Source organism: Streptomyces sp. NPDC104581 (assembly GCF_055583685.1).
Window position 1 is genome coordinate 1 of record NZ_JBVJNN010000017.1, and the last position, 56,801, is coordinate 56,801.

Genomic DNA, 56,801 nt, shown 5'->3' on the forward strand with positions numbered 1-56,801 from the left:
GACTCCCTCACCGGGCAGCTCGCCGAGCGGCTTTGGGGGGGGCCGGACGGGGGGGCCCAGCCCCCCCCACCCCCCCCCCCCCCCCACCCCCCCCCACCCCCCCCCCCCCCCCCCCCCCCCCCCTTTCCCCCCCCCCCCCCCGCGGCGTTGTGCGTCGCGCCCGTGACGGCCCTCAGAGCGTCTGGAGCGTCACCAGGGTGATGTCGCCGCTGTTCCCGCCCGCGCGTTCGATACGGACCCGCTGGCCCGGCCGCAGCAGCCGCAGACCGCCCGCGTCGAACGCCGCGGCGCCGAACTCCACCGGAGTCCCGTCGTCGAGCAGCACACTGCCGCTGCGGGTCTCGGACTCGAAGGTGTACGCGGTCGCCTGCATGTCCGTCAGCGTATCGGTCAGCGGCACGGCCGCGCCCCGCAGACCGGGTCGGGGGCCGGAGCGGGTACCGGGCCCCCGCCCGGGCCCGGAACGGAGCCGGTGACGGGGCCCGGAACCGGTACGCCCGGGGCCGGACACGGGCCGGCGTGACGCCGCGCCGTGTACGGGCCGAGCCCCAGGGCCGCGGCGGCCAGCAGATCCTCGCCCGTATCGACGTCCCGCCGTACGGAATCCACCCCGGCCAGGACAATTTCCACCGCTCCCGTGGACAAATGCCGGTGCCGTGAAGCGCCACCGAATGCCGGATTCAATTCCGATCCCGCCCGCGCGGCCAGCAATGTCGTACCGATTTCGGCGGCGTCGGCGAGAAATGCGCGCGGGAAATCCCCGGCGGCCGTGAGAACCCGCTCCAGCTCGGCCGGCCGCAGCGCCGGCAGATCGGCGTTGAGCGCCGCGACAGCGGCCCGCGGCCTGCCCGCCCTGACGGTCCGCGCGCCGTGCGCCAGCGCGGCGTTGAGCCCGGCCGCCGGGGTGTCGGGGACGGTGCGCGCGCCCAGCGCGGTCAGTTCGGCCGAGGCCAGCGGATCGTCCGTGACCACCACCACGTCTCGTACGACGGGGCAGGCCAGCGCGGCGGCGACGGTGTCCTGGGCGAACGCCAGCGCCAGCCGGGGCCGCAGCAGATCGCCCGTCGCACCGGCGAGCCTGCTCTTGGCCACGGCGAGCGGCTTGAGCGGAACGAGCAGGGACCAGGCGGCGATCGGGTCGGTGTTCGTGGCGAGCTCTCCGTCCTTGCGCGTTCGGCCCTCTATTGTGGCCCGATCGCGGTGTGCGGCGCGGTACAGGGCCCGCGACGCCCCGGGAATGGCGAACTGAGCCCGCAGGTCCGGTCCGCGGACCGAGGCGTACGGTGTTCTCGACAGTGCAGAGGCCCGGGGCGACACGTGACCCCCGGCAGCCAGGGCCGGCCCAAGCCAGGCCACGGAGAAAGGTGTCCGAGTGTCCCGCCCCAGAATCGGCTTCTGGTACCGCCTGGCAGCGGTCATCGCGAAACCGCCGTTGATCGTTCTGTTCAAGCGGGAGTGGCGGGGAATGGAGCACATTCCGGCCCAGGGCGGATTCCTCACCGCCGTCAACCACAACTCGGCTCTGGACCCTCTCTCCTACGGACACTTCCAGTACAACAGCGGCCGGGTGCCGCGACTGCTCGCCAAGGCCACCCTCTTCGACCTGCCTTTCGTCGGCATGATGCTCCGCGGCACCGGACAGATTCCCGTCTACCGCGAGAGCACCAACGCCCTGGACGCGTTCCGCGCCGCCGTGAACGCCATCGAGCGCGGGGAATGCGTCGCCTTCTACCCCGAAGGCACCCTCACCCGCGACCCGGACATGTGGCCGATGACCGGCAAGACCGGTGCCGCACGCGTCGCCCTCCTTACGAAGGCGCCCGTCATTCCCGTCGCCCAGTGGGGCGCCAATCTGGTGATACCGCCTTACGCGAAGGCGAACCAGATCAGACTCTTTCCGCGTCGGACCCTTCGGGTACAGGCGGGTCCGGCCGTCGACCTCTCCCGTTTCTACGGACAGGAACCGACGCCCGAACTCCTCCGCGAGGTCACCGAGGTCATCATGGCCGCCATCACCGAATTGCTCGCCGACGTACGCGGCGAACCGGCGCCCGGCGCACCGTACGACCACCGCAAGGTTCTGGAAGAGAAGCGGCGCAAGGCCGCGGAAGAGGGGTTGCAGTGACGCGCGTCGCGGTCTTCGGGACGGGATCGTGGGGAACGGCGTTCGCCGTGATTCTCGCCGACGCGGGATGCGAGGTGACTCTCTGGGCACGCCGCCGCGAGGTCGTCGACGCGGTCAACAACACCCGCACGAATCCGGGCTATCTGCCGGGTGTCGAGCTGCCCTCCTCGGTGCGGGCCACGACCGACCCGGCCGAGGCGGCCGGGGACGCCGAGTTCACCGTTCTCACGGTCCCCTCGCAGACGCTGCGCGCCAATCTCGCGAAGTGGGCCCCGGTGCTGCCTCCGGACACCGTCCTGGTCTCCCTGATGAAGGGCGTCGAACTGGGCACCACCAAGCGCATGAGCGAGGTGATCGGAGAGGTGGCCAAGGCGCCGGCCGACCGGGTCGCCGTCCTCACCGGTCCCAACCTGGCCGGCGAGATCGCCGCCAGGCAGCCCGCCGCCGCCGTCGTGGCGTGCACCGACGAGGCGGTCGCCACACGCCTCCAGGCGGCCTGCCACACGCCGTACTTCCGTCCGTACACGAACACCGACGTGGTCGGCTGCGAACTCGGCGGCGCCGTCAAGAACGTCATCGGGCTCGCCGTCGGCATCGCCGACGGCATGGGCCTCGGCGACAACACCAAGGCGTCGCTGATGACCCGCGGCCTCGCCGAGACCACCCGGCTGGGGCTGGCCATGGGCGCCGACCCGCACACCTTCTCCGGCCTCGCCGGAATGGGCGATCTGATCGCGACCTGTTCCTCGCCCCTCTCGCGCAACCACACCTTCGGTACCAACCTCGGGCGCGGCATGACGCTGGAGCAGACGATCGCGGCGAGCACGCAGACCGCGGAGGGCGTCAAGTCCTGCCAGTCCGTGCTGGATCTGGCCCGGCGCCACGATGTCGACATGCCGATCACCGAAACGGTCGTGAGCATCGTCCACGAGGGGAAGCCCCCGCTCGTGGCGGTGAAGGAGCTGATGGCGCGCAGCGCCAAGCCCGAACGACGCTGACTCCGCGGCGGTCGAGCAGGTAACCTCATCGCGATATGAGCAGCGAGAACCTCCCCCAGAGCCCTGAGCAGCAGCTCCGTAAGCCGCGTGTGGCGGTCGTCTTCGGCGGCCGGAGTTCCGAGCACGCCATCTCGGTGGTCACGGCCGGCGCCGTACTGCGCTCCATCGACCGTACGAAGTACGACGTGCTGCCCATCGGCATCACCACGGACGGCCGCTGGGCGCTGACCGCCGACGAACCCGACCGCATGGGCATCGCCGACCGGAGGCTGCCGAGCGTCGAGGACCTGGCCGAGTCCACGGAGGGCGACGTCGTCCTCTCCGTCGACCCCGGCAACCGCGAGGTCGTCTACAGCGAGCAGGGCTCCGTGCCCAAGGCGCTCGGCGAGGTCGACGTCGTCTTCCCGGTGCTGCACGGGCCGTACGGCGAGGACGGCACCCTCCAGGGCCTGTTGGAGCTCTCCGGGGTCCCGTACGTCGGCGCGGGCGTCCTGGCGTCGGCCGTCGGCCAGGACAAGGAGTACATGAAGCGGGTCTTCCTCTCGTACGGGCTGCCCGTCGGGCCGTACGAGGTGATCCGCCCGCGCGACTGGCAGCGCGACCCGTCCGCCGCCCGCGAGAGGATCGTGTCCTTCGCCGCCGAGCACGGCTGGCCGGTCTTCGTGAAGCCCGCACGCGCCGGTTCCTCCATGGGCATCACCAAGGTCGACTCCCTCGAAGGGCTGGAGGACGCGATCGAGGAGGCGCAGCGCCACGACCCGAAGATCCTGGTCGAGTCCCTGCTGCGCGGCCGGGAGATCGAGTGCGGGGTGCTGGAGTTCGAGGACGGGCCGCGCGCGAGCGTGCCCGCCGAGATCCCGCCCGTCACGTCGCACGAGTTCTACGACTTCGAGGCGAAGTACATCGACGCCGCCACCGGACTGGTGCCCGCGCCTCTTACGGAGGAGCAGACGGCCGAGGTCCAGCGGCTCGCGGTGGAGGCGTTCGACGCCGTGTCCTGCGAGGGACTGGTCCGCGCGGACTTCTTCCTCACGGAGGACGGCGGTTTCGTGATCAACGAGATCAACACCATGCCGGGCTTCACGCCGATCTCGATGTACCCGCGGATGTGGCAGGAGAGCGGCGTCGGCTACCCGGAGCTGATCGACCGGCTGATCCAGGCGGCGCTGCGCCGCCCGACCGGCCTGCGCTGAGGGCGCGGCGCGGGCGGTACGGGGCGGTAACGGAGCCGCGGCCGCCGGGGCTCGCGCTACAGGCTGGGCGGCACCGTGTCGGCGACCGGCGCCGCGAAGGCCGCGAGCGGACCGATGTCGTGCGTGAACCGCTCGTCCAGGGTGACCTCGACATACGTCCTGCGGTACGTCGTGGTGAACCGGGGCCCCGAATCCCGTTCCTCCAGCAGCCAGTTGACGCCGTCCACGTCCACGGCCTCCGCCTGGGGGTCGCTCATCCGCTCGGGGCGGGGGACGCCGCAGCGCAGTACGATCGCGGCGTCCCCCCACCCGGCGGTCAGTTCGGAACCCGGCTCCGGATCACTCCGGTCGTGCCCCGCGACGGTCTTCGGCAACTCCTCGGCCAGTGCGCGGCACAACGCCGCCTCCTCCGCCGGCGGGCTGGGAACCGGGACCTTTGCCGGGGCGTCCGCGGCGGAGCAGCCGACTGCCGCGGCGAGCACGAGGACGGCGGACAGGCGGGCGAGCCGGGGGCCGGATAGCCTGCGCATCGGAAAGGTCACCGGCCAAGCGTAGACGGGGGCTACAGGTGCACGACCGGGCAGGTCAGGGTGCGGGTGATGCCGTCCACTTGCTGGACCTTGGCGACCACCATGCGGCCGAGGTCGTCCACGGTGTCGGACTGGGCGCGCACGATCACGTCATAGGGACCGGTGACGTCCTCGGCCTGTATCACTCCAGGGATCTTCGCGATGGTCTCGGCGACGATCGTCGCCTTGCCCACCTCGGTCTGAATAAGGATGTACGCCTGTACCACGGAACCTCCAGGGCGGCCACGAGGATCTTGTGGGGGGAAGGGACGCCACGTTATCGCGTCACCCAGTGCCGCGGGGAGACCTCCGCGTACCGCGGCACCGGCGGCGTGACGTACCGGGCAGTGAAGTTGACGTACAGCTCGGCCGGCTCAGCCGGCCGCACGACGAGAGGTGGGACTCGGTGAAGGGCACCGTGGGCGAGTTGGGGGAGTTCGGACTCATCAGGGAGCTCACTTCCCGGCTCACCACCACCCCGGCGGTCCGGCTCGGGCCGGGCGACGACGCCGCGGTGGTGGCCGCACCCGACCGCAGGGTCGTGGCGAGTACGGACGTCCTCCTTGAGGGGCGGCACTTCCGCCGCGACTGGTCGACCGCCTACGACGTGGGCAGGAAGGCCGCCGCGCAGAACCTCGCCGACATCGCTGCGATGGGGGCGGTCCCGACCGCGCTGCTGCTCGGCCTGGTCGTCCCGGCCGAACTCCCGGTCACCTGGCCCACCGAGCTGATGGACGGCATCCGCGACGAGTGCCAGGTCGCGGGCGCCGCGGTGGTCGGCGGCGACGTCGTACGGGGCGAGACGATCACCCTCGCGATCACCGCGCTCGGCGATCTGCGCAACCACGAACCGGTGACGAGGTCGGGCGCGCAGCCGGGCGATGTCGTCGCCTACACCGGCTGGTTGGGCTGGTCCGCGGCCGGGCACGCGGTGCTGTCGCGCGGATTCCGGTCACCCCGTGCCTTCGTCGAGGCGCACCGGCGTCCGGAACCGCCGTACCACGCGGGGCCCGCGGCGGCGGGGCTCGGCGCCACGGCGATGACGGACGTGAGCGACGGCCTCGTGGCCGATCTCGGACACATCGCCGACGCGAGCAAGGTCCGTATCGATCTGCGGTCGGGGCTCATCGACATTCCTTCGCAGATGAGCGACATCGGGCAGGCGGTGGGTGTGGACCCGCTCCAGTGGGTCTTGACCGGGGGAGAGGACCACGCGATCGTCGCGGCGTTCCCACCGGACGCCAAGCTGCCCGCGAGGTGGAAGGTGATCGGCGAGGTCCTCAACCCGTCGGCGCTGCCGCAGGTGACGGTCGACGGGGCGCCGTGGACGAGCAAGGGCGGCTGGGACCACTTCGGGGGCACGGCGTGAGGCCGGGGCCGGCGGGCCAGTAGATTCGGGGGCATGGCCATATCCCCCGAGTCCGCCGCGTTCTCCGGGCCCGTCCGCGTACCCGCCCGTGTTCTCACCGTCGCCGGGTCCGACTCCGGTGGCGGTGCGGGAATCCAGGCGGACCTCAAGACCATGCTGGCCTTCGGCGTCCACGGCATGAGCGTGCTCACCGCCGTCACCGCGCAGAACTCCCGCGGCGTGCAGGGCGCTTGGGACCTGCCCGAGGAGGCGGTGAGGGCCCAGTACCACAGCGTCGTGGACGACATCGGCGTCCAGGCGGTGAAGACCGGCATGCTCTCGTCGGTGGCGCTGGTGGAGACCGTCGCGGAGCTCCTCGCCGGGACCGATGTCCCCGTGGTGGTCGATCCGGTCGGGGTCTCCAAGCACGGGGATCCGCTGCTGGCGGCCTCCGCCCTGGACTCCGTACGGAAGCGGCTGCTGCCGACCGCGACCGTCGCCACCCCCAACCTCGACGAGGTCGCGCAGCTGACCGGTGTGGAGGTGCGGGACGAGGCGGGGATGCCGCGCGCCGCCGCCGCCGTACTCGCCTTCGGGCCCCGCTGGGCGCTGATCAAGGGCGGGCATCTGCCGGGGGACGCCGTGGACCTGCTGACGGACGGCAACGAGGAACACTGGCTGCGCGCACCGCGCCACGACAACCGCCACACGCACGGGACCGGCTGCACGCTCGCCTCCGCGATCGCGGCGGGGCTGGCGACGGGGCAGGGGGTCCTGGACTCCGTCGTCGCCGCGAAGCGGTACGTGACGGGGGCGATCGCCGCCGGCTTCCCGCTGGGCGGCGGCATCGGCCCCGTGGACCACGCCTGGCGCTTCCGCTGAGCCTCCCGGCTTGTTGCCGGTCGCCCTGGCCCGGTGCCCAACTCCGCGAACACGGTGCGGCAGTTGGGCACGGAAGGGCGTGCGGTACGGGGCGCGGCACACGCCGTGCCGCGCGAGGCGGGAACGGCAGAGAGCCGGTCCACCGAGGTGGACCGGCTCCCAAGGCAACCGCAGGGGCTGCGCTACGACGAGAACGTCAGCGCGAGACCTTGCCGGCCTTGATGCACGATGTGCAGACGTTGAGCCGCTTCGGCGTCCGACCGACCACGGCACGCACGCGCTGGATGTTCGGGTTCCAGCGACGGGACGTACGGCGGTGCGAGTGCGAAATGTTGTTGCCGAAGCCCGGCCCCTTGCCGCAGACGTCGCAGTTGGCAGCCACGGGTCACTCCAAAGACTTCAGATGCACTTACGGTGAATTCCGGCGCCGCAGAATCATTGACCGATGTCGGCTGCGCCGGGGGAGGAGGCCCGACTCTCGACGGGCAACCGGAGGAGCATACAACGCCCGATCCGGTTGAACGAAACTACCATGTCCGGACCCGTCCCCGTCCCGGCCCCTCTCCCACCTGCCACGACGGCGCGGGCGGACTACCCTGCGGTGCAGTTCGCAGCCCCAGGCAGTCAAGGAGGACCCCCAGGTGCCGCAGACCCTCGACGCCGCAGCGGTACGTACCTGGTGCTCGCTGGCGCTGGACGCCCTGGGCCGGGACCGCGAGGAGATCGACGCGATCAACGTCTATCCGGTCGCCGACGGGGACACCGGAACCAATCTCTATCTGACGGTGGAGTCCGCCGTGCGGGCCGTCGAGGCCGTCTTCGACGCGCACGCCACGGGGTCCTCCGTACCGGATCTGCCCGACGCCGTACGCGCCATGGCGCACGGGGCGCTGATCGGGGCGCGGGGAAACTCGGGCACCATCCTGGCCCAACTGCTGCGGGGCGTGGCCGAGGTGCTGGGCGAGGACGGGAGCAGTGCCGGGGCGGCGACCGGGGCCGGGGCGGAGGACGGCGGCGACCAGCTGGCCAGGGCGCTGCGCAGAGCGGCCCAGCTGGCGCGCGAGGCCGTCGCGCATCCGGTCGACGGGACGATCCTCACAGTGGCCGCCGCGGCGGCCGACGCCGCCGCGCGCACGGCGGGCGACGGGGCGGGCGGCACGGGCGGCGGCGGTGCGGCGTACGGCAGCGGCGCCGTCGCTCACGCCGCATACGCCGGGGCCCGCGTCGCGCTCGACGCGACACCGGGGCAGCTGGCCGTCCTCGGCCGCGCCGGAGTGGTCGACGCCGGCGGACGGGGCCTGCTCGCCGTCCTCGCCGCACTCGTGGAGGCCGTCACGGGCGACGCCCCGGCCCGCGTCGCGCCGGGCGCCCGCCCGCACCACCTGCCCGCCGTCGCGGAGTCCTGCGAGGCCGACGACGGCTCCCCGGGGCCCGCCTTCGAGGTCATCTACCTCCTGGAGACCGACGAGGCGGGCATCGACCGGCTCCGCCGCCGGCTCGACGCCCTGGGCGACTCGCTCGTCGTGGTCGGCGGCGACGGCCTGTGGAACGTCCACGTGCACGTCGACGACGCGGGCGCCGCCGTCGAGGCCGGGGTCGAGGCAGGACGCCCGTACCGCATCCGCATCACGCACTTCGCCGCCGCCGCCGCGCACCACCGGGAGCGCGCGCAGCGCGCCGTGGTCGCCGTGGTACCGGGCGAAGGTCTCGCCGGTCTGTGCGCCGGGGCCGGGGCCACGACGGTGCTCGCGCGCCCCGGGGAGCCGCCGGCCAGCGGCGAGCTGGTCGAGGCCATCCGGCGCGCCCACGCGCACGAGGTGGTGCTCCTGCCGAACGACTCGGAGCTGCGCCACACCGCCGCTGCCGCCGCCGAACAGGCCCGCGCCGAGGGCATCCGGGTCGCCCTCATCCCGACCAGGGCGGCCGTCCAGGGCATCGCCGCCCTCGCGGTGCACGAGCCGGACCGCCGTTTCGACGAGGACGTGGTCGCCATGACCTCGGCCGCCGGGGCCACCCGCTACGCCGAACTGGCCGTCGCGGAGCGGCAGTCCTGGACCATGGCCGGCATCTGCCAGGCCGGGGACCTGCTGGGGCTGATCGACGGCGACGTCGCGGTGATCGGCGCCGAACTCGCGGCCACCGCCGAGAGCGTCCTGGACCGGATGCTGTCGGCGGGCGGCGAACTGGTCACCCTCGTGCTCGGCGAGGACGTGCCCGACACCCTGGCCGAACGGCTGGAGCGATACGTACGGGACGGGCACCTGGCCGTGGACACGGTCGTCTACCGAGGAGGCCGCCAGTCGGTGCCGTTGCTGATCGGCGTCGAGTAGGACGCCCCACGAGGCCCCGGTACGTCCCCCCACCGCGTGGTGGCCACGGCTTGCACGGGGCGCGGTACCTGTGACGATGGTGGGTAGGCGCACCCCGACAGACGCGCGCACCGCCCGAGGTGAGAGGCCCACCGATGGACGACCTGACCGCACTCGCCCGCCATCAGCTCGACGACGCGCGCGCCAGCGCCCACGGCCGGAGCGCGCATCTCTTCCTGCACGACGGTCCACTGCGGCAGACGGTCATCGCGCTGACCTCCGGCTCGTCCCTCGACGAGCACAACGCGCCCCCGGCGGCCAGCCTCCAGGTGCTGCACGGCCGGGTACGGGTCACCAAGAAGTCCGGCGACCAGGACATGATCGCCGGGCAGGTGGGCCCCGTTCCGCACGAACGGCACGGCCTGGAGGCCCTGGAGGACTCCGCCGTCCTGCTCACCGCCGTCACCGAGGTCCGCGCGAAAACCCGCTGACCAGGCACTGCGCCGCCGCCGCGCCGGTCGCCCCCGCACCGCCCCGGTCCTCCGGTGCCCCTGACCCGCCCGCGACCTGGGGTTGTCCACCGGTGCGCGACGGATGTCAGTGATGTGGTGTGCAATGGATCGCGTGTCCGCGCTGGATGAATCCCTCAAGAAGACGCTCGGCCCCGCCACCGCGAAGGTGATGGCCGAGCAGCTCGATCTGCGCACGGTCGGTGACCTGCTGCACCACTACCCGAGGCGGTACGAGGAGCGGGGCCAGCTCACCCGCCTCGCCGACCTCCCGCTGGACGAGGACGTGACGGTCGTCGCCCAGGTCGCCGACTCACGCGTGCTGAAGTTCAACGGCGGCCGGGGCCAGCGGCTGGAGATCACCCTGACCGACGGCAGCGGCCGGCTCCAACTGGTCTTCTTCGGCCGGGGGATCCACAAGCCGCACAAGGAGCTGCTGCCCGGCAGCCGGGGCATGTTCGCGGGCAAGGTCTCCATGTTCAACCGGAAGCTCCAGCTCGCCCATCCCACGTACGTGCCGCTCGGCAGGGACGGCGGCGACGAGGCCGTGGACGCCTTCGCGGGCAAGCTGATCCCGATCTACCCGGCCTGCAAGGGGCTGGAGTCCTGGAAGATCACCAAGGCGGTCGACGCCGTGCTGCCGAGGGCCACCGAGGCCGTCGACCCACTGCCGCCGTCCCTGCGCGAGGGGCGGGGCTTCGTCCCCCTGCCCGAGGCGCTGCTGAAGGTCCACCGGCCCGACACCAAGGCCGATGTCGCGGCGGCCAGGGACCGGCTCAAGTGGGACGAGGCGTTCGTGCTCCAGGTCGCCCTCGCCCGACGGCGGCACGCGGACGCCCAACTCCCCGCGATGGCGCGGCGTCCGGTGGCCGGTGGCCTGCTCGACGCCTTCGACGCCAAGCTGCCCTTCACCCTCACCGAGGGCCAGCTGAACGTCACACGCGAGATCTTCGGCGATCTGGCGACCGAGCATCCGATGCACCGCCTCCTTCAGGGAGAGGTCGGCTCCGGCAAGACGATGGTCGCGCTGCGCGCGATGCTCACGGTGGTGGACGCGGGCGGTCAGGCCGCCATGCTCGCGCCGACCGAGGTGCTCGCCCAGCAGCACCACCGCTCGATCACCGAGATGATGGGGGAGCTGGCCGAGGGAGGCATGCTCGGCGGCGCCGAGGCCGCCACCAAGGTGGTGCTGCTCACCGGCTCCATGGGAGCCGCGGCGCGGCGGCACGCACTGCTCGACCTGGTCACCGGCGAGGCCGGCATCGTGATCGGCACGCACGCGCTGATCGAGGACAAGGTGCGGTTCCACGACCTGGGGCTGGTCGTCGTGGACGAGCAGCACCGCTTCGGTGTGGAGCAGCGCGACGCCCTTCGTTCCAAGGGCAAGCAGCCGCCGCATCTGCTGGTCATGACGGCGACGCCCATTCCCCGCACGGTCGCCATGACCGTCTTCGGTGACCTGGAGACGTCCGTCCTCGACCAGCTCCCCGCCGGGCGCTCCCCGATCGCCACCCATGTCGTACCGGCCCAGGACAAGCCGCACTTCCTGGCGCGCGCCTGGGAACGGGTGCGCGAGGAGGTCGGCAAGGGGCATCAGGCGTACGTCGTCTGCCCCCGTATCGGCGACGGCGAGGACGAGCCCAAGAAGAAGGCCGCGGCGAAGACGGCCGAGGCCGAGGGGGAGAAACGCCCCCCGCTGGCCGTGCTGGAGATCGCCGGGCAGCTCGCCGCCGGACCGCTGTCGGGCCTCCGCGTCGAGGTGCTGCACGGCCGTATGCAGCCCGACGACAAGGACGACGTGATGCGCCGCTTCGCCGCGGGCGACGTGGACGTCCTGGTCGCCACCACCGTCATCGAGGTCGGAGTCAACGTCCCCAACGCCACAGCGATGGTGATCATGGACGCGGACCGGTTCGGCGTCTCGCAGCTCCACCAGCTGCGCGGCCGGGTGGGCCGTGGCTCCGCCCCGGGTCTGTGCCTGCTGGTCTCGGAGATGCCGGAGGCCAGCCCCGCACGGGCCCGGCTCGGCGCGGTCGCCTCGACCCTGGACGGTTTCGAGCTCTCCCGGATCGACCTCGAACAGCGCCGCGAGGGCGACGTCCTCGGCCAGGCCCAGTCCGGGGTCCGCTCCTCGCTGCGGATGCTCGCGGTCATCGAGGACGAGGAGGTCATCGCGGCGGCCAGGGAGGAGGCCGTCGCCGTCGTCGCCGCCGACCCGGAGCTCGACACCCTCCCCGAGCTGCGTACGGCACTGGACGCGCTGCTGGACTCGGAGCGGGAGCGGTACCTGGACAAGGGCTGAACGGCTCCCACAGGCCCGCTCAGCGGCCCTGCGCGGGGCTCCGGGGCCTCCGGGGCTCCCTCCCCGGCGGGCCGTACCGGGAGCGACGCCATATCGTGGGTGACGGCGCGCGTACCGCCCACCGGCGGTCCGCGCGCACCGAGCCGTCCCGCCATCCGCGCACCCCACGAACCGAGGACCCGACACCCATGACCCGCGTGATCGCCGGCGCCGCCGGCGGGCGCCGTCTCGCCGTCCCCCCGGGCAACGGAACCCGCCCCACCTCCGACCGGGCGCGCGAAGGTCTCTTCTCCACCTGGGAGGCGCTGCTCGGGACGCTCGAAGGGCTGCGCGTCGCCGATCTGTACGCCGGCTCCGGCGCCGTCGGCCTGGAAGCCCTCTCGCGGGGCGCCGCGCACACCCTCCTTGTGGAGGCGGACGGCAGGGCGGTCCGTACCGTCCGGGACAACGTCCGCGCCCTCGGGCTGCCGGGTGCCGACGTCCGTACGGGCAAAGCCGAACAGATCGTGACAGGACCGCCCCCCGGAGCCCCGTACGACGTCGTCTTCCTCGACCCGCCGTACGCCGTCACCGACGACGATCTTCGCGAGATCCTGCTCACACTCCGTTCGGGGGGCTGGCTCAACGACGAAGCCGTCGCCACCGTGGAGCGCAGCACCAGAGGTGGGGAGTTCACCTGGCCGAGGGGCTTCGAACCGTTGCGGGCGCGCCGCTACGGCGAGGGAACCCTTTGGTACGGTCGCGCCGCCGCACCCGAAGACGCCCGATGACCGGACCGGAGAGCGAGGGAATTCAGTTGCGCCGCGCCGTCTGTCCGGGGTCCTTCGACCCCATCACCAATGGTCACCTCGACATCATTGGCCGTGCCTCCAAGCTGTACGACGTCGTCCACGTCGCCGTGATGATCAACCAGTCCAAGAAGGGGCTGTTCACGGTCGACGAGCGGATCGATCTGATCCGGCGTGTCACCGCCGAGTTCGGCAACGTCGAGGTGGAGTCCTTCCACGGCCTCCTCGTCGACTTCTGCAAACAGCGCGACATCCCGGCCATCGTCAAGGGCCTGCGGGCGGTCAGCGACTTCGACTACGAGTTGCAGATGGCCCAGATGAACAACGGCCTGTCCGGCGTCGAGACCCTCTTCGTGCCGACCAACCCCATCTACAGCTTCCTCTCATCCTCGCTGGTCAAAGAGGTCGCGACCTGGGGCGGAGACGTCTCCCACCTGCTGCCTCCGCTGGTGCACGAGGCGCTGACCGAGCGCCTCGGGAAGCGCTGACGGACGGGGCGCGGCACGGGGCGGCGGACCGGCCCCGTAACTGACGGTCCGTCACCTGGTGTCGGCGGTGCACCGACTGGCCGTACAGTCGTTGCGTCCGTCTCCAACCCGGCTGTAGAGAGTGGCGAGCACACGGTGGACGTGCAGAAGAAGCTCGACGAGATCGTCGACGCGGTGGGGAACGCCCGTTCCATGCCCATGTCGGCCTCCTGCGTGGTCAACCGCGGCGAACTGCTCTCGCTGCTCGAAGAGGTACGGGAGGCCCTGCCCGGCTCGCTCGCCCAGGCGCAGGAGCTCCTCGGCGGCCACGAGCAGCTCTCCGAGCAGGCCCGCCAGGAGGCGGAGCGCATCGTCGCCGCGGCCCACACGGAGCGGTCCACGCTGATCTCCGAGACGGTGATCGCCCGCACCGCCCAGGAGGAGGCGGACCGCATCCTCGCCGAGGCCCGCAGGGACGCCGACGAGATCCGCGCCGAGGCCGACGACTACGTGGACTCCAAGCTCGCGAACTTCGAGGTCGTGCTCAACAAGACCATCGGCTCCGTCGACCGTGGCCGCGAGAAGCTGCTCGGCCGCGGGCCCGGCCTGGACGAGGAGGGCTACGCCGACGAGGACGCCCCCGAGTACAGCGCCGACCCCGGCACCCTGATCCGTCGCGCGGACGAGTACGTGGACGCCAAGCTCGGCGCCTTCGAGGCCGTCCTCTCCAAGACCCTGGACGCGGTCGGCCGCGGCCGGCAGAAGCTGCACGGCCGGGTCGCCACTGACGACCTGGGCCTGCACATGGCGGAGCAGGACGCGGCGGGGCGGCAGGGGCACATGAGCGACGCGGACTACCTGTCCGGCCTCGCCGGACTGTCGGGGGAGCGGCCGCCCGAGGGAGCCGGGCCGCCCCCGCACCCGCCGATGGAGCCGCAGTCCCCGCCGCGGCCCCCCGAGCAGCCGGTCCAGATCCCGGTCCCGGCGCAGGCGCAGGCCCCGCAGCAGTACGCCGACCCCGCCGCGCAGGGGTACGCGGACGCCTCCTACGGCGGTTACCAGCAGCAGGACGCCTACGCCTACCAGCAGCAGGACCCGTACGCGTACCAGCAGTCCCAGCAGCCGGCCTACGACCCGGCCGGCTACGACCCGAACTACAGCCAGGGCTACGGGCAGAACTACGACCAGGCGGCGCAGGGCTGGCAGCAGCACCCCGACACCCACGGTGGGCAGCAGCCGCACCAGCAGCAGGCGCAGGACCCGCAGGGCGCGCTCGACGAGACCAGCCTGTTCGATACCAGCATGATCGACATCGAACAGCTGCGCCGGTACGAGCAGGGACGCTGAGCCCCGCGATCCACGCCGTGCGGTCCCCGGCCGCCCCGTAAGGGCGGATTGGGCCAACGGCGGCCGGTCAAGTATCCTGGTTCTTCGGTCGCGTGATGTCCGCGATCCGGCCGCCGCCCGCCTCGTACGCGACATGGCGGCCCACTCCACGACTCGAAAGTTGGAACAGCCCTGAACGCCCGCCTCGACCACCGCGACCCCCTCGTGTTCGACACACACGAGCTGGGCCGCCGTCCTGGTGCGCTCAAGCGGCTGACCCGCTCCGCGGCGGCGCCCAAGGACTTCGGCATCGACGGAGTCATCGGAGTGCCGGAGGGCGCACCGGTGGAGCTCGGGATCCGCCTCGAATCGGTCATGGAGGGTGTGCTCGTGACGGGCACCGCCCGTGCGACCGCCGAGGGGGAGTGCGTAAGGTGTCTGGAGCCGGTGCGCCAGGACGTGGCAGCGGACTTCCAGGAGATGTTCTCGTACCCTGACGCCGACGACCGGGGCCGCAGCAAGCAGGCGGAACCGGCCGACGACGCCGAGGACGACGAGGACAGGCTCTACATCGAGGACGGACTGTTCGACCTCGAGCCCGTGCTGCGCGATGCGGTGGTGCTCGCACTGCCGATGCAGCCGGTGTGCCGGGAGAGTTGCGCCGGTCTGTGTTCCGAATGCGGGATCAGGCTGGACGAGAACCCGGACCATCACCACGACGCCGTCGACATCCGGTGGGCGTCACTGCAAGGACTCGCCGAAACCATCAAGGACGGCGAGAAGGACAACATGGGCGGCGCCGACGACGGCGCCGACGAGAAGCAGGAGAAGTAGCCGTGGCTGTTCCGAAGCGGAAGATGTCGCGCAGCAACACGCGCCACCGCCGGTCGCAGTGGAAGGCTGCGGTCCCCACCCTGGTTTCGTGTGAGCGTTGCCAGGAGCCGAAGCTCCAGCACATCGCGTGCCCGAGCTGCGGCACCTACAACAAGCGCCAGGTCCTCGAGGTCTGAGCGGCTGGTGAGAGGCTCGATGTCTGAACTGTCCAGTGCCAAGAAGGCAGACAACGTCAGCACAGCCTCGTCCCACACGCTTCTGGAAGGGCGGCTCGGCTATCAGCTGGAGTCCGCCCTTCTGGTGCGTGCGCTGACCCATCGCTCGTTCGCGTACGAGAACGGCGGTCTGCCCACCAACGAGCGGCTCGAATTCCTCGGGGATTCGGTGCTCGGACTGGTGGTCACCGACACGCTGTACCGCATCCACCCCGACCTGCCCGAGGGCCAACTGGCCAAGCTGCGGGCCGCGGTGGTCAATTCGCGTGCGCTGGCACAAGTGGGGCGCGGCCTCGAACTCGGCTCCTTCATCCGGCTCGGCCGCGGTGAAGAGGGCACGGGAGGCCGGGACAAGGCGTCCATCCTCGCCGACACCCTTGAAGCGGTGATCGGCGCGGTCTATCTCGATCAGGGCCTCGACGCGGCGTCCGAGCTGGTGCACCGGCTCTTCGACCCGCTCATCGAGAAGTCCTCCAACCTCGGTGCCGGTCTGGACTGGAAGACCAGTCTCCAGGAGCTGACCGCGGCGGAGAGCCTCGGCGTACCCGAGTACCTCGTCACGGAGACCGGCCCGGATCACGAGAAGACCTTCACCGCTGCCGCCCGCGTCGGTGGTGTCTCGTACGGCACCGGCACCGGCCGCAGCAAGAAGGAAGCGGAACAGCAGGCGGCCGAGACCGCGTGGCGGTCCATCCGCGCGGACGCGGACGAACGGGCCGCCGCGGCGAAGGCGGCCGTCGAGGCCGAGACCGTGTCAGCGGCCAAACCCGTGGACGAGGCCGGGGCCGACGTTGAAGAGGCCGCCGACACCTCTTCGGTGGCGGTTCCGGAATCCGCCGACGTGGCCAAGTCCTGATCCCTTCCGTTCCGTTCCCTTCCGGTGCGCCCCTTGTGTCGTCACGGCACGAGGGGCGCAGCTCGTGACCGCGCCGCCGGCCGATCCGCTTTGCCCCCCAACTCCCGCCCCGTGTTCGCCCAGTTGACCTCCGAAGCCGCTGAAACCGCCGCCCCCTGAAGGAGCACCGTGCCCGAGCTGCCCGAGGTCGAAGTCGTACGGCGCGGACTCGAACGCTGGGTCGCGGGGCGGACGGTGGCCGAGACACAGGTGCTGCACCCGCGCGCCGTACGGCGCCACCTGGCCGGCGGCGAGGACTTCGCCGCCCGCCTCAAGGGGCACCGGTTCGGCGTCGCCCGGCGCCGCGGCAAGTACCTCTGGCTGCCGCTCGCCGACACCGACGCATCGATCCTCGGGCACCTCGGCATGAGCGGCCAGCTCCTCGTACAGCCGGAAGCCGCGCCGGACGAGAAGCACCTGCGGATCCGGATCCGCTTCGACGACGATCTCGGCACCGAACTCCGCTTCGTCGACCAGCGCACCTTCGGCGGGCTCTCGCTGCACGAGAACACCCCCGACGGGCTGCCCGACGTCATCGCCCACATCGCGCGCGACCCGCTGGACCCGGCATTCGACGACGCCGCCTTCCACACGGCGCTGCGTCTGCGCCGTACGACGGTCAAGCGCGCGCTGCTCGACCAGTCCCTCATCAGCGGCGTCGGCAACATCTACGCGGACGAGGCGCTGTGGCGCTCCAAGCTCCACTACGACCGGCCGACGGACTCACTGCCCCGCACCCGCTCGGTCGAACTGCTCGGCCACGTGCGCGACGTGATGAACGCGGCGCTGGCGGTCGGCGGCACCAGCTTCGACAGCCTCTACGTCAATGTGAACGGCGAGTCCGGCTACTTCGACCGGTCGCTGGACGCGTACGGCCGCGAGGGCGAGCCGTGCCGCCGCTGCGGCACCCCCATCCGGCGGCGCCCCTGGATGAACAGGTCGAGCTACTTCTGCCCCCGCTGCCAACGCCCGCCCCGTCCCGCCCCGTAACGGGGCCCGTGTCCGCCCCGCCCCGCCATGACACGGACGAGGCCCGCGACACGGAACTGTCGCGGGCCTCGTCCGGTGGCACGGGTCGGAGCACGGCGGGTGGGCGGACGTGGACGCCGCGACGGCTCAAAAGCCGAAGTCCTGCGTCCACCACGGGCCGCCCGACGCGAAGTGCGCGCCGATGCCTATGGTCCTGTAGTCGCAGTTCAGGATGTTCTCGCGGTGGCCCTCGCTCGCCATCCAGGACGCCATCACCGCCTGGGCGTCAGCCTGGCCCCGGGCGATGTTCTCACCGCCCAGATTGGTGATTCCCGCCTGGTCGGCGCGGTCCCAGGGGGTGTCGCCGTCCGGGTCGGTGTGGCCGAAGAAGCCGCGGTCCGCCATGTCCTTGCTGAAGGCCTCGGCGAGATCGTCCAGGGCCTTGTCGGCGCGCAGCGGCTGACAGCCGGCCTTCGCCCGCTCCTCGTTGACCAGCGCGAGGACCTCCGCCTCGGCGTTGGCCGGGGCGGATACGGAGGGGCGGGGCGTCTGCGGCGGCGGTGTGGCCCGGTCGGTGGTCTTCGCGGGCGCCGGCGCGCTGCTGGACGGGCTGTCGCCCGTCTCCTGGCCCCGGCTCCGGGTGGGATCGCTCTCCGGCGTCTTCGCGGGCTTCGACGCGCTCGGGGACGCGGACGGCTTCTCCGGCGTCGACCGCTCGGACTTCGGCGGCGTACCCGGCCGGTCGTCGCCACGGCTCGGTGACGCCGCCGCCCCGTCGGTGGGCTCGGCGGTCGAGCCACCCTGCTGCTGGAGCTCGGGCGCGCCCGCGGTGCGCACCTGCTCGCCCGGGAGATTGCCACCGCCGACGGTGTACTGCTCCCCGCCGGGCAGCAGCCCGGATGCCACGGCTACGGCTCCCATGGCCATCGCGGCGGAGGCACCGAGCAGCCCGGTGCGTACGGGGCCGCCGATACCCTTCTTCCGGCCCCGGCCCCGCCCGCGGTGCCGACCCGCCGCACCGGCCGCGTGGTCCTCAGCGGCGGGTGCGCCGGCCGAGCGACTATGGCGTCCCATCTGCTGCGCCTTCCTCGATGTGCCCAGATGCTCGCGCGATTGCTCTCGCGCCGCTCATGACGTCAATGTGCTTCACCCATTCGAGTGAGGCTCATTTCGACGGGACTGTACGCCAAGCGGGGTGGGGGCGATGTGCTCACGCGGGTATTGGCCCATTAGCTTGCACCTATGAACGAAGACGTGCGGATCACCGCATGGGTACGCGGTCGCGTACAGGGAGTCGGCTTCCGCTGGTTCACCAGGGAAAACGCACTGGGGATCGGAGGCCTCACGGGCTTCGCCCTGAATCTGGACGACGGTCGGGTACAGGTCGTCGCGGAGGGATCACGTGAGAATTGCCACCGTTTGCTCGACTGGCTTCGTTCGGACGACACGCCCGGTCGTGTCGACGGAGTCACTGAGATTTGGGGCACACCGCGCCGAGGATACGAGACCTTCGCCATCCGGTGATCGCGACCGGCGCCGCGGTGTTCCGAAGCGGCTCGTACGATCCCGATCATTCCTGTTCGATCTTGAATGGGCCGAGGTGTGCGGGGACGCGCCCGAGCCGGACCGCGTCCGGCCTGCCCGTATGCCGCCGGCAAGCCCTTCCGGCAGGAATTGACCAATGGTTGCCAAGGAGCGCGTTCCCGTGCCAAGCTGCCGCGTTAACGATGATCTCCACGCCCTCCGGGGCCGCAGGAGAGGCGCCGCCGCACCGCACGCGGACGTACGCCCCTGGGCCGCCCGGCGATGACGGGCTGTGATCGTGTTGACCGTCAAACTTTTTGGTGAGACTCTGGAAGCCCCGCGCACCTTGGCTGTTTGGCAGTAAGAATCACAGTGCGGAACCTCTGCCAGGCAGTGCGGGTGCGGAAATCCCTCACGACCCACACCGCTTCGGTCGGTCACTCAGTGTGGAGGCCCATCCATCATGGCAAAGGCGCTTCTCGGTTACGTCGGCGGTTCTGACCCGCGACTCCTCGCCGAGATGCGACGGCTTCAGCAGCGCGTCCAGGACCTCGAATCCGAGCTCGTACGGATCCAGTCCGAGAATGACGCGCTGAGCGCTGCCGCCGCACAGCACCATGGCGATTCGCCGTTCGACGGCATCGACCTCGACGTACCCCAGGCGGAGCCGGCGCTCACCTGACAGCAGCCCCCGTCGGGGTCAGGTGAGAAACACTCTCGCGAGAACATGCAAGGGACGCTTCGGCGTCCCTTCTGTCTTTCCCCCCACCGTCAATCCGGTACTTCTCACGTCTGATGTGCCCTCCTCATTCAGCGGTGAAACCGCCGTCGGGCGAAGTGGGGAAGGTAGAGTCCGGCGGCGTGCACCTCAAGGCCATGACCCTGCGCGGGTTCAAATCCTTCGCCTCCGCCACGACGCTGAGGTTCGAACCCGGCATCACGTGCGTCGTGGGACCCAACGGCTCGGGCAAGTCCAACGTCGTGGACGCCCTTTCCTGGGTCATGGGCGAGCAGGGGGCCAAGTCACTGCGCGGCGGCAAGATGGAGGACGTGATCTTCGCCGGCACGACGGGCCGGCCGCCGCTCGGACGCGCCGAAGTCTCCCTCACCATCGACAATTCCGACGGTGCGCTGCCCATCGACTACGCCGAGGTCACCATTACGCGGATCATGTTCCGCAACGGCGGCAGCGAATACCAACTCAACGGGGACACGTGCCGGCTGCTCGACATCCAGGAACTGCTTTCCGACTCCGGTATCGGCCGCGAGATGCACGTCATCGTCGGTCAAGGACAACTCGATTCCGTCCTGCACGCCGATCCGATGGGGCGCAGGGCGTTCATCGAAGAGGCCGCGGGCGTTCTGAAGCACCGTAAGCGCAAGGAGAAGGCGCTGCGGAAACTCGACGCGATGCAGGCCAACCTCGCGCGAGTCCAGGACCTGACCGACGAACTGCGGCGACAGCTCAAGCCGTTGGGGCGGCAGGCCGCGGTGGCACGCCGCGCCGCCGTCATCCAGGCGGACCTGCGCGACGCGCGGCTGCGGCTGCTCGCCGACGACCTCGTGAAGCTGCGTGACGCCCTCCGTACAGAGGTCGCCGACGAGGCGGCGCTCAAGCAGCGCAAGGAGGAGGCCGAGCTCCGGCTGAGGAACGCGCTGGCGCGCGAGGCCGAGCTGGAGGACGAGGTACGGCGCCTGGCACCCAGACTCCAGCGCGCCCAGCAGACCTGGTACGAACTCTCCCAGCTCGCCGAGCGGGTACGGGGCACCGTCTCGCTGGCCGACGCCCGGGTCAAGAGCGCCACCGCCGCGCCCGAGGACGAACGGCGCGGGCGGGACCCCGAGGACATGGAGCGCGAGGCCGCCCGCGTCCGGGAGCAGGAGGCGGAGCTGGAGGCCGCGCTCGAAGCGGCCGAGCGCGCGCTGGAGGACACCGTGGCGCACCGCTCCGACCTCGAACGCGAGCTCGCGGCGGAGGAACGCCGCCTGAAGGACGTGGCGCGGGCGATCGCCGACCGGCGCGAAGGACTTGCCCGGCTGAACGGGCAGGTGAACGCCGCCCGCGGCCGCGCCGCGTCGGCGCAGGCCGAGATCGGCCGGCTGGCCGAGGCCCGTGACGGGGCGCGGCAGCGCGCCGTCACCGCCCAGGAGGAGTACGAACAGCTCAAGGCCGAGGTCGACGGTCTGGAGGCCGACGACCACGAGCTGGGCGAGCGGCACGACGAGGCCAAACGGGCGCTGCGCGACGCGGAGAGCGCCCTGACGGCGGCGCGCGAGGCCGCCACCGCGGCCGAACGCGATCGCGCGGCGCTCTCCGCCCGGCACGACGCGCTCGCCCTCGGGCTGCGCCGCAAGGACGGCAGCGGCGCGCTCCTGGGCGCGCGGGACCGGCTCTCCGGCCTGCTGGGTCCCGCCGCCGAACTGCTCACCGTCACGCCTGGCTTCGAGGTCCCGGTGGCGGCGGCGCTCGGCGCGGCGGCCGACGCGATCGCGGTGACCGACGCGACGACCGCGGCCGAGGCGATCCGCCTCCTCCGTAAAGAGGACGCGGGTCGGGCCTCCCTGCTGCTCGGCGCCGGAACTCCCGCGCCCGAGCCCGGTGTGCCGGGGCAGGCGACGCCGCCCGGCGGATCGGAGGACGGTGCTCGGTCCCGGGAGGGCGGATCCGGTACGGCGCCCGGCGTGCCCGGTCAGGTTGCCGCCGGCGCGGGGGATGCCGCGGACGCAGCACCGAGCACCACCGGCGCGGCGTACACGGGGCCGGTGCCGCACCGGGACGGCGGCGTCCCGGCCGCCTCCGGCGCCGCGCCCGGCCGGACGGACGGGGCGCGCGCGGTCCCCGCCCTCGCGGACGGCCGTGACGCCCACGGCGCCACCCCCACCCGCCCCGTGCAGGTCACGGCCACCGATCCGGCCGTACCCCGTGTGGTCGACCTCGTACGGGGCCCCGACGCGCTCCTGGGCGCCGTACGGCGCCTCGTCCAGGACATGGTCGTCGTCGGCACCCTGGAGGACGCCGAGGAACTGGTCGCCGCGCGCCCCGGACTGACCGCCGTGACGGCGGAGGGCGACCTCCTCGGCGCGCACTTCGCGCACGGCGGCTCCGCCGGGGCGCCCAGCCTCCTCGAAGTGCAGGCATCCGTCGACGAGGCCGCCGCCGAGCTGGCCGAACTCACCGTACGGTGCGGCGAACTGGCCGAGGAGCAGCGCCGGGCGACCGGTCGGCGTGGCGAATGCGCCGCGCTCGTCGAGGAGTTGGGGGAGCGGCGGCGGGCCGCCGACCGTGAGAAGTCCGCAGTGTCCGGCCGGCTGGGCAGTCTCGCCGGCCAGGCCAGAGGCGCCGCAGGCGAGGCCGAGCGGACCTCGGCGGCCGCCGCCAAGGCCCAGGACGCGCTGGACCGGGCCACGGAGGAGGCCGAGGAACTGGCGGAGCGCCTGCTGGTCGCCGAGGAGGCGCCCGTCGAGGAGGAGCCCGACACCTCCGTACGCGACCGGCTCGCCGCCGACGGGGCCAACGCCCGGCAGACCGAGATGGAAGCGCGGCTCCAGGTCCGTACCCACGAGGAGCGCGTCAAGGGGCTGGCGGGCCGCGCGGACTCTCTCGACCGTGGTGCCCGGGCCGAGCGCGAGGCGCGGGCCCGCGCGGAGCGCCGGCGGGCCAGACTGCGCCACGAGGCCGCCGTCGCCGGGGCCGTCGCCTCCGGCGCCAGACAACTGCTGGCGCACGTGGAGGTGTCGGTCGTACGCGCCGACGAGGAACGCACGGCGGCCGAGGCGGCGAAGGCGGGGCGCGAACAGGAACTGGTCGCGGAGCGGAACCAGGGGCGCGATCTCAAGAACGAACTCGACAAGCTCACCGACTCGGTGCACCGGGGCGAGGTCCTGGGCGCCGAGAAGCGGATGAGGATCGAGCAGCTGGAGGTGAAGGCGCTGGAGGAGCTGGGCGTCGAGCCCGCGGGCCTCATCGCCGAGTACGGCCCGGACCAGCTCGTACCGCCGTCCCTGCCCGCCGAGGGCGAGGAACTGCCGGAGGACCCCGAGGACCCGCGCAACCAGCCCCGGCCCTACGTACGGGGCGAGCAGGAGAAGCGGCTCCGGTCGGCCGAACGGGCGTACCAGCAACTCGGGAAGGTGAATCCGCTCGCCCTGGAGGAGTTCGCGGCGCTGGAGGAGCGGCACAAGTTCCTCTCCGAGCAGCTCGAAGACCTCAAGAAGACGCGCGCCGACCTGCTCCAGGTCGTCAAGGAGGTCGACGAACGGGTCGAGCAGGTCTTCACGGAGGCGTACCGCGACACGGCCCTTCAGTTCGAGGGCGTCTTCTCGCGGCTCTTCCCCGGGGGCGAGGGACGCCTCGTCCTCACGGATCCCGACAACATGCTCACCAGCGGCGTGGACGTCGAGGCCCGCCCGCCGGGCAAGAAGGTCAAGCGCCTGTCCCTGCTGTCCGGTGGCGAGCGGTCGCTGACCGCCGTGGCGCTGCTCGTCTCGATCTTCAAGGCGCGGCCGAGCCCGTTCTACGTGATGGACGAGGTCGAGGCCGCGCTGGACGACACCAATCTCCAGCGGCTGATCCGGATCATGCAGGAACTCCAGGAGAGCTCCCAGCTGATCGTGATCACGCACCAGAAGCGCACGATGGAGGTCGCCGACGCGCTGTACGGCGTGTCCATGCAGGGCGACGGCGTGTCCAAGGTGATCAGCCAGCGCCTCCACTGAAGGCGTGCCCGGACGAGCACCCGCACCTCCGCTGTGCGTCCACCCCCGGGTGGTGGGCCGCGCGGAGCTGTGCCCCACTGGAGGGGCTTTCCCACCACGTCCGGGGCAGCTTCCGGGCGGCCACAGGAGCCCCATGTGACAAGTACAGCCAAGCCGCAGCGGTCCGGCGGCGGACAGTCCCACCCGGAGCACCTCGGCCACGTCGTCTTCATCACCGCGGCAGCCGCCATGGGCGGCTTCCTCTTCGGCTACGACAGCTCCGTCATCAACGGCGCCGTCGAGGCCATCAGGGGCCGTTTCGACATCGGCTCAGGTCCGCTGGCCCAGGTGATCGCCGCCGCGCTCATCGGCTGCGCCATCGGCGCGGCCACGGCGGGCCGGATCGCCGACCGGATCGGCCGTATCCGCTGCATGCGGATCTCCGCCGCGCTGTTCACCGTCAGCGCCGTCGGCTCCGCGCTGCCGTTCGCTCTCTGGGATCTCGCCATGTGGCGGGTCATCGGCGGATTCGCCATCGGTATGGCGTCCGTCATCGGCCCCGCGTACATCGCGGAGGTCTCACCGCCCGCGTACCGCGGCCGGCTCGCCTCGTTCCAGCAGGCGGCGATCGTCCTGGGAATCGCCGTCTCGCAGCTGGTGAACTTCGGCATCCTGCAGATCGCCGACGGCGACCAGCGCGGCGAGATCGGCGGCCTGGAGGCCTGGCAGTGGATGCTCGGCGTCATGGTCGTCCCGGCGGTCCTCTACGGCATGGTCTCCTTCGCCATCCCCGAGTCGCCCCGCTACCTGGTCTCCGTCGGCAGGAACGAGGCGGCCAGGGGCGTGCTCGCCGAGGTCGAGGACAAGGACGCCGATCTCGACGCGCGCGTGCGGGAGATCGAGGCCAACCTTCACCAGGAGCACAAGCCGACGTTCAAGGACCTGCTCGGCAGGGTGGGCTTCCTGCCCGTCGTCTGGATCGGCATCGGCCTCTCCGCGCTCCAGCAGCTCGTCGGCATCAACGTGATCTTCTACTACAGCGCGTCGCTGTGGCAGTCCGTCGGGATCGACCCCACCAGCTCGTTCTTCTACTCGTTCACCACCTCGATCATCAACATCATCGGCACCGTCATTGCGATGGTCTTCGTCGACCGGATCGGCCGACGACCGCTGCTGCTCATCGGCTCCGCCGGAATGACGGTCTCGCTGGCCCTGGCGGCGTGGGCGTTCTCCTACAAGAGCGGCAGCGGCACCGACATCTCCATCCCGAACACCCAGGGCACCGTGGCGCTCCTCGCCGCCCACTCCTTCGTGCTCTTCTTCGCGCTGTCGTGGGGCGTCGTCGTCTGGGTGCTGCTGGGCGAGATGTTCCCCGGCCGGATCCGGGCCGCGGCGCTCGGCGTGGCGGCGTCGGCGCAGTGGATCGCCAACTGGGCCGTCACGGTCACCTTCCCGACCCTCTCGGACTGGGATCTGTCGGGGGCGTACGTGATCTACTCGGGCTTCGCCCTGCTCTCGGTCTTCTTCATCCTGAAGTGGATTCCCGAGACCAAGGGCAAGGCGCTGGAGGAGATGGGCTGAGGTCCCCCGCCGTACGGCCCCGGGGCCGCGAATCCGCCGCCCCGTCGGGGCCCGGAATCTCCCCACCGGCCGAAGCGCGGCATCGCCTGCGAAGATGACGTGGTGGACATCGTCATTCTTGCCGTAGTCATCGCCGTGGTCGCCGTCGCCGCAATCACCGGGCTCCTGGTCAGCAGCCGTAGGAAGAAGCCGCCGACCTCGGGACCGTCGGGTACGCCGACCATCACGGCCCCTCCCACCGAGCCGCACGTCGGCGACGAGGCGCGGGAGGGATCCCGCCGCACCACCGACGAGGCGGGCCGCCCGGACGCGGCCGCGACGCCGCCCGCCGTCGAGGACCCGGTCGTGGCCGCCCCGCCCGTGGCGGTCGAGATCCCGGAACCCTCGGCCGGCCGTCTGGTCAGGCTCCGCGCCCGCCTCGCCCGCTCGCAGAACACCCTTGGCAAGGGGCTGCTCACGCTGCTCTCACGCGAGCACCTGGACGAGGAGACGTGGGAGGAGATCGAGGACACCCTGCTCACCGCCGACGTCGGCGTCGCGCCCACTCAGGAGCTGGTGGAGCGGCTGCGTGAGCGGGTCAGGGTGCTCGGTACGCGCACTCCCGACGAGCTGCGGGCCCTGCTCCGTGAGGAACTGCTCGCGCTGCTGCGCACGGACTTCGACCGCGCCGTGAAGACCGAGAGCGGTCTGGACACCCCGGGCGTCGTGATGGTCGTGGGCGTCAACGGCACCGGCAAGACCACGACGACCGGCAAGCTGGCGCGGGTCCTGGTGGCCGACGGCCGGTCGGTCGTGCTCGGCGCCGCCGACACCTTCCGCGCCGCCGCCGCAGACCAGCTCCAGACGTGGGGCGAGCGGGTGGGCGCGCGTACGGTGCGTGGTCCCGAGGGCGGCGACCCGGCGTCGATCGCGTTCGACGCGGTCAAGGAGGGCATCGCCGAGGGCGCCGACGTCGTCCTCATCGACACAGCGGGGCGTCTGCACACCAAGACCGGGCTGATGGACGAACTCGGCAAGGTCAAGCGCGTGGTGGAGAAGCACGGTCCGCTGGACGAGGTGCTGCTGGTCCTGGACGCGACGACGGGGCAGAACGGCCTCGTGCAGGCGCGTGTGTTCGCCGAGGTGGTGGACATCACCGGCATCGTGCTGACCAAGCTGGACGGCACCGCCAAGGGCGGCATCGTGATCGCGGTCCAGCGGGAGCTGGGTGTTCCGGTCAAGCTGATCGGACTGGGCGAGGGCCCCGACGATCTGGCGCCGTTCGAGCCGGAGGCGTTCGTCGACGCGCTCATCGACGGCTGACCGGTGGAGTACCCAGCGACGGCGGCTGAACGCCGGCGCGGTGCGCACCGTACGAGCCGCCGTAGCCCGGCGCCGTAGGGGGCGGCTCACGAAGCGGCGTACGAAGAAAGGGCCCTTCCGCGGCAGCGCGGTGGGGCCCTTCGTACGGAGGCGCCGCGTGGCCCGGCGCCGGTACCGCCGCCGGGGTCCCGTTCAGTCGCGGCCGGGCGAGCGGTGGCAGACGTACGCCAGGGTGCCGAGCAGCAGTCGCGCCTGCGGCGGATCGCCCGCCGTGTCCAGGGCGGGCGGGCGGAGCCAGCGGACGGGCCCGAGGCCGCCGAGGTCGGACGGCGGGGCGGTGACGTGGTCGCCCGCGCCCAGACAGCGCAGATCGAGACCGGCGTCGTCCCAGCCCATCCGGTAGAGCAGGTGCGGCAGTTCGGCGGCGGCGCCGGGCGCGACGAAGAAGTACGCCCGCCCCGTCGGCGTGACGGCGACGGGGCCGAGCGGCAGCCCCATCCGCTCCAGTCTGACCAGCGCGCGGCAGCCGGCCGGTTCGGCGACGTCGATGATGTCGAAAGCACGCCCCACGGGCAGCAGAACGGCCGCTCCGGGCGTCCGGGACCACGCGTGGGCGGCATCGTCCAGTGTGGCCCCCGCGGGGACCTCCAGACCGGGCTGCAGCGGATGCGCGCCCGGCGCCGGGCACTCGGCCGCGCCACAGGAGCAGCGGCCCGCCACGGCACGCGCGCCGGGGGCGACGTCCCAGCCCCAGAGTCCGGTGTACTCCACCACCGACGTGAATTCGGTGCCGCGCCCCCGGCGGCGTGCGACGGACCGCATCTCCCGGATCCCGCCGATCGTGAAGCCCATGCCCCCTCCAACGGGTCGAACTCTCCGGTGGTTACGATGCGGAGTTCTCTCGCGACCCTCCGTCGGCTTCCTGTCCTGCCCGGGCCCGCCGCACTCGTTCCGATGGCGCGAGGTGACGTCCGGGGTGGTGCGTTCGGGGTCGCGCGCCCCCACGTGCACCGCTCCATCCGTTCCTGATCGTCACCGACAAGTGAATCGCGCCTGGCCGCGGGCGAGTTCATTCGAAGGGGTGGCGAATGGTGGCGTTTATCGAATCCGCCTCACCGGAGGGGTGATCGTAGGATTACTTTGAGTACGCGAACGGTGGGGAGTCGCACGTTCGTGGTTATGCCGCAGGCAAGTCGGTTCTCTGTTCGAAGAAGCGCGATCTCCGGACAGAAGACCGTAAGTGACGGCATTCTGGTAGAAGTTCGCGCGACAGGGCTTCAGCGAATGGGGGCGTTCCAGTGGGCGGCAGTGGCGCAGACGGTACGGCTGCCGGCAAGCGCCCGAACGAGCAGTTGAGCTCGTGGTTCCGGCGCAGCGGCTGGTCCAAGGGCGAACTCGCGCGCCAAGTGAACCGCCGCGCCCGCCAGATGGGCGCCCACCACATCAGCACCGACACCTCGCGCGTACGCCGCTGGCTCGACGGCGAACAGCCGCGGGAGCCCATCCCGCGCATCCTCGCGGAGCTGTTCTCGGAGCGCTTCGGCAGCGTCGTCTCCGTGGAGGAGCTCGGACTGCGCTCCGCGCACCAGTCACCGTCGGTCTCCGGCGTCGACCTGCCCTGGGCCGGGCCTCAAACCGTCTCGCTGATCAGCGAGTTCTCGCGCAGCGACCTGATGCTGGCCCGGCGCGGCTTCCTGGGGACGTCGCTCGCGCTCGCCGCCGGCCCCGCCCTCGTCGAACCGATGCAGCGCTGGCTGGTGCCCACGTCGCCGGCCGACCAGGACGGCGCGGACGTGGCCGCCGTACGCCGCCCCTCGCGGCTCTCCGCGCCGGAACTGGACCTGTTGGAGTCCACCACGGTGATGTTCCGCCAGTGGGACGCCCAGTGCGGCGGCGGGCTGCGCCGCAAGGCGGTCGTGGGCCAGCTCCACGAGGTCACGGATCTGCTCCAGGAGTCGCAGTGCGAGGTCACGACGCGGCGGCTGTTCAGGTGCGCGGCCGAACTCTCCGAACTGGCCGGCTGGATGAGCTACGACGTGGGACTCCAGCCCAACGCCCAGAAGTACTTCGTCCTGGCCCTGCACGCCGCCAAAGAGGCCGGGGACAAGGCCCTCGGGTCGTACATCCTCTCCTCCATGAGCCGCCAGATGATCCATGTCGGCCGCCCCGACGACGCCCTGGAGCTGATCCACCTCGCCCAGTACGGCAGCAGGGACTGCGCCACGGCCCGTACGCAGTCGATGCTGTACGCGATGGAGGCGCGGGCGTACGCCAACATGGGGCAGCCCGGCAAGTGCAAGCGCGCGGTGCGGATGGCGGAGAACACCTTCGCCGACGCCGGGGACGACGGCGAGCCGGAGCCCGACTGGATCCGCTTCTTCTCCGAGGCCGAGCTCAACGGTGAGAACGCGCACTCCTACCGGGACCTCGCCTACGTCGCCGGGCGCAGCCCGACGTACGCCTCGCTCGCCGAGCCCGTCATGGAGCGTGCCGTCCAGCTCTTCGAGAAGGACGACGAGCACCAGCGGTCGTACGCGCTGAACCTCGTGGGGATGGCCACCGTCCACCTCCTTCAGAAGGAGCCCGAGCGGTCCACCCCTCTTCTCAAGGAGGCGCTCGGCATCGCCAGGAAGGTGCGCTCCGAGCGCGTCAACACGCGGCTCCGCAAGACGGTGACCACGGCCACCAGGGACTTCGGGGACGTCTCCGAGATCAACCAGCTGACCGAGCAGCTCAGCGAGGAGCTTCCGGAGGCCGCGGAAGCCGTCTGAACGGCCCGTGGAGCGCCTCGCGGGGCCCGTGGGTGATTCCGGGCCCCGGTTCGGTCCCCGCGCGCCTCTGATCCCCGGCGGCGGCCCTCGCCCGTACAGCCGTCACGGCTTCCCCCGCGCCAGGCCGCCCGGGCGGGGTGCCGCGGCCGGATTCTGCCATCGAGACACCCCGCGACACGGCAGTTCATCCAGGCGTAACACCCCGGACCACTTCGTCACTGGCGTGAAACATCGGGTGGCATCGACCGAAATCACCCCGCGTCAATCTCCTGACCACTAGTCGGCCCACAGAAGTAAGAGCATCCGCACGGGCCGTATTTCCCACCCACGAGGAGACGCCGGCCTTGAATGGCGCAGATACCGCATTCGTATTGATCAGTGCCGCGCTCGTCATGCTGATGACGCCCGGCCTGGCCTTCTTCTACGGCGGCATGGTCCGGGTGAAAAGCGCCCTGAACATGCTCATGATGTCCTTCATCTCGCTCGGCATCGTCAGCGTGCTGTGGGTGCTCTACGGGTACTCGCTCACATTCGGCGACGACATCGGTGGAGGACTGCTCGGCAACTTCGACCACATCGGTCTGAAGGGCATCACCCCCGAGACGCTCACGGGCGGCGACGAGGGAATCCCCGTCTACGCCTTCGCCCTCTTCCAGCTGATGTTCGCCGTACTGACCCCGGCGCTGATGAGCGGCGCACTCGCCGACCGCGTCAAGTTCACCGCCTGGGCCCTGTTCATCGGCCTCTGGGTCACCGTCGTCTACTTCCCGGTCGCGCACTGGGTGTGGCAGGCCGACGGCTGGCTGTTCAAGCTGGAAGTGATCGACTTCGCCGGTGGTACGGCGGTCCACATCAACGCCGGTGTCGGAGCACTCGCCGCGGTCCTTGTCGTCGGCAAGCGCATCGGGTTCAAGAAGGACCCGATGCGGCCGCACAGCCTGCCGCTGGTGGTTCTGGGCGCCGCGCTGCTGTGGTTCGGCTGGTTCGGCTTCAACGCCGGCTCCGCCCTCGCCGCCAACGGCACGTCCGCGATCATGGCCTTCAACACCCAGATCGCCACCGGCGCGGCCATGCTCGGCTGGCTCATCTACGAGCGCGTCCGGCACGGCGCGTTCACCACCCTCGGCGCGGCCTCAGGAGCCGTCGCCGGTCTGGTGGCGATCACCCCGTCCGGCGCGCACGTCAATCCGTTCGGCGCGCTGCTCATCGGCGTCGTCGCCGGAGCCGCCTGCTCGTGGGCCGTCAGCCTGAAGTACAAGCTGGGCTACGACGACTCGCTCGACGTGGTCGGCGTCCACCTCGTCGGCGGCGTCATCGGCACCCTGCTCGTCGGCGTCCTGGCGGTCGACGGCATCGGCGGTGCCTCGCAGCTCGGCAAGCAGGCGATCGGCGCCTTCTCGGTGATGGCGTACTCCTTCGTGGTCTCCTGGATCCTGGCCAAGATCGTCGATGCCACCATCGGCTTCCGGGCCTCCGAGGACGACGAGACCAGCGGTGTGGACATGGCGTTCCACGCCGAATCCGCGTACGACTTCAGCGCGGTGGGAGGCTCGCCCTCGGGCCGAAGCAGTGTGACCGCTACGGACAAGGACCTCGCCGGCGCGGCGCGGAACAAGAAGGTGGACGTATGAAGCTCATCACCGCAGTCGTCAAGCCACACCGACTGGACGAGATCAAGGAGGCCCTCCAGGCCTTCGGAGTCCAGGGCCTGACGGTCACGGAAGCCAGTGGGTACGGCCGGCAGCGCGGCCACACGGAGGTCTACCGGGGCGCGGAGTACACCGTCGACCTGGTGCCGAAGATCCGCATCGAGGTGCTGGTCGAGGACGGCGACGCCGAGCAGCTCATCGAGGTCGTCGTGAAGGCCGCCAGGACGGGCAAGATCGGCGACGGCAAGGTGTGGAGCGTGCCGGTGGACACGGCGGTCCGGGTCCGTACCGGTGAACGCGGTCCCGACGCCCTCTGATCAGACGCCCTCTGACACCGGACCCGGTCCGATGCCGGCGCGTGCTCGGTGAGCGGGCACGCTCCGGCGCCGGGCGCACCCTCCCAAGGGGTGCGCCCGGCGCCGCTCGCGTTCCGGGGACGGAGCGGGAGCCGGCGCCTAACTCGTGACTACGCCGCGCGAGTTGAGACACCGAGCGCGGCCCGAGACCGGACGCGCAGCGAAACCGGGCGACCCGCACGCGGGACGCCCGCCGAAAGACGGGACCTGCCGCGTGACCACCCCTGAACAGACGACCGGAGAACCGGACCCGGGACCCAGCGGCTACGCGGCGGCCCGGCTGGGCCTGCTGCACGAGAAGGCACGGTCCGGCCCGCCACGCAGGGCCGCCCTGGCACGGCTCACGGACGACTGGCTGCACGCGCTGTTCACCGCCGCCGCCCGCGAGACGGGCGTCCAGGGCGCGGCCCTCGTCGCCGTAGGGGGTTACGGGCGCGGCGAACTGTCCCCCCGCAGCGACCTCGATCTCCTCCTCCTGCACGACGGCGGCTCCGACGCCGCGGCGGTCGCCGCGCTCGCGGACCGCGTCTGGTACCCCGTCTGGGACCTCGGGCTCGCCCTCGACCACTCCGTACGGACGACCACCGAGGCCCGCAAGACCGCCGGCGAGGACCTGAAGGTGCAGCTCGGACTCCTCGACGCCCGCCACATCGCGGGTGACCCGGCGCCCGCCGCCGCGCTGCGCACCGCCGTCCTCGCCGACTGGCGCAACCAGGCCCCCAAGCGCCTCCCCGAACTCGACGAGCTCTGCCGCGAACGCGCGGAGCGCACGGGCGAACTGCAGTTCCTCCTCGAACCCGATCTCAAGGAGGCACGGGGCGGGCTCAGGGACGCCACCGCGCTGCGCGCCGTCGCCGCGTCCTGGCTGGCCGACGCCCCCCGCGAGGGACTCGCCGACGCCCGCCGCGCGCTCCTCGACGTACGCGACGCCCTGCACCTGACGACCGGCCGGGCCACCGACCGCCTCGCCCTCCAGGAGCAGGACGGTGTCGCCGCGGAGCTCGGCATCGGCGACGCGGACGAACTCCTGCGGCAGGTCTACGAAGCCGCGCGCACCGTGTCGTACGCCTCCGACGTCACCTGGCGCGAGGTCAACCGCGTCCTGCGCTCCCGCGCCGCCCGCCCGCGCCTGCGCGCCCTGTTCGGCGGGAGCAGGCCCGCCCCGGAGCGGACGCCGCTCGCCGAAGGCGTCGTGGAGCAGGACGGCGAGGCGGTGCTCGCCAGGACGGCCCGTGTCGAACGCGACGCCGTGCTGCCCCTGCGCGCCGCTGCCGCCGCCGCCCAGTCCGGGCTTCCGATCTCGCCCTACGTCGTCAGGCGGCTCGCCGCCGCCGGCCCCCTGCCCGCGCCGTGGCCCGCCGCGGCGCGCGAGGAGTTCGTCACGCTGCTCGGCGCGGGGGAGCCCACCGTCACGGTCTGGGAGGCGTTCGAGGCCGAAGGGCTCATCACCCGCCTCATCCCCGAGTGGGAGCGCGTCCGCTGCCGGCCCCAGCGCAACGCCGTGCACACCTGGACCGTGGACCGCCACCTCGTCGAGACGGCGGTCGAGGCGTCCGCGCTGACCCGCCGGGTGAGCCGCCCCGACCTGCTCCTGGTCGCGGCCCTGCTGCACGACATCGGCAAGGGACTGCCTGGGGACCACTCGGCGGCCGGTGAGCCCGTCGCCCGCTCCGTCGCCCTGCGGATCGGGTTCGACCGGACCGACGCGGAGGTCGTGGCCACCCTCGTACGCCACCATCTGCTGCTCGTCGAAACAGCCACCCGGCGCGACCTGGACGATCCGGCGACCGTCAGCTCCGTCGCCGAGAAGGTCGACTCGCTGTCCACCCTCGAACTGCTCCACGCGCTCACCGAGGCCGACGCGCTCGCCACCGGGCCCGCCGCGTGGTCGGCGTGGCGGGGGTCACTCGTCTCGGACCTCGTCGGCCGCGTGGCCGCCGCCCTCGCGGGCAGGCCACCCGCCGCCCTGCGCCCCGTGGTGACCAGCGCGGAACAGGAGCGCCTCGCGGTCGAGGCGCTGCGTACCGGCGGCCCCGTCCTGTCCCTCCACGCCCAGTCGGAGCCTCCTCAGGAGGACGGTGAACCGGAACCGGTCGGCGTCGAACTCCTCATCGCCCTTCCCGACCGCCCCGGCGTCCTTCCGGCCGCCGCGGGGGTCCTCGCGCTCCACCGGCTCACCGTGCGCGCGGCCGATCTGCGCATCGTCGAACTGCCGACGGCGCTCGGCGAGGTCTCCGACGTCCTGCTGCTGAGCTGGCGGGTCGCCGCGGCGTACGGCTCCCTGCCCCAGGCCGCGCGGCTCCGTGCCGACCTCGTACGGGCCCTGGACGGCTCGCTCGACATCCGGTCCCGGCTCGCGGAGCGCGAGGCCGCCTATCCCCGGCGGCGCGGCACCCAGGCCCCGCCGCCCCGGGTGACGGTGGTGCCGGGCAGCTCGGAACTGGCCACCGTCATCGAAGTACGCGCGCAGGACGCCCCCGGCCTGCTGCACCGGATCGGCCGGGCGCTCGAGGAGGCGACGGTACGGGTCCGCAGCGCGCACGTGTCGACGCTGGGCGCGAACGTGGTGGACACCGTGTACGTCACCCGCCCCGACGGGGCCCCGCTGACGGCGGGGGAGGCGACGACGGTCGCCAAGACCGTGGAGGAGGCGCTGCGCGACTGACACGGGGCGACCTGCACGGGGCGTCGGACGTCGCGGTACGGGGGCGGCACGGGGCCGGTACGCCACGGCGCCGGAAGGCCCCGTGGGGTCAATCCCACCGGGCAGGGCCCCTCGTATTCGCCCGGCCGGATACCCTGGAGAGCAATCCACCCTGACCCCGACCCCCGAGGACCTACGAGCGCCGTGTTCGATACCCTCTCCGATCGCCTCTCAGCGACTTTCAAAACCCTCCGCGGCAAGGGGCGGCTGTCCGAGGCGGACATCGACGCCACCGCACGCGAGATCCGCATCGCGCTCCTCGAGGCGGATGTCGCGCTCCCCGTGGTCCGCGCCTTCACCGCGAAGGTCAAGGAGCGGTCACGCGGTGAAGAGGTTTCGCGGGCGCTCAACCCCAGCCAGCAGATCATCAAGATCGTCAACGAGGAGCTCGTAGGCATCCTCGGCGGCGAGACGCGGCGCCTGCGCTTCGCCAAGCAGCCGCCCACCGTGATCATGCTCGCCGGTCTCCAGGGCGCGGGCAAGACGACCCTCGCGGGCAAGCTGGGCCTCTGGCTCAAGGGCCAGGGGCACTCCCCGCTGCTGGTCGCCTGTGACCTCCAGCGTCCCAACGCCGTCAACCAGCTCTCCGTCGTCGCCGAACGCGCCGGCGTCTCGGTGTACGCGCCGGAGCCGGGCAACGGTGTGGGCGACCCGGTCAAGGTGGCCGAGGACTCGATCAAGTACGCCAGGGACAGGGTCCACGACGTCGTCATCGTCGACACCGCCGGCCGTCTCGGCATCGACGAGAATTTGATGCGGCAGGCCGCGGACATCCGCGACGCCGTCAAGCCCGACGAGGTCCTGTTCGTCGTCGACGCGATGATCGGCCAGGACGCGGTCAACACCGCCGAGGCGTTCCGCGACGGTGTCGGCTTCGACGGCGTGGTGCTGTCCAAGCTCGACGGTGACGCCCGCGGCGGCGCCGCGCTGTCCATCGCGCACGTCACCGGCAAGCAGATCATGTTCGCCTCCAACGGCGAGAAGCTGGACGAGTTCGACGCGTTCCACCCGGACCGCATGGCGTCCCGCATCCTCGACATGGGCGACATGCTCAGCCTCATCGAGAAGGCCGAGCAGACCTTCAGCCAGGCCGAGGCCGAGAAAATGGCCCAGAAGCTGGCGAAGGGGCCCAAGCAGTTCACGCTCGACGACTTCCTGGCACAGATGGAACAGGTCCGGAAGATGGGCTCCATCTCGAAGCTGCTCGGGATGCTGCCCGGCATGGCGCAGATGAAGGACCAGATCAGCAACATCGACGAGCGCGATGTCGACCGCACCGCCGCGATCATCAAGTCCATGACGCCCGGTGAGCGGCAGGAGCCGACCATCATCAACGGTTCACGCCGGGCGCGCATCGCCAAGGGCTCGGGCGTCGAGGTCAGCGCCGTGAAGAGCCTGGTGGAGCGGTTCTTCGAGGCCCGCAAGATGATGTCGAAGATGGCGCAGGGCGGCGGGATGCCCGGAATGCCGGGCGCTCCGGGCTCGGGCGGCGGACCCGGCAGGCAGAAGAAGCAGCAGAAGCAGGCCAAGGGGAAGCGGCGCTCCGGCAACCCGATGAAGCGCAAGGCCGAGGAGCAGGCCGCGGCGGTACGGCGCGAGGAAGCGGCGCAGGCGGGCGGCGCGTTCGGCCTGCCGGCGGCCGACGCGGACAAGAACTTCGAACTGCCCGACGAATTCAAGAAGTTCATGGGCTGAGGCGGTCGGCCCGCGGGTACGGGGCGCGAGTCGGCGCCTCGTACCCGCGCGTACGTCGCGGCCTCAGCGCGCTCGGTCGAGCAGCGTCGTGCCCGTCATGAGGGTGCGCGCGTCCAGGCCCAGGGCGGCCGCGGCCGTCGCCCCCACGTCCGCCAGGGTGGCGGCGTCCGGGAGGAGTTCGATCCCCGCGGCGTCCGGGCGGTGGATCAGGACGGGGACGTACTCGCGTGTGTGGTACGCGTGCCCGATCGTCGGATCGTTGCCGTGGTCGGCCGTGACGATCAGGCGGTCGCCCGGTGCGGTGAGCAGCCCCGTCAGCTCGGCGAGCCCGAGGTCGACCTGCTCCAGGACGCTCCCGTAGCGCCCGGTGTCCTGCTGATGGCCCGCGAGATCGGTCTCCTGCACGTTCGCCACGACGAGGCCGCCCCGCCCGCCCCGTACCGCGGTCAGTGTGTGCTCCATGACCTCGCCCGTCGCGACGGCGGGGCGCCGTACGGCGGCCTCGCACGCCAGGATGTCCGCCGCCTTGCCGACCAGGGTGACGGGGACACCTGCGCGCGCCGCGAGGTCGGGCAGTTGCCGGGTGTGGTCCAGTCGCACCCCCAGATGACGCACCTGGAGGCCGCCGTTGCGGTAGAAGCCGGTGGCCGGGGTGTCCAGGCCCACGGTGCCGCCGTCGCCGTCCCGTACGTAGGTGCTGAGAGCCCCGTCCGCGCGGCCACCGACGGCGATCACCCGGGCGACCGGCGCGACGGCCCGCACCTTACGGGCGATGGCGAGGATGCCGTCGAAGGACAGGTCCTCCAGACGTCCGGAGGCGTTCCAGTTGATGCCGGGGTCGGCCTCCAGGTTGTCGTGGACCAGGACGGCGCCGTCGACGAGCAGGAGGGGCCGGCCCGCCAGGGGCTCGACACGGTGGCCCGCCGACTTGAGCGCGCCGCTCACCTCCTCCAGATGCCCGGCGAGCGGGGCCACCGTGACCCGGCTGAAGTCCGCGCCCATCATGGTCTGATGCCCGGCGAAGGTGTCGGCCCCGGGGTAGCCGAGGGCGGCCCGGCCCGCGGCGACGGGGCGGCCGGTCCGCCGGGCGAGGTCCGGGTGCGGGTGGACGAGACCGAGGCCCAGCGCCCCGAGTGCGGGCAGCCGGAGAGGCCGGCCCAGCGAGGCGCGGCAGCGGTCGAGTACATGCCCGCAGGTGTCGGCGGTGAGATCACCGGGCCTCAGCGAACCCGCGTCCGGCATCGCTCCTACTCCGAATCCGTCGATCACGACGATCACGGTCGTGCTCATGGCTCTGGCTCCTTACCGGGCCCGGCCCTGGGCGTCGTACAGGCCGGTCAGCCGGGGCTCTCCGGTGGAGAGCCCGGAGACCACCGCGACGCTCGAGCGGGTGACGAAGATCTGGGTACGGAAGGCGAGTACGGCGGTGTCCCCGACCCGAACGTCCGCGGCGTGGGTAGGGAGTTGGAGCAGCCGGTAGTAGTCGATGTTCTCCGGGGGTGTGTCCTGCACCGGCAGCCGCAGCCCCGTGCGCGGCAGCAGCGCGTCCCGGATGCGCGCGCGGGGGTAGAAGCCGCCGCCGTGGATCGCGGGCCGTCCGTCGGCGAGGGTGTGGGCGACCTCGCTGACGTACACGTAGGCGGGACGTTCGGGCTGCTGGAGGTCGACCGCGTGGAGCGGGGTCGTCCCGGTGAGGGCATGGCCCGGCTCGCCGTGCGTGGCGCCAAGCTCGGCGAGGAGGGGGAGGGACGCCATGGAGGTGGCACTGGGAGCGCTGAGCTTCAGCCCATCATGCCCACGCGCCGCCAGCAACTCGCGCGCCTTGATCGCGAGTTGGAAATTCTTAGTGGGGGCCGGCGCGCCGGTCGACGGATCGCACAGGACACAGGGGAACGCGGTCACGCCCGCGATCCTGATACCCGGCAACGTCTCCGCCACCGCCGCGAAGTCGTCGAGGCCGGCGACCGGCACGCCGCCCTCCTGCCCCGGATAGACCTTGTCGGTGCCCTCGATGCGTACGAGTACGTCCTGGACGGTGCCGAGTCTCCGGGCCGCGTCCGAGACGGCGCGGGCGTTGGCGAGGTCGAAAACGGTCACCGTCTCCGGCCGCCAGCCGAGCATCTCCGGAAGCTGACGGGGCGGGATCTGCACGAGGTGGCCGAGGTTGCCGGCCCGGGCCCCCGCCTCGTGCATCAGCCGCGCCTCGTACGGGTCGATCGCCGCGAACCGGGGGATGTGCCGGGCGATCGCCCGGATCAGCGCCGGGTTGCGGCCGATCTGCTTGACCACGAACCAGAGCGAGAGCCCGAACCGTTCGGCCTCACCGGCCAGCAGCGCGGCATTGGCCTCCACGGTGTCGGCGTCGATCACGTACGTGTCGGGCGGAACGGCGCCGGAGCGGTGCAGGGAGACCGCCACGTCGACGAGCGCGGGGTTGCGGGCGAGGACGGCGTCCAGGAACACGTTCAGTCCTTCAGGTCGTGCAGCGAACGGCGGAGGATCTCGATCACCAGATCGGCGCCGGCCCGCATGGGGTTGATCCGCACGGTCCGGTCGGCGAGGTCCGGGGCGTCGTCGAGGGCCGAGCTGGACATCCGGTAGAAGAGCGGGGTGATCTCGTAGCGGGAGTTGGAGCCTACGGGGTACGGCGCGGCGCCGTACCGTGCCGCCGCGGAAGGCAGTGCACGTGCGACGGGGCGGTCGAGAAGTACGAGCAGACAGCGGTCCTGCGCGTTGGCGATCCGTACCTCTGCCACGCCGGGCACCTCACCGGCCTCCAGCCGGTCGGCGATCTCCGCGCCGACCCGGGACTGGACGGCCCACATGACAGGGACGTGCGTGAGGGCGCGCAGCGCGTCGAGAGCCTGGTGGCCCTGCACCTGTCCGCCGCCCGAGTAATTGTCGGCGCGTACGCGCTCCACGACATCGGCCGCCCCGACGACGGCGCCCACCCCCTCCGGCCCGTGCAGCTTGAAGAGCGAGAAGCACGAGGCGTCGGCGCCGAGCTCAACTCCCGACAACGGTGCGCGCATTACCGTGTAGTTGTCGTCCACGATCGTCCGCACGCCGGCGGTGCGGCAGGCGGCGAGAACGTCTCCCATGTCGTACGAGTCGGCGAGCCGCTGCCGGCTGTGCTGGACATACGCCCACCCGAACCCGCCCGAGTCCAGGGCCCGGTGAAGCGCGGCCTCCTCGTTGAAGTCCGCCTCGACGGTGCGCACCCCCAACCCGCGCAGTGTCACGGCGGTCGTCCGGTACACCGGCGCCCGGTGGATCAGCAGAGGGTCACCGGGCCCGACGGAGCCCTGGAGCGCCGCGCGAATGGCGCCCGTGCCCGCGCCCTGTACGAGCGCGGCGTCCTGCGCGCCGAAGAAGTCGGCCAGCACCGATTCGACCCGCGCCGTCGTACGGGGCCGGCCGAGGTCCGGCACCACCCCCGCGTCCGGCTCGAAGAGCTGGCGACCCTCGAAACGGGCGGCGGTGCACTCCAGCAGCCTGAACTGCATCCGGACCGCGTCGTCCAGCGGGACCGTCGCCAGCGGGAAGGTCCGCGGCAGGTGGACGGACATCTCAGCTCTCCTTCGTGTCCGCGCCGGTCAGGAACCGGAGCGGATTGCGTCGTGTCATCAGGTCGATCAGGTCCTCGTCCACGCCTGCCGCGCGCACCCGCGGCAGGAAGGAGCGGAAGAGATGCCCGTACCCCTGACCTCCCTCCGACCGCAGGTAGGCGTGCCGCGAGATGTCGCAGCTGAGCAGGACCCGGTCGGCGTGACCGGCCTCGACCAGCGCGAGCAGGAGACGCAGCCGCGTCGTGTCGCTCTGGTAGCCCTCCTTGCCGACGGTGTCGAAGGCGACGTAGGCGCCGCTCGCCGCCAGCTCACGGTGCACCGTCGGGGCGTCGAGGAGGTCCTGGTGGCCCAGCGAGATCCGGTGCGGCGGGAGTCCGGCTCCGGTGAGCAGGTCGAGCTGGGCGCGACCGCCGCGGCCGAGCTGGGCATGCGTGGCGACCGACAGTCCGGTGGCGGTGGCGGCGTGCGCCGAGGCCAGCAGCACGCGCGTCTCGGCCTTGCTCGGTACGTCACCGTGACTGCCGATCTCGCCGATCACGCCGGGCCGTATGCCGGTGTCGCCGAATCCGTCATGGATCTCCCGTACGAGAGTCGCGGTCAACTCCTCGACGCCTGCCCCGTCCAGCTCCGCGGGGTGGAACGGCTCGTAGTACCAGCCCGTGGCGGCCACCACCGGCACCCCGGACTCCTCCGAGATCCGGGCCATGGTGTGTGGAGCGCGGCCCATGCCGCGGCAGGTCAGCTCCACGACCAGCCCGAGGCCGTACTCCTCGCGCAACTGCGCCAGTTCCCCGGTGACGGCGCGCCCGTGCTCGTCCGGGCGGAGAACCGCCCCACCGTCCCCGGCACGGTCGAGGTCGAGGGCCAGGTGCTCATGGGCGAGCGCCGGACCGCGTACGGCGGAGACGGGCAGTGTGCCGGTGACGGTGCGCAACTCGGTTGGCCGGTGGGCATCGTCGGAGTGCTGGTGCATGGCGCGGGGCCTTCCTGGGTCGTGCGTGCTCGCCGCGGTGGTCCTCGACGCCACCTATCCCTTGATCGGCGTGAACAGGTCCAGCCAGTAGAGGATGTTCAGCAGTACGCCGCCGACGATCACCGCGGCGGGCGCGGCCGCCATCCGTACCACGGGGCGGCCCATCGACTCGTTGAGCAGATAGAGCCCGCCGACTATGAGGATGCCCAGGCCCCCTCCCATGACGTTGGCGGCCATCAGCGAACCGAAGAGGATCGCGAGCCCCAGCGCGTCGCCGATCGCGCTCCGCAGGTGCTCGGACGAGTCACGCACGCTGGGCAGTTTCCCGAGGACCCTGCCGATCGCCGAGAGCGCCAGCACCTCCACCGCGAAGACCGCCGCGCCGACGACGGCGGCGATGAAGGGGTTCGGCATCAGATAGCCGAGCGGGTAGACGAAGGTGAAGCCGGCGATGCCGTACGCGCCGGAGGCGAGCGCGGTCGTCGCGATCAGCGGTACGAAGCCGAACGCCCGGTAGAAGTCCACCTGGGCGGCCTCCGCGTAGTCGCCCTTGGCGATCAGGAAGCTCGTCGCCTCGCCGCCGCCGAACACGTGCGACTGGGCCAGTACGCAGACGCCCGCCCCGAGCAGCATGAAGAGCGGCAGGTGGCGCCGCAGCCGGAGCGCGCTCGCGCTGAACAGCGAGGCCATCGGATCTTCCGCGTCGTCCCCCGCCCCGTTCCTCGGTTCCGGTGACCGGCCATCCGCGGCCGCCGCCTTCGCCGCCTCGGCCCGGTCCGACTTCCGCTGCGCCAGGTCCTTGTTGACGGCGAAGCCGATGAGCGTGAGGACCCCTACGGCCATGGCGATGGAGCCGGGGAAGATGTCGGGCCAGAGCTTCATCGTCATTACGACGAGCGCCAGTTCGACGATCGCCGCGATGCCGCCCCGCAGCCGCCCGAACTGCTTGGTGATGGCCAGCACCGGGAAGAGCGTGAACAGGAACAGGATCGGCGTCGACATCTGCTGGAGCGCGGTCAGGAAGTCGACGGGCAGGTCGTGCGCGATGCTGTTGGCCCCGTTGAGGCCGAACACGACCACGGCGCCCCACGCCCCGCCGAGCAGCGGCGCGATCCACTTCTTGGGCGACAGGATGCCCAGGATGTCGGTGGGCAGGAAGACGAGCCAGGGGTTGAGCACGCCGGTGGACAGCGCCATCGGTGCGCCGAGTCCGAAGATGAAGCCGGCCGACAGCCCGAAGGACACCGCGGTGGTGGCGCTGCGCGTGGACCGCCCCTGGATGAAGTCCAGCATGAAGGGGCGCACGCCGTCGTTGAAGACGGCCAGTGCCATATGGGAGATGAACGCGGTCAGCGCACACAGCGCTATCACGGTCAGTTGCTGTGCCAGCGAGAGTTCGAGATCGGTCGAACTCGCTGCGAGGACGCTGTTCACGGGATTCACTCCTCAGTGCCCGGCGGGGCGTGGCCCGGCGCGGGGTCTTACGAGGTCTGTCGAGCCCTTCCGGCTCGTACGGGGCCGTCAGCCACGCGCGGCGATAGCGCGGGCCATGAGCGGGGCGATCACGTCGATCTGGTCGATGGCGAAGCCGAAGACCTTCTTGCCTTCGGCGAGCAGGGCGTTCACCTCGTCCTCCGTGGGGACGGAGCGTCCGAAGGTGTGGCAGGCGGGCTTGCCGAGCAGCCCGACGAGCACGCCGAGGGAGGCACCGGCGCCGGTGTGGCAGGTGCCGAGGAAGTAGTCGGCCTGGCCGCCGCGCAGCTTCATCGCGGCTTCCATGTCATTGGAGGCGGTGATCTCGATGCCGTCGAGACCGAGCCTCTTCACGGTCTCCGTGACCTCGGCCTTGCCGACGCCGCCGGTGAGGATCTTCGTCATGGCTGGTTCCTTCTCATGTCTCATGTCTCGTGCCGTGGGGGCGAGTTCTGGTCGAGCAGGGCGAGGTGCAGTCCGAGGAAGTTGATCTCGGAGTCGGGAAGGGGCGCGCCGAGTTCCGAGGCCGCGCGTGCGGAGACGGCGCGGGCCCGCGCCACCGCGTCGGGGTGCCCGGCGAGCTCGGCGGTGATCTCGGCGTCGGTGGGGAATGCAGCGATCGGATCGCCGTTGAGCAACCTGGTGAGAGCCATCATGAGGTGGCTGGTGAGCGTGCCCGCCGTCGCCTCGGTGACGGTGCGGCCCTCGGCGCCCAGGGCGTCCAGCTCGGCGGTCACGAAGGCGGCGACCTCGGGCCGGACCTGACCGCTCTCGCGGAACAGTTCGATGCGGAGGGCGAGCTGATCGTCCATGGTCTTCCCTTCATCCCTCGAATGCGACAGTAACCAGGATTTTGGATTTTGAGCAGAGGCTCGGTGTCCTCTTTTCCCCGCGGGGGAGCGGGCCGGACCTCGCCGCACCGCCGGGGGGCGAGACGGTCAGTAGGAGGGCGCGCGCTCACCCCGCAGTACCTCGGCCTGACAGGTGGTGACGACCGACAGGTCGAGGGAGTCGCGTACGGCGCCGAGCGCCTTCGCCCCCTCGGTCCTGCCGATGATCGCGGCGCTGGAGTTGCGCAGCGACAGGTCCCGGGTGACCTCGTCGCCAAGCGGCAGTACGTCCACGCCGGCGCCGAGCCGGTCCTGCACCTCGTCGAGGTTCCAGAGGGTCGCGTCGACCCGGTCGTGCGCGAAGAGGTCGCGCAGCTGCATGTACGACGCCTCGACCCACTCGATGTCGGTGCGTCCCGCGAAGACGCGTTCCGCGAGTATGCGCTGGTCCTCTGAGGCGTGGTCGACGGCGACGCGCAGCCCCTTCGCCTCCAGGGCCGCGCCGTGCCGCAACAGCAGCCCGTGCGCCCCCACGTACGTCGCGGGTCCGAGGTCCGCGACGAGTTCCACGGGGCGCTCCTCGACCAGCCGGTCGGCGGCGAAGCGCGAGAGGACCACGAGGTCCACCTTGCCCTCGATCAGCGCGGTGGTACGTGCCCCGGCGCCGCGCATGAACGTGATCGCGAAAGGCGCCCCGGCCTGTTCGAACGCGGCGCGCAGCCCGGTGGCCAGCCCCTCGTACCGGTGCGAGTAGGGCAGCGGCATCGCCGCCAGCAACGTGCCCAGTCCGGAGAGCCGCCAGAGGACCGAGCGGTCGGAGTGGACGAGGAACGTGCCGAGGTGGCCGCGCGCGGTCGTGCGGATCGCGCCCGCCGACTCCAGGAGTCGCAGCGCCGCCTGCACCGTGCCGTTGCCGACGCCCAGCTCCTCGGCGAAGTCCCGGACGCGGGGCAGGCGGGTGTCCGGCTCGCGGTTGAGCAGCAGGACGGCGAGCTGCCGGGCGGCGAGGCCGTTGCGGGTCAGGAAGCGTTCGTCGAAGCCGGTCACAGCTGGGACAGTAACCAGGATTCTGGATACTGACAAGAGTCGCGCGAAGTGTTCTTCACCGGAAGCTGCACGCGTTGAGCCGCTCTCCCACTGAGGACGTCACGGCTGTCCGTGACGTCCTCAGCAGTACGAAGGTTGGCCCGCGGCGCACCGCACGGACTGCCCGCGCCTTACCTCGTCAGGGCGTGCGTGCGATCAGGTAGCGGAAGACGTTGGGCATCCACACGGTCCCGTCGCGCCGGACATGCGGGTACAGCGCCTCCGTTATCTCCTTCTCCACCTGGGACTGGTCCGTCGCCCGCACCGCCGCGTCGAACACTCCCGTCGACAGCAGCCCGCGCAGAGCGCTCTCCATCCCCGCGTATCCGAATGGGCAGGACACGCGCCCGGACCCGTCGGGCTTCAGCCCGGCCCGCGCGGCCACGTCCTCCAGGTCGTCCCTGCGCGGCGGCCGGTAACCGCCGCCCTTCCGCAGCCGTTCGGTCAGCCGCCCCGCGACCCTCAGGACGGCGGACGTCGCGCACCGCTCCGGCGGCCCCCAGCCGGCGAGGACCACGGGTGTCCCGTGGTCCGCCATCGGTACCGCCTCCGCCAGCGCGGGTCCGAGCCCGTCCGAGTCGTCGTCGGCGACACCGATGGGCTGGAACGCCGTGATCACGTCATAGACGGGGCGCTCCGCCTCCATGACGGCCGTGGCGCCCCCCGTCAGCACGCGCGCGCCCGCCCCACCGCCGAACGCCCCCGCCCCGCCGTTCGCGGCCCCCACCGGCACCGCTGACGGTGCCGAGCGCGTCATCGGGCGCGAGTCGTGGACGAGCCGCTCGCGGGCCAGCGCCACCCGCTCCCGGTCGGCGTCCACGCCGGTCACATGGGCGCCCCTGGCGGTCGCGATCAGCAGCGCGAGCCCCGAGCCGCAGCCGAGGCCGAGCAGCCGCGTGCCGGGGCCGACCTCCAGCCGCTCGTACACAGCCTCGTAGAGCGGCACCAGCATCCGTTCCTGGATCTCGGCCCAGTCGCGGGCACGCTCACCCGCCTCTGTAGAGGCGTCCGCCGAGACCGCGTTCACCTGCTGCTGGTGGTGCTGGACGAGCGTACGAGTCATTGATAGCGCCCCAATCCGGCCGAGAGTTTTGTGCCCCGATTGACAGCCCCCGTGTACATGCGCGCCTTCGTCCCCCGTATGCCAGGGAACTCCGCATCCGTGCCCGCGTCCAGTGGTACGCGGGCAATCCTTGTGTGCTCCGGTCGTGCGCCCCGGCGCACCGCGAATCGCTCTCACCGGACCTTGTCCGCCTCACGGTGCGAGCCTCCGTCGAATCGCCCCTGGCCGCGCCCCGAGCGCCGTCGCGGCGAGGCTTCCGCGAATCGCCGCGGGCAAGGCGGAGCGGTGCGCGAGGCGTGTGGGCGCGCTTCGGTGAGGGTTGGGCCGAAAGGGTGAGGTCGCAGCGAGGGAATCCCCCGACTCCCGAGGGTCCAACCGGTATCGGGCGATTGCGCGCCGCCCGCCCCGACCGGGGGGCGATGCCGGGGATCGGCGCCGCGCCCGATAATGTCGTTCTTGTGGTCCCGCCCTCCTGAAGAGGTCCGAGCGGCGAGGGCATCGACGCGGTCGGCGAACGGTGCACGGCATGCGTGACCCCGTTCCGGTGTACGTATTTCTCGTACGCGTCCAGGCGTAGCCGACGCTACGTACCGGCTTGTGGTGAGAAGCGAGGCTTCTCACCAGATCTACGCACCCGCCCTCGTCGGGACGCATCAACGGCAACTGACGGGTACGTGCAAAATATTTGGGATGCCCCGGAATGGAACCCGGGAGGGCCCAGGCTCGTTGTTCACGACGTGAGCACGACACCACCTGTCCTCGCCGCAGAGCTGGCGCAGGCGTGGGCCGAGATTCAGCGGTACCACGCCGAGCTGCCCGATCTTGCCGCGCCAGAGTCCCTGATCGGAGAATCGTCGTCCGCCTGCGGCGCCGAGCTCTCCTTCGAGCGACTGCTTCACGAGGCAGTCCACGGCATCGCCGCTGCCCGGGGTGTCCGAGACACCTCGCGGGCGGGCCGCTACCACAACCGCCGATTCCTCGCGATCGCCGAGGAGTTGGGCCTGGATCATTCCGAGGAACCGCATCCCAGCAGTGGTTTCTCCCTGGTCTCACTCAATCCGGAGGCGAGACGGCGCTACCGCCCCACCATCGAGCGGCTTCAGCGCGCCCTCGCGGCGCACACGGTCGCGACGACGTCCGACACGGAGCGCAGTTTCCGCGGCCCCGCCGCGCGGCACGGCTCCTCGGGCGGCGGCGTACGTGTGAAGGCGGTCTGTGACTGCGGCCGTAACGTACGCGTCGTTCCGTCCGTCCTCGCGCAGGCCCCGATCGTCTGTGGAGGCTGCGGCAAGCCGTTCCGCATTCCGGAAGTGGTCGCCGCTGCGAGCTGAGCGCCACCGACGCACGCCCGGCCCGGAGTCGCCCCGGCCGGGCGGGGCGCGGCGTACTCCGGGCGTGTGGCACAATGACCAGCTGTACTCGACAGTCGCACAGGACCCCTCTCTCCTCCGGCTGACGCGTCCATCGGGCACACGAGTACCGCAACCCCACGCGGCATGTCGATGTGCCCAACCACGTCAAGATCCAGGAGAGACCACTCCCGTGGCAGTCAAGATCAAGCTGAAGCGTCTGGGCAAGATCCGTTCGCCTCACTACCGCATCATCGTCGCCGACTCCCGCACCCGCCGTGACGGCCGTGCGATCGAGGAGATCGGCCTGTACCACCCGGTCCAGAACCCCTCGCGTATCGAGGTCGACTCGGACCGTGCGCGTTACTGGCTGTCCGTCGGCGCCCAGCCGACCGAGCCGGTTCTCGCGATCCTCAAGCTCACGGGCGACTGGCAGGCGCACAAGGGCCTGCCCGCGCCGGCGCCGCTGCTCCAGCCGGAGCCGAAGGCCGACAAGCGTGCCCTCTTCGAGTCGCTCTCCAAGGACGGCGACGAGCCGAAGGGTGATGCCATCACCCCCAAGGCGAAGAAGGCGGACAAGAAGGCGGACGACGCCGACGCTTCGGCGCCCGCCGCTGAGCCGACCGAGGCCTGAGCATGCTCGAGGAGGCTCTCGAGCACCTCGTGAAGGGCATCGTCGACAACCCGGACGATGTGCAGGTCGCCTCGCGCACCCTGCGCCGCGGCCGTGTGCTGGAGGTACGGGTGCACCCCGACGACCTCGGCAAGGTGATCGGCCGCAACGGCCGGACCGCACGCGCCCTGCGCACCGTCGTGGGCGCGATCGGCGGCCGTGGCATCCGTGTCGACCTCGTCGACGTGGATCAGGTCCGCTGACACAGTTGTGAACCGGCACGGGCCGGGGAGGGCCATCGCCCTCCCCGGTCTTTGTCGTCTTCGCGGCGGCGCGGAAGCGGCACGCCGCGGCGACTCCCCGCGCCGCGCCCATGCTGAAGTAGCCACAGATGTCGCAGAAGTTGGAGATGCAGGGACGTGTACAAGTGCAGTTGGTAGTCGCGCGGATCGGACGTGCCCACGGCATCAAGGGCGAGGTCACCGTCGAGGTGCGAACGGACGAGCCGGAACTGCGGCTCGGCCCCGGAGCCGTACTGGCCACCGAACCGGCCTCCACGGGGCCCCTGACGATCGAGAACGGCCGGGTGCACAGCGGCAGGCTGCTGCTGCGCTTCGCCGGGGTGAGCGACCGTACGGCCGCCGAGGCCCTGCGCAACACGCTGCTCATCGCCGAGGTCGACCCGCAGGACATGCCGGAGGACCCGGACGAGTACTACGACCACCAGCTCATGGACCTGGACGTCGTCCTGGGCGATGGCACCGAGGTCGGCCGGATCACCGAGATCACCCATCTCCCCTCGCAGGACCTGTTCATCGTGGAGCGCCCCGACGGCACCGAGGTCATGATCCCTTTCGTGGAGGAGATCGTGACCGAGATCGACCTCGTGGAACAGAAGGCCGTGATCGACCCGCCACCCGGTCTCATCGACGACGACGCGGTGGTCACCGCCCCCTCGGACGGCGCCTCCGGCTCCGACGACGACAGCTCCGATGACGAAGGACCCGACAGCGACGGTCCCGACAGCGACAGCCCCGACGGTGCGGCCAGGGGCGAGTCGCCATGACATACGCCAGCACCCTGCGGGCCGACGTCATCACGATCTTCCCGGAGTACCTCGAACCGCTGAACGTGTCCCTCGTGGGCAAGGCACGCGCGCGTGGCCGCCTCGACGTCCAGGTGCGCGACCTCCGGGAGTGGACGTACGACCGGCACAACACGGTCGACGACACCCCGTACGGCGGCGGCCCCGGCATGGTCATGAAGACCGGCCCTTGGGGCGACGCCCTGGACGAGACGATCGCGGACGGCTACGAGGCGGGTGCCCGGGGCCCCGTGCTGGTCGTTCCCACCCCCAGTGGGCGCCCCTTCAGTCAGGAGCTCGCGGTCGAGCTCTCCGAGCGCCCCTGGCTCATCTTCGCGCCGGCCCGGTACGAGGGCATCGACCGCCGCGTCGTCGACGAGTACGCGACGCGGATGCCGGTGTACGAGGTGTCCATCGGCGACTACGTCCTCGCCGGCGGCGAGGCGGCCGTACTGGTCATCACGGAGGCCGTCGCCCGGCTGCTGCCCGGTGTCCTGGGCAACGCCGAATCCCACCGTGACGACTCCTTCGCCCCCGGAGCGATGGCCGATCTGCTCGAAGGCCCCGTCTACACGAAGCCCCCGGAGTGGCGCGGACGTGCCATCCCGGACATTCTGCTCAGCGGTCATCACAGCAAGATCGCGCGGTGGCGGCGGGACGAGGCTTTCCGTCGTACGGCGCTCAACAGGCCCGACATGATCGAGCGTTGTGACGCGGCGGCCTTCGACAAGAAGGACCGCGAGACGCTCTCCATCATGGGCTGGGCCCCGGAGCCCGGTGGCCGATTTTGGCGCAGGCCCGAGGCCATGGAACAATGAGCCGCTGCCGTACGTCCGGTGCGCGCCCCTGCCACAGGGGGAACGACGCCCACCCGACGCGAACGGCGCCCCGAACTTTCCTTTCGACATTCCGTTGATGACCTGTGGCATCAGCGAGGAAGCAGACCACCATGGCTCACCTGCTCGACACCGTCGACGCGGCGTCGCTGCGCAGCGACCTTCCCGCGTTCCGTCCCGGCGACACCGTGAACGTCCACGTACGTGTCATCGAGGGCAACCGCTCCCGTATCCAGCAGTTCAAGGGTGTCGTCATCCGCCGGCAGGGCTCGGGCGTCCGCGAGACCTTCACGGTCCGCAAGGTCTCCTTCTCCGTCGGCGTCGAGCGCACCTTCCCGGTGCACAGCCCGATCTTCGAGAAGATCGAGCTCGTCAGCCGTGGTGACGTGCGTCGCGCCAAGCTCTACTACCTCCGTGAGCTGCGCGGCAAGGCCGCGAAGATCAAGGAGAAGCGCGACAACTGAGCCCGGGGCTCACATCTCGCGCACGGTTCCCACCGGACGGCCGGATAAGCTCTGAGCCCGATGGACACCGAACCACAGCACTCGGAGCGCGACCCTTCTTCCACACCCGCCACAGGGAAGGAAGAAGGGTCGCGCTCCGTGCGTCTGCCGGGGCTCCCGGAGTTCCTGAGAGATCTGTCGTGGCGCCGCGCCGCGGTGCTGGGCGTGCTCGGCACGGCCTCTCTCCTGCTGTTCAGCGCTTTCGTCGTGCAGCCGTTCCTGATCCCCAGCGGCTCCATGGAGCCGGGCCTCCAGGTCGGGGACCGCGTACTGGTCAACAAGTTGGCGTACCGTTTCGGTACCGAACCGCGGCGCGGTGATGTGGTCGTCTTCGACGGCACCGGGTCCTTCGTCGAGGAACCGGCGCCGGAGAACCCCCTCACCGGACTCGTGCACGGGGCGGCCGCGGCCCTCGGTCTCGCCGAGCCCGCCGAGACCGATTTCGTGAAGCGCGTGGTGGGCGTGGGGGGCGACCGGGTGGTCTGCTGCGACGAGGAGGGCAAGGTCGAGGTGAACGGCCGGGCGATCGAGGAGCGGTACGTGTACTTCGGCGACGCGCCGTCCAGCGCACCCTTCGACATCGTCGTACCTTCCGGAACCCTCTGGGTGATGGGCGACCACCGCAGCAACTCCCGCGACTCCCGTGACCACTTGGGCCGGCCCGGCGGTGGCACGGTGCCCGTCGACAAGGTCATCGGCCGGGTGGACTGGATCGGCTGGCCGCTCGGCCGCTGGACCTCGCTGGAGCCCACCGACGCCTTCAGGGACGTGCGGGATCCGGACGGCGCCCATGGGTAACCGAGGACGGCCCGGGGGCCACCGGGCCGACACCCGGCTGCCGACGGGCACCAGACCCACCGCGGGGCGCGCCCTGCCGGGGCGCGCGGAGCGGCGCAGGCTCGCCCGCAAGGTGAAACGGCGCCGCCGCCGCTCCGCGATGACGGAGATCCCCCTCCTGATCACCGTGGCGCTCCTGATCGCCCTCGTACTGAAGACCTTCCTCGTCCAGGCCTTCGTGATCCCTTCCGGATCCATGGAGCAGACCATCCGGATCGACGACCGGGTGCTCGTCGACAAGCTGACGCCCTGGTTCGGCTCCCGCCCCGAGCGCGGCGACGTCGTCGTGTTCAAGGACCCCGGCGGCTGGCTCCAGGAGGAGGCAGAGGTACCGCAGGACGACCCCGTCGTCGTCAAGCAGGTCAAGCAGGCCCTCACCTTCATCGGGCTGCTGCCCTCCGCCGACGAGCAGGACCTGATCAAGCGCGTCGTCGCCGTGGGCGGCGACACCGTGGAGTGCTGCGACAAGGACGGGCGCGTCGTCGTCAACGGCGTACCACTGACGGAGCCGTATCTGAATCCAGGCAATCCGCCGTCGAAGCTCGACTTCGAGGTGAAGGTGCCGGCGGGGCGGTTCTTCGTGATGGGCGACCACCGTTCGAACTCGGCCGACTCGCGCTTCCACCTCGACGAGGAGTTCCGCGGCACCGTCTCGGAGGACGAGGTCGTCGGCCGGGCCGTCGTGATCGCCTGGCCGCTGGGCCACTGGCGGCGCCTGGAGGAGCGGGCGACGTACGCCTCCGTACCGGACGCGCGCGCCGCACCGGCGACGGCGCTCGGCCCGTCGAATAGTGTGTCCTCTCAGGATCCGAACGGAATAATCCTGCTCCCGACCCCTGCGGAACTCCCGCTCGTTATGGGAGTAGTGGGCCTGCTCCGTCTCCGGAGCGGGCAGTTGCACGGAGTGAGGAGTGGATGTGGGGGATTTGGCCGTCGGCGCACGATCCGGACACGGTGAGCCCGAGGACAGGCCCGAGCAGCTTGCCGAGCCTTCCGTCGGTTCTGCCGGTTCCGCCGCGGAGACCCCATCCGCAGGGGCGCACGCAGAGACGAAGGACCACACGGTGGAGCGGCCGGACGGCGGACCGGACGACGACGGGGCTTCGGACGTGCGGAAGCAGCGTTCCTTCTGGAAGGAGCTGCCGCTGCTGATCGGTATCGCGCTGCTGCTCGCGCTGCTGATCAAGACCTTCCTGGTGCAGGCGTTCTCGATCCCCTCGGACTCGATGCAGAACACGCTTCAGCGCGGCGACCGGGTGCTCGTGGACAAGCTCACACCCTGGTTCGGCGCGGAGCCCGAGCGCGGCGAGGTCGTGGTCTTCCACGACCCGGGCGGCTGGCTCGACAGCACGGAGGCGCCCGAGCCCAACGTGGCGCAGAAGTTCCTCAGCTTCATCGGCCTCATGCCGTCCTCCGAGGAGAAGGACCTCATCAAGAGGGTCGTCGCGGTCGGTGGTGACACGGTGGAGTGCGAGAAGGGCGGCGGCGTCCAGGTCAATGGGAAGGCGCTGGACGAGAAGTCCTACATCTTCCCCGGCAACACCGCCTGTGACGACGAGCCGTTCGGACCGATCAAGGTGCCCGAGGGCCGGATCTGGGTGATGGGCGACCACCGGCAGAATTCGCTCGACTCCCGCTACCACCAGGAGCTGCCCGGTCACGGCACCGTCTCCACCGACGAGGTCGTCGGCCGCGCGATCGTCATCGCCTGGCCCCTCGACCGGCTGGCGACGCTGCCGGTGCCGGACACCTTCGACCAGCAGGGTCTCAACGCCGCGGCGGTCGCGACGGCGGCGGCCCCGCCCGTGCTCGGCGTCGCGGGCGCCCTGCCGCTGGTTTTCTGGCGCAGGCGAAGGCTGACCGCCGGCCGTACCGCCGGGTAGGGTGCCGTCCCAGATCGCCGATGCGGCGGTGATCATTCTCCGGAACGGGGGACGGCTGGGATGAGCGGTACAGGACGTACGAACGGCGGCCACGGCCGCCTCGGCAGTCTGCTGTCGGGGCTGGCTGTGGCCGTCGGCTGTGTGCTCTTCCTCGGCGGGTTCGTCTGGGGAGCGGTGGAGTACCAGCCGTACACGGTGCCGACGGACTCGATGGACCCGACGGTGCAGGCCGGCGACCGGGTCCTCGCGCAGCGGATATCCGGCGACGAGGTGCGGCGCGGTGATGTCGTGGTCTTCAAGGACGCGCAGTGGGGCGACATGCCGATGGTGAAGCGGGTCGTCGGGGTCGGCGGCGACAAGGTCGCCTGCTGCGACGACGAGGGGCGCCTGAGCGTCAACGGGAAATCGATCGAGGAACCGTATGTGGGGCGGATGCCGGGCGGGCTCGCGTCCACCACCGGTTTCGGCGCGACGGTGCCGAAGGGGCAACTGTTCCTGCTCGGTGACGAGCGCAGCGGGTCGCTGGACTCGCGGGTCCACCTCCAGGACCAGGGTCAGGGATCGGTGCCGCGCTCGGCGGTGACGGCGCGGATCGACGCCGTCGCGTGGCCGCCGGGCGGCCTGACCGAACGCCCGGACGCGTTCGCGGCGCTGCCCGGCGGGGTGTCCGAGCCGGGCCCCGTGACGCTGCTGCTGGGCTCCGTGGTCCTCGGGGCGCTGCTGATCCTGGGCGGCGCGGCGTACGGGCCGGTCGTACAGCGGCTGGGCCGGCGGCGTACGGGGCGTACGGGGCGCGCGGACGGGGAGGTGCCGACCGTTGCCGGGTGAGACGCTGCGGAAGGTCTCACGGGTCGTGCTGCTCGACCCGGACGACCGCATTCTCCTGCTGCACGGGTACGAGCCGGACGACCCCTCGAAGGACTGGTGGTTCACGCCCGGCGGGGGCCTGGAGGGCGACGAGACCCGACAGGAGGCCGCGCTGCGCGAGCTGGCCGAGGAAACGGGCATCACCGAGGTCGAACTCGGGCCGGTTCTCTGGCGCCGTACCTGCTCCTTCCCGTTCGACGGGCGGCGCTGGGATCAGGACGAGTGGTACTTCCTGGCACGTACGTCGCAGACCGAGACCACCGTCGAAGGGCTGACGGAGCTGGAGCGGCGCAGTGTCGCGGAGCTGAGGTGGTGGACCTCCGCCGAACTGTCGACGGCGCGTGAGACGGTGTATCCGACCAGGCTCGCCGGGCTGCTGCGCACGCTGCTCGACGAGGGTCCTCCGGGTGCACCGGTGGTTCTCGCCTCTGAAATCGTCTAGTGGCGCACGGGGCCGGAGCACAATAGGGGGACGTACGGCTGAAGGGGAACATGCCATGAGCGCCGAGGACCTCGAGAAGTACGAGACCGAGATGGAGCTGAAGCTCTACCGGGAGTACCGCGATGTCGTCGGTCTTTTCAAATACGTGATCGAGACCGAACGGCGCTTCTACCTCACCAACGACTACGAGATGCAGGTGCACTCGGTACAGGGCGAGGTCTTCTTCGAGGTCTCGATGGCGGACGCGTGGGTCTGGGACATGTACCGGCCGGCCAGGTTCGTCAAGCAGGTGCGGGTGCTCACGTTCAAGGACGTGAACATCGAGGAGCTGAACAAGAGCGATCTCGAGTTGCCGGGTGGCTGACGTGGGTCGGCGCGGCAGTCGGAGCCACACGGGTGTGTGGGCGGCGTAAGCGGTGTGAGAGTCGGCTTCGCTGAGTTTCCGGTGACAGTCGCGGCCTGTGTGACTCCTGGTGCGCTGGTGGGTGACGGAGTTATCCACAACCGGTGAGTTGTCCACCGGGGTCCGCATGTCTCCCGGTCCACGCCTCAGAGTCGGTGCCGGAGGTGGTGCCGACATGAACGCGACGGGGGCACTCGGGCGGTACGGCGAAGGGCTGGCCGCCCGGCGGCTGGTGGCGGCGGGGATGACCGTACTGGACCGCAACTGGCGGTGCGGCAGAACGGGCGAGATCGACATCGTCGCCCGCGACGGCGACGTGCTGGTCGTCTGCGAGGTGAAGACCCGCCGGGAAGGCTCCTTCGAGCATCCGATGGCGGCGGTGACGCCGGTGAAGGCGGACCGGCTGAGGCGCCTCGCCGCCTGCTGGCTGGAGAAGTGCGGCGGACCGCCTCCGGGCGGCGTGCGTATCGACCTGATCGGGGTGGTGCTGCCCAGGCGCGGCGCACCCGTGGTCGAGCACGCCCGGGGGGTGGCCTGATGGGATTCGCACGCGCGTGCTCCGTGGCGCTGGTGGGTGTCGAGGGCGTCGTGGTCGAGGTCCAGGCCGATCTCGAACCGGGCGTGGCGGCCTTCACCCTGGTCGGACTGCCGGACAAGAGCCTGGTGGAGAGCCGGGACAGGGTCAGGGCGGCGGTGGTGAACTCCGGCGCGGAGTGGCCGCAGAAGAAGCTCACGGTGGGCCTCAGCCCCGCCTCCGTGCCGAAGAGCGGATCCGGATTCGATCTAGCGAAAACCTGGAAAAGACACACCTAATGCTGGGACGCTGGGGCATGGCCATCAACGCTGTGTCCATCCCGTCCCGCGCCGTCATCTACTGCCGCATCAGCCGAGACCGCGAAGGCGCCGAACTCGGTGTCGCCCGACAGCGCGAAGACTGCGAAGCCCTCGCCGCTCAACTCGGCATCGAGGTGGTCGCGGTCTTCGAGGACAACGACCTCTCCGCCTACTCCGGCAAGCCACGCCCCGGGTACCGGAAGATGCTCGACGAGCTGCGAGAGGGCCGCGCAGACACCGTCCTGGCCTGGCACACCGACCGCCTCCACCGCTCGCCAGTCGAGCTGGAGGAGTACATCGACGTGTGCGAGCCGGGCAACGTGCAGACGCGCACCGTGAAGGCCGGGCACCTGGACCTGTCCACCGCCACCGGCCGGATGATCGCCCGCCAGCTCGGAGTGCAGGCCCGGTACGAAGTCGAGCGAATGGTTGAACGGCAACGCCGTAAGCGCGACGAGATGGCCGCCGCCGGGAAGCACTTCGGCGGCCGTCGCCCGTTCGGGTGGGAAGCCGACGGTATGACCCCCGTCGAGTTCGAGTTCGAATGCCTCCGCGACGCCGCGCAAGCCGTGCTCGCCGGGGCGTCGCTCCGGTCCATCGCCGCCGGATGGGAAGCCCGCGGCATCAAGACGAGCGCGGGCGGGGTCTGGACGGGTGTCGAACTCAGGCGGTGCCTCCTGCGGCCACGGAACGCCGGGATCATCGTGCACCGCGGTTTGGAAGGCGGCCGAGCCCTGTGGCCGGCCGCGCTCGACGAGGCGACGTGGCGCAGCGTGGCGGCCATCCTCAAGGATCCGGCGCGTCGCAAGGTGCCGCTTGGCCGGAAGCGCGAGTTCTTGGGGACGGGGCTTTTTCTCTGTGGTGTGTGCGGGCTGACGGTGATCTCCGCGACGTCGAACAACCGGAACCCTGGCTCGGAGCCTCACTTCTGGCCCGCTTACCGGTGCAAGACGCGCAAGCACCTGTCCCGTCGGCGCGACCTGTTGGACGACCACGTGCAACTGGAGGTCCTGGGGCGGGTCTCCCGGCCCGATGCCGTCGACCTCCTGGCTGAGCGGGAAGACCCGGTGGATGTACGCGGTGCGCAGAAGGACATGCGCGAGGCGCGGGCGACGCTCGACGCTCTGGCGGAGGCCATCGGCTCGGGTGCGATGGACTTGCGGTCCTGGCAGCTCGCATCTGAGGGGGCCAGGAAGCGCCTGGCGGACGCTGAGGCGCTTCTCTCCCGCGCGGTGAAGGTAAACCCGGTGGCTGGCCTGGTGGGCGCTGAGGACCCCCTTGCTGTGTGGAACGGCTTCGACATGTCGAGGCGCAAAGCGGCCGTCCGGTACCTCATGACGGTGACCTTGCTGCCGGCCAGGAAGGGGCGGCAGCCAGGCGGCGGGTACTGGGATCCGACTTCCATCAAGATCGAGTGGAAATAGCGGCGCCCCCACCGCCGGGTGGGGGCGCGCCGACCGCTCCGACGCTGCCTGGGGGGCGGGGCGGCGGAGGGTCGTTTGTGGGGTGGTGGCCGGATACCCGCCACCACCAAGATCAAACAATGTGTAGTTGACCATAAAGACATGTGATCATGAGGCGGTCAACGTGAGCCTGTGCCACGCCTGCCCCAGCCAACCGAGCGAGTTGCCGCCCGCCGCCGGGCGATTGGCGAGCAAATCCGGGCCGCGCGCCTGCACGCGAACCTCACCCAAGAGGCCGTCGCACTCCAGGTCGACATGACGCTGGGCGCGTACAACCGGATCGAGCAGGGGCACGCGTCCGCACTCCTCGACAACCTCATCCGGATCGCCGACTCGATCGGCGTATCGCTCGCCGAGCTGGTCCGCGAGGAGTAGAGCCCCGGCCGGCGAACGGGGGGACACCGGCCGGGGCGGTGGTGGCCGTCGCCCGCTGGAACTCCCCAGCACAGCGGACGAGGGAGCCTCATCAGGACAGGTCGTACAACGCGCACCCGCCGAGGAGCACACCGATCAGGGCGAGGAAACCGAAGCACGACGGTATGGCCAACACCCGCAGGCAGCCCGGTCGCTCGGTCACCGCTTGTCCTTCGCAGTCCGCGGCCACGTGATACCCCCATCCACGTAGTCGTTGGCGTGATCCCCGTCGTGGTCCGCCCCGATCCGCATGCACCGGACACCCCTCGTGCG

56 protein-coding genes and 1 pseudogene are annotated in these 56,801 nt (G+C 71.2%); 41 read left to right on the top strand and 16 right to left on the bottom strand.

Annotated elements, in window-relative coordinates; genetic code table 11:
- Window positions 1-172: 172 nt before the first annotated feature.
- A complete protein-coding gene (locus tag ACZ61E_RS15965; RefSeq protein ID WP_469700228.1) occupies window positions 173-373 on the bottom strand; it encodes a hypothetical protein in 201 nt (66 codons plus the stop codon).
- Window positions 374-390: 17 nt separating this feature from the next.
- Window positions 391-1,185 (bottom strand): 2-phospho-L-lactate guanylyltransferase, encoded by a 795-nt coding sequence (gene cofC, locus ACZ61E_RS15970; RefSeq protein ID WP_469700364.1) that lies wholly within the window; start codon window positions 1,183-1,185, stop codon window positions 391-393.
- A gap of 187 nt (window positions 1,186-1,372) precedes the next feature.
- Between cofC and ACZ61E_RS15975 the strand changes: the two genes are divergently transcribed.
- From ACZ61E_RS15975 to ACZ61E_RS15985, 3 genes are read left to right on the top strand one after another with little or no spacing between them, the layout of a single operon-like run.
- Window positions 1,373-2,125, top strand: a complete 753-nt coding sequence (locus ACZ61E_RS15975; protein WP_469700229.1) for a lysophospholipid acyltransferase family protein — start codon at window positions 1,373-1,375, stop codon at window positions 2,123-2,125.
- Entirely contained in the window at window positions 2,122-3,123 is a 1,002-nt protein-coding gene (locus ACZ61E_RS15980) for an NAD(P)H-dependent glycerol-3-phosphate dehydrogenase (RefSeq protein WP_469700230.1), read from the top strand. Before ACZ61E_RS15975 ends, ACZ61E_RS15980 begins: the two co-directional genes overlap by 4 nt.
- A 35-nt stretch (window positions 3,124-3,158) precedes the next feature.
- Complete coding sequence (locus ACZ61E_RS15985; protein WP_469700231.1) at window positions 3,159-4,316, top strand: D-alanine--D-alanine ligase family protein; 1,158 nt, start codon at window positions 3,159-3,161, stop codon at window positions 4,314-4,316.
- 56 nt (window positions 4,317-4,372) lie between these two features.
- On the opposite strand, the gene ACZ61E_RS15990 is transcribed toward ACZ61E_RS15985, so the two are convergent.
- Both ACZ61E_RS15990 and ACZ61E_RS15995 read right to left on the bottom strand, forming a co-directional pair.
- Entirely contained in the window at window positions 4,373-4,846 is a 474-nt protein-coding gene (locus ACZ61E_RS15990) for a DUF3515 domain-containing protein (RefSeq protein ID WP_469700365.1), read from the bottom strand.
- A 32-nt stretch (window positions 4,847-4,878) separates the two neighbouring features.
- Entirely contained in the window at window positions 4,879-5,112 is a 234-nt protein-coding gene (locus tag ACZ61E_RS15995; protein ID WP_078074875.1) for an Lrp/AsnC ligand binding domain-containing protein, read from the bottom strand.
- Between the two features lie 179 nt (window positions 5,113-5,291).
- On the opposite strand from ACZ61E_RS15995, the gene ACZ61E_RS16000 reads away from it, so the two are divergent.
- Window positions 5,292-6,254, top strand: coding sequence for a thiamine-phosphate kinase (locus ACZ61E_RS16000; RefSeq protein ID WP_469700232.1), 963 nt, complete (start codon window positions 5,292-5,294; stop codon window positions 6,252-6,254).
- Between the two features lie 33 nt (window positions 6,255-6,287).
- Entirely contained in the window at window positions 6,288-7,115 is an 828-nt protein-coding gene (gene thiD / locus ACZ61E_RS16005; RefSeq protein ID WP_469700233.1) for a bifunctional hydroxymethylpyrimidine kinase/phosphomethylpyrimidine kinase, read from the top strand.
- Window positions 7,116-7,311: 196 nt separating this feature from the next.
- Here the strand turns inward: thiD and rpmB are convergent, their stop codons facing one another.
- Entirely contained in the window at window positions 7,312-7,497 is a 186-nt protein-coding gene (gene rpmB, locus ACZ61E_RS16010) for a 50S ribosomal protein L28 (protein ID WP_003957616.1), read from the bottom strand.
- A 259-nt stretch (window positions 7,498-7,756) separates the two neighbouring features.
- Here rpmB and ACZ61E_RS16015 point away from each other — a divergent pair, with 259 nt between their 5' ends.
- From ACZ61E_RS16015 to mutM, 10 genes are all read left to right on the top strand, one after another.
- Entirely contained in the window at window positions 7,757-9,445 is a 1,689-nt protein-coding gene (locus tag ACZ61E_RS16015) for a DAK2 domain-containing protein (RefSeq protein WP_469700234.1), read from the top strand.
- A 134-nt stretch (window positions 9,446-9,579) separates the two neighbouring features.
- Entirely contained in the window at window positions 9,580-9,915 is a 336-nt protein-coding gene (locus ACZ61E_RS16020) for a cupin domain-containing protein (RefSeq protein WP_469700235.1), read from the top strand.
- A gap of 124 nt (window positions 9,916-10,039) precedes the next feature.
- Window positions 10,040-12,235: an ATP-dependent DNA helicase RecG gene (recG, locus tag ACZ61E_RS16025; RefSeq protein WP_469700236.1), complete on the top strand. Its 2,196-nt coding sequence runs from the start codon at window positions 10,040-10,042 to the stop codon at window positions 12,233-12,235.
- 188 nt (window positions 12,236-12,423) lie between these two features.
- Window positions 12,424-13,005, top strand: coding sequence for a 16S rRNA (guanine(966)-N(2))-methyltransferase RsmD (gene rsmD, locus ACZ61E_RS16030; RefSeq protein WP_469700237.1), 582 nt, complete (start codon window positions 12,424-12,426; stop codon window positions 13,003-13,005).
- 26 nt (window positions 13,006-13,031) lie between these two features.
- On the top strand, window positions 13,032-13,511 hold the full coding sequence (gene coaD, locus ACZ61E_RS16035) for a pantetheine-phosphate adenylyltransferase (protein ID WP_381804264.1): 480 nt from the start codon (window positions 13,032-13,034) through the stop codon (window positions 13,509-13,511).
- Window positions 13,512-13,646: 135 nt separating this feature from the next.
- On the top strand, window positions 13,647-14,837 hold the full coding sequence (locus ACZ61E_RS16040; protein ID WP_469700238.1) for an ATP synthase F0 subunit B: 1,191 nt from the start codon (window positions 13,647-13,649) through the stop codon (window positions 14,835-14,837).
- A 204-nt stretch (window positions 14,838-15,041) separates the two neighbouring features.
- Window positions 15,042-15,650 (top strand): YceD family protein, encoded by a 609-nt coding sequence (locus tag ACZ61E_RS16045; RefSeq protein ID WP_469700239.1) that lies wholly within the window; start codon window positions 15,042-15,044, stop codon window positions 15,648-15,650.
- 2 nt (window positions 15,651-15,652) lie between these two features.
- Window positions 15,653-15,826 carry a 50S ribosomal protein L32 gene (gene rpmF, locus ACZ61E_RS16050; RefSeq protein ID WP_003965982.1) on the top strand — a complete coding sequence of 58 codons (174 nt, stop codon included), beginning with the start codon at window positions 15,653-15,655 and terminating at the stop codon, window positions 15,824-15,826.
- Between the two features lie 19 nt (window positions 15,827-15,845).
- Window positions 15,846-16,721: a ribonuclease III gene (gene rnc, locus ACZ61E_RS16055; RefSeq protein WP_469700240.1), complete on the top strand. Its 876-nt coding sequence runs from the start codon at window positions 15,846-15,848 to the stop codon at window positions 16,719-16,721.
- Window positions 16,722-16,889: 168 nt separating this feature from the next.
- Window positions 16,890-17,750 (top strand): bifunctional DNA-formamidopyrimidine glycosylase/DNA-(apurinic or apyrimidinic site) lyase, encoded by an 861-nt coding sequence (mutM, locus tag ACZ61E_RS16060; protein ID WP_469700241.1) that lies wholly within the window; start codon window positions 16,890-16,892, stop codon window positions 17,748-17,750.
- 126 nt (window positions 17,751-17,876) lie between these two features.
- Here the strand turns inward: mutM and ACZ61E_RS16065 are convergent, their stop codons facing one another.
- Window positions 17,877-18,803: a CAP domain-containing protein gene (locus ACZ61E_RS16065; protein ID WP_469700242.1), complete on the bottom strand. Its 927-nt coding sequence runs from the start codon at window positions 18,801-18,803 to the stop codon at window positions 17,877-17,879.
- 168 nt (window positions 18,804-18,971) lie between these two features.
- Between ACZ61E_RS16065 and ACZ61E_RS16070 the strand changes: the two genes are divergently transcribed.
- The 5 genes from ACZ61E_RS16070 (at window position 18,972) to ftsY (ending at window position 26,831) form a co-directional block, all read left to right on the top strand.
- Entirely contained in the window at window positions 18,972-19,253 is a 282-nt protein-coding gene (locus tag ACZ61E_RS16070) for an acylphosphatase (protein WP_469700243.1), read from the top strand.
- Window positions 19,254-19,716: 463 nt separating this feature from the next.
- On the top strand, window positions 19,717-19,935 hold the full coding sequence (locus ACZ61E_RS16075) for a hypothetical protein (protein ID WP_023538382.1): 219 nt from the start codon (window positions 19,717-19,719) through the stop codon (window positions 19,933-19,935).
- Between the two features lie 179 nt (window positions 19,936-20,114).
- Complete coding sequence (locus tag ACZ61E_RS16080; RefSeq protein ID WP_469700244.1) at window positions 20,115-23,969, top strand: AAA family ATPase; 3,855 nt, start codon at window positions 20,115-20,117, stop codon at window positions 23,967-23,969.
- A 135-nt stretch (window positions 23,970-24,104) separates the two neighbouring features.
- Entirely contained in the window at window positions 24,105-25,529 is a 1,425-nt protein-coding gene (locus ACZ61E_RS16085) for a sugar porter family MFS transporter (RefSeq protein ID WP_469700245.1), read from the top strand.
- A gap of 102 nt (window positions 25,530-25,631) precedes the next feature.
- Window positions 25,632-26,831 carry a signal recognition particle-docking protein FtsY gene (ftsY, locus tag ACZ61E_RS16090; protein WP_469700246.1) on the top strand — a complete coding sequence of 400 codons (1,200 nt, stop codon included), beginning with the start codon at window positions 25,632-25,634 and terminating at the stop codon, window positions 26,829-26,831.
- Window positions 26,832-27,023: 192 nt separating this feature from the next.
- On the opposite strand, the gene ACZ61E_RS16095 is transcribed toward ftsY, so the two are convergent.
- Complete coding sequence (locus ACZ61E_RS16095; RefSeq protein ID WP_469700247.1) at window positions 27,024-27,683, bottom strand: bifunctional DNA primase/polymerase; 660 nt, start codon at window positions 27,681-27,683, stop codon at window positions 27,024-27,026.
- 446 nt (window positions 27,684-28,129) lie between these two features.
- Here ACZ61E_RS16095 and nsdA point away from each other — a divergent pair, with 446 nt between their 5' ends.
- The 5 genes from nsdA to ffh all read left to right on the top strand — a co-directional run bounded on the left by nsdA (window position 28,130) and on the right by ffh (window position 36,006).
- The gene (nsdA, locus tag ACZ61E_RS16100) at window positions 28,130-29,602 is read left to right on the top strand and encodes a transcriptional repressor NsdA (RefSeq protein WP_469700248.1); all 1,473 of its coding nucleotides are present in this window, start codon (window positions 28,130-28,132) and stop codon (window positions 29,600-29,602) included.
- A gap of 344 nt (window positions 29,603-29,946) precedes the next feature.
- Window positions 29,947-31,233: an ammonium transporter gene (locus ACZ61E_RS16105; RefSeq protein ID WP_469700249.1), complete on the top strand. Its 1,287-nt coding sequence runs from the start codon at window positions 29,947-29,949 to the stop codon at window positions 31,231-31,233.
- Window positions 31,230-31,568, top strand: coding sequence for a P-II family nitrogen regulator (locus ACZ61E_RS16110; protein ID WP_078074856.1), 339 nt, complete (start codon window positions 31,230-31,232; stop codon window positions 31,566-31,568). The genes ACZ61E_RS16105 and ACZ61E_RS16110 overlap by 4 nt, the downstream gene beginning before the upstream one ends.
- A 253-nt stretch (window positions 31,569-31,821) precedes the next feature.
- Window positions 31,822-34,272, top strand: coding sequence for a [protein-PII] uridylyltransferase (locus ACZ61E_RS16115; RefSeq protein ID WP_469700250.1), 2,451 nt, complete (start codon window positions 31,822-31,824; stop codon window positions 34,270-34,272).
- 183 nt (window positions 34,273-34,455) lie between these two features.
- Entirely contained in the window at window positions 34,456-36,006 is a 1,551-nt protein-coding gene (gene ffh / locus ACZ61E_RS16120) for a signal recognition particle protein (protein ID WP_469700251.1), read from the top strand.
- Between the two features lie 63 nt (window positions 36,007-36,069).
- On the opposite strand, the gene ACZ61E_RS16125 is transcribed toward ffh, so the two are convergent.
- The 9 genes from ACZ61E_RS16125 to ACZ61E_RS16165 form a co-directional block, all read right to left on the bottom strand.
- On the bottom strand, window positions 36,070-37,296 hold the full coding sequence (locus ACZ61E_RS16125; RefSeq protein WP_469700252.1) for a phosphopentomutase: 1,227 nt from the start codon (window positions 37,294-37,296) through the stop codon (window positions 36,070-36,072).
- Window positions 37,297-37,308: 12 nt separating this feature from the next.
- On the bottom strand, window positions 37,309-38,469 hold the full coding sequence (locus tag ACZ61E_RS16130; RefSeq protein ID WP_469700253.1) for an alanine racemase: 1,161 nt from the start codon (window positions 38,467-38,469) through the stop codon (window positions 37,309-37,311).
- Between the two features lie 2 nt (window positions 38,470-38,471).
- A complete protein-coding gene (locus ACZ61E_RS16135; protein WP_469700254.1) occupies window positions 38,472-39,575 on the bottom strand; it encodes an aminotransferase class V-fold PLP-dependent enzyme in 1,104 nt (367 codons plus the stop codon).
- Between the two features lies 1 nt (window position 39,576).
- Window positions 39,577-40,548 carry a phosphotriesterase family protein gene (locus tag ACZ61E_RS16140; protein ID WP_469700255.1) on the bottom strand — a complete coding sequence of 324 codons (972 nt, stop codon included), beginning with the start codon at window positions 40,546-40,548 and terminating at the stop codon, window positions 39,577-39,579.
- A gap of 54 nt (window positions 40,549-40,602) precedes the next feature.
- Window positions 40,603-41,982: a YhfT family protein gene (locus ACZ61E_RS16145; RefSeq protein WP_469700256.1), complete on the bottom strand. Its 1,380-nt coding sequence runs from the start codon at window positions 41,980-41,982 to the stop codon at window positions 40,603-40,605.
- 87 nt (window positions 41,983-42,069) lie between these two features.
- Window positions 42,070-42,426, bottom strand: a complete 357-nt coding sequence (locus ACZ61E_RS16150; RefSeq protein ID WP_469700257.1) for a DUF2620 domain-containing protein — start codon at window positions 42,424-42,426, stop codon at window positions 42,070-42,072.
- A 20-nt stretch (window positions 42,427-42,446) separates the two neighbouring features.
- A complete protein-coding gene (locus ACZ61E_RS16155; RefSeq protein ID WP_469700258.1) occupies window positions 42,447-42,833 on the bottom strand; it encodes a transcriptional antiterminator in 387 nt (128 codons plus the stop codon).
- A 126-nt stretch (window positions 42,834-42,959) separates the two neighbouring features.
- Window positions 42,960-43,898, bottom strand: coding sequence for a GntR family transcriptional regulator YhfZ (gene yhfZ, locus ACZ61E_RS16160; RefSeq protein ID WP_469700259.1), 939 nt, complete (start codon window positions 43,896-43,898; stop codon window positions 42,960-42,962).
- Window positions 43,899-44,076: 178 nt separating this feature from the next.
- Window positions 44,077-45,000: a methyltransferase domain-containing protein gene (locus ACZ61E_RS16165; protein ID WP_469700260.1), complete on the bottom strand. Its 924-nt coding sequence runs from the start codon at window positions 44,998-45,000 to the stop codon at window positions 44,077-44,079.
- Window positions 45,001-45,737: 737 nt separating this feature from the next.
- On the opposite strand from ACZ61E_RS16165, the gene ACZ61E_RS16170 reads away from it, so the two are divergent.
- The 16 genes and pseudogenes from ACZ61E_RS16170 to ACZ61E_RS16245 all read left to right on the top strand — a co-directional run bounded on the left by ACZ61E_RS16170 (window position 45,738) and on the right by ACZ61E_RS16245 (window position 56,489).
- Window positions 45,738-46,331 (top strand): hypothetical protein, encoded by a 594-nt coding sequence (locus ACZ61E_RS16170; RefSeq protein WP_189105598.1) that lies wholly within the window; start codon window positions 45,738-45,740, stop codon window positions 46,329-46,331.
- Window positions 46,332-46,542: 211 nt separating this feature from the next.
- Window positions 46,543-46,983, top strand: coding sequence for a 30S ribosomal protein S16 (gene rpsP / locus ACZ61E_RS16175; RefSeq protein ID WP_469700261.1), 441 nt, complete (start codon window positions 46,543-46,545; stop codon window positions 46,981-46,983).
- Window positions 46,984-46,985: 2 nt separating this feature from the next.
- The gene (locus ACZ61E_RS16180) at window positions 46,986-47,225 is read left to right on the top strand and encodes an RNA-binding protein (protein WP_003980229.1); all 240 of its coding nucleotides are present in this window, start codon (window positions 46,986-46,988) and stop codon (window positions 47,223-47,225) included.
- Between the two features lie 164 nt (window positions 47,226-47,389).
- On the top strand, window positions 47,390-48,028 hold the full coding sequence (gene rimM, locus ACZ61E_RS16185) for a ribosome maturation factor RimM (protein WP_469700366.1): 639 nt from the start codon (window positions 47,390-47,392) through the stop codon (window positions 48,026-48,028).
- A gap of 14 nt (window positions 48,029-48,042) precedes the next feature.
- Window positions 48,043-48,864, top strand: a complete 822-nt coding sequence (gene trmD, locus ACZ61E_RS16190) for a tRNA (guanosine(37)-N1)-methyltransferase TrmD (RefSeq protein ID WP_469700367.1) — start codon at window positions 48,043-48,045, stop codon at window positions 48,862-48,864.
- 131 nt (window positions 48,865-48,995) lie between these two features.
- Entirely contained in the window at window positions 48,996-49,346 is a 351-nt protein-coding gene (gene rplS / locus ACZ61E_RS16195; protein ID WP_023538359.1) for a 50S ribosomal protein L19, read from the top strand.
- Window positions 49,347-49,406: 60 nt separating this feature from the next.
- Window positions 49,407-50,183: a signal peptidase I gene (gene lepB, locus ACZ61E_RS16200; protein WP_469700262.1), complete on the top strand. Its 777-nt coding sequence runs from the start codon at window positions 49,407-49,409 to the stop codon at window positions 50,181-50,183.
- Window positions 50,176-51,180: a signal peptidase I gene (gene lepB / locus ACZ61E_RS16205; RefSeq protein ID WP_469700263.1), complete on the top strand. Its 1,005-nt coding sequence runs from the start codon at window positions 50,176-50,178 to the stop codon at window positions 51,178-51,180. Before lepB (ACZ61E_RS16200) ends, lepB (ACZ61E_RS16205) begins: the two co-directional genes overlap by 8 nt.
- The gene (lepB, locus tag ACZ61E_RS16210) at window positions 51,149-52,105 is read left to right on the top strand and encodes a signal peptidase I (protein WP_469700368.1); all 957 of its coding nucleotides are present in this window, start codon (window positions 51,149-51,151) and stop codon (window positions 52,103-52,105) included. The genes lepB (ACZ61E_RS16205) and lepB (ACZ61E_RS16210) overlap by 32 nt, the downstream gene beginning before the upstream one ends.
- Window positions 52,106-52,165: 60 nt before the next feature.
- Window positions 52,166-52,933, top strand: coding sequence for a signal peptidase I (lepB, locus tag ACZ61E_RS16215; RefSeq protein WP_469700264.1), 768 nt, complete (start codon window positions 52,166-52,168; stop codon window positions 52,931-52,933).
- Window positions 52,923-53,414 (top strand): NUDIX hydrolase, encoded by a 492-nt coding sequence (locus ACZ61E_RS16220; protein ID WP_469700265.1) that lies wholly within the window; start codon window positions 52,923-52,925, stop codon window positions 53,412-53,414. Before lepB (ACZ61E_RS16215) ends, ACZ61E_RS16220 begins: the two co-directional genes overlap by 11 nt.
- 55 nt (window positions 53,415-53,469) lie before the next feature.
- Window positions 53,470-53,778 carry a DUF2469 domain-containing protein gene (locus ACZ61E_RS16225; protein WP_003965949.1) on the top strand — a complete coding sequence of 103 codons (309 nt, stop codon included), beginning with the start codon at window positions 53,470-53,472 and terminating at the stop codon, window positions 53,776-53,778.
- A gap of 214 nt (window positions 53,779-53,992) precedes the next feature.
- Window positions 53,993-54,355 (top strand): YraN family protein, encoded by a 363-nt coding sequence (locus ACZ61E_RS16230; protein ID WP_469700266.1) that lies wholly within the window; start codon window positions 53,993-53,995, stop codon window positions 54,353-54,355.
- Window positions 54,355-54,606, top strand: a pseudogene (locus ACZ61E_RS16235) (magnesium chelatase domain-containing protein); the annotation flags it as partial. The gene ACZ61E_RS16230 and the pseudogene ACZ61E_RS16235, both read left to right, overlap by 1 nt.
- Before the next feature lie 41 nt (window positions 54,607-54,647).
- On the top strand, window positions 54,648-56,075 hold the full coding sequence (locus ACZ61E_RS16240) for a recombinase family protein (RefSeq protein ID WP_469700267.1): 1,428 nt from the start codon (window positions 54,648-54,650) through the stop codon (window positions 56,073-56,075).
- Between the two features lie 171 nt (window positions 56,076-56,246).
- Window positions 56,247-56,489 (top strand): helix-turn-helix domain-containing protein, encoded by a 243-nt coding sequence (locus ACZ61E_RS16245; protein ID WP_469700268.1) that lies wholly within the window; start codon window positions 56,247-56,249, stop codon window positions 56,487-56,489.
- Window positions 56,490-56,801 lie beyond the last annotated feature (312 nt).

Coding starts and splice junctions, on each gene's coding strand:
- ACZ61E_RS16225 (WP_003965949.1), top strand. CDS start 53,470: ATGAGCGCCGAGGACCTCGAGAAGTACGAGACCGAGATGGAGCTGAAG.
- ACZ61E_RS15990 (WP_469700365.1), bottom strand. CDS start 4,846: ATGCGCAGGCTATCCGGCCCCCGGCTCGCCCGCCTGTCCGCCGTCCTC.
- ACZ61E_RS16155 (WP_469700258.1), bottom strand. CDS start 42,833: ATGGACGATCAGCTCGCCCTCCGCATCGAACTGTTCCGCGAGAGCGGT.
- ACZ61E_RS16020 (WP_469700235.1), top strand. CDS start 9,580: ATGGACGACCTGACCGCACTCGCCCGCCATCAGCTCGACGACGCGCGC.
- ACZ61E_RS16095 (WP_469700247.1), bottom strand. CDS start 27,683: ATGGGCTTCACGATCGGCGGGATCCGGGAGATGCGGTCCGTCGCACGC.
- ACZ61E_RS16240 (WP_469700267.1), top strand. CDS start 54,648: ATGGCCATCAACGCTGTGTCCATCCCGTCCCGCGCCGTCATCTACTGC.
- ACZ61E_RS16180 (WP_003980229.1), top strand. CDS start 46,986: ATGCTCGAGGAGGCTCTCGAGCACCTCGTGAAGGGCATCGTCGACAAC.
- thiD (WP_469700233.1), top strand. CDS start 6,288: ATGGCCATATCCCCCGAGTCCGCCGCGTTCTCCGGGCCCGTCCGCGTA.
- ACZ61E_RS16150 (WP_469700257.1), bottom strand. CDS start 42,426: ATGACGAAGATCCTCACCGGCGGCGTCGGCAAGGCCGAGGTCACGGAG.
- ACZ61E_RS16165 (WP_469700260.1), bottom strand. CDS start 45,000: ATGACTCGTACGCTCGTCCAGCACCACCAGCAGCAGGTGAACGCGGTC.
- lepB (WP_469700263.1), top strand. CDS start 50,176: ATGGGTAACCGAGGACGGCCCGGGGGCCACCGGGCCGACACCCGGCTG.
- recG (WP_469700236.1), top strand. CDS start 10,040: ATGGATCGCGTGTCCGCGCTGGATGAATCCCTCAAGAAGACGCTCGGC.
- ACZ61E_RS16125 (WP_469700252.1), bottom strand. CDS start 37,296: ATGAGCACGACCGTGATCGTCGTGATCGACGGATTCGGAGTAGGAGCG.
- ACZ61E_RS16230 (WP_469700266.1), top strand. CDS start 53,993: ATGAACGCGACGGGGGCACTCGGGCGGTACGGCGAAGGGCTGGCCGCC.
- ACZ61E_RS16140 (WP_469700255.1), bottom strand. CDS start 40,548: ATGCACCAGCACTCCGACGATGCCCACCGGCCAACCGAGTTGCGCACC.
- rplS (WP_023538359.1), top strand. CDS start 48,996: ATGGCTCACCTGCTCGACACCGTCGACGCGGCGTCGCTGCGCAGCGAC.
- ACZ61E_RS15985 (WP_469700231.1), top strand. CDS start 3,159: ATGAGCAGCGAGAACCTCCCCCAGAGCCCTGAGCAGCAGCTCCGTAAG.
- ACZ61E_RS16070 (WP_469700243.1), top strand. CDS start 18,972: ATGAACGAAGACGTGCGGATCACCGCATGGGTACGCGGTCGCGTACAG.
- rsmD (WP_469700237.1), top strand. CDS start 12,424: ATGACCCGCGTGATCGCCGGCGCCGCCGGCGGGCGCCGTCTCGCCGTC.
- rnc (WP_469700240.1), top strand. CDS start 15,846: ATGTCTGAACTGTCCAGTGCCAAGAAGGCAGACAACGTCAGCACAGCC.
- ACZ61E_RS16065 (WP_469700242.1), bottom strand. CDS start 18,803: ATGGGACGCCATAGTCGCTCGGCCGGCGCACCCGCCGCTGAGGACCAC.
- ACZ61E_RS15965 (WP_469700228.1), bottom strand. CDS start 373: ATGCAGGCGACCGCGTACACCTTCGAGTCCGAGACCCGCAGCGGCAGT.
- lepB (WP_469700264.1), top strand. CDS start 52,166: ATGAGCGGTACAGGACGTACGAACGGCGGCCACGGCCGCCTCGGCAGT.
- ACZ61E_RS16135 (WP_469700254.1), bottom strand. CDS start 39,575: ATGTCCGTCCACCTGCCGCGGACCTTCCCGCTGGCGACGGTCCCGCTG.
- ACZ61E_RS16110 (WP_078074856.1), top strand. CDS start 31,230: ATGAAGCTCATCACCGCAGTCGTCAAGCCACACCGACTGGACGAGATC.
- lepB (WP_469700262.1), top strand. CDS start 49,407: ATGGACACCGAACCACAGCACTCGGAGCGCGACCCTTCTTCCACACCC.
- ACZ61E_RS16075 (WP_023538382.1), top strand. CDS start 19,717: ATGGCAAAGGCGCTTCTCGGTTACGTCGGCGGTTCTGACCCGCGACTC.